A 57,671-nucleotide genomic window follows, 5' to 3' on the forward strand; every position below is an offset into this window, starting at 1 on the left:
TTCAGTCGTGAAGGCACCACGGACCCCAACGCTTTGACCGGCGCTGCCGTGCAGGGCGGAGAACACCGTTTCACGACCGGCGCATCGATCCAACGGGATTTCGGCAAGCTGCGCGGGCTGGCGGCGCTCGATCTGTCGCGTACGGTCTACACGGATGCAAAGGGCATAAACGGCCAGCCGATCAGTCTTAGCGATCGCGACCAGAACGGCGCGAACCTGCGCGGCCGCATCGGCTACGAATTGTCACCGGCCCTGATCCCGTTCCTCGAATTGAACGCGGGAACGACCAAATATGACAGGCGCCTGGACAATACCGGTTACGCACGGTCCTCGAATTCCTACGGCGCCAAAATTGGAGCCGAGGTCGATCTTGGCGAGAAGACCCGCGGCGAGGCCGCCATCGGCTATCTACGCAAACAATATGACGACGACCGCATCGCTTCCATCGGCGCGCTGACACTGGACGGCGAACTGAGCTGGTCGCCGCAGCGCGGCACCAACGTCAATCTTGGCCTGCGCACGACGATAGAGGATTTCGCCGGCGGACCACAGGGCGGCTGGATTTCCTATCGGCTGGATGCCGGGCTGACCCATGAATTGCGCAGCAATCTGGTCGCGCGGCTGACCGGGCAGATCGTGCACCGGACATTTCCCTCCTCCGATATCGAGGATGCCGTGGAATACACCGCAGGCGCTGGCTTGACCTGGGGGCTGAACCGCTATCTCGATCTGACGGCGGACGTCAGTTATCAGTGGACGCCAATTTATGACAGCAACGAACTGCGCGTCGGCGCGGGGCTTGTCCTGAAACGATAGCGTCGCCCCAAACAGAAATCCCGGCGCGAAGGCCGGGATCCCGTTGTCCAGTTGGTAAATTACTTCAGTCCGTCGATAAGAGCCTTGATCGGCTCCTCGATTGCGGGGCGGATGTCAGCGCGTTCGAGCGCGAAAGCGACGTTGGCAAGAATGAAACCATCCTTGGCGCCGCAATCGAACGTCTGCCCGCGGAAATGATAGCCAGCGAATCCCTGCGACTTGGCAAGCGTCAACATGCCGTCCGTCAGCTGGATTTCGTTGCCGGCGCCCCGCTCCTGATTTTCCAGAATGTCGAAAATCTCAGGCTGAAGGATGTAGCGACCGTTGATGTAGAAATTCGAAGGTGCCGTACCCTTGGCAGGCTTCTCGACCATTTCAGTGATCTTGAAACCCTCGCCCACGGCGTTACCCACGCCGACGATGCCGTATTTATGCGTCTGATCGGGAGCGCATTCCTGCACCGCGATGACGTTGCCGGCGGTCTGGTCATAAAGTTCGACCATGCCCTTGAGGCAGCTTTTCTGTGAGTGCATGATCATATCAGGCAGCAGCACGGCGAAAGGCTCGTCGCCGACAATATCACGCGCACACCAGACCGCATGGCCAAGACCAAGCGGCACCTGCTGACGCGTGAAGCTTGCCGTGCCCGCCTTGGGCAGAAGGCCGGCAAGCAATGTCAGCTCGGCATTCTTGTTGCGCTCGCGCAGCATTTGTTCGAGTTCAAATTGAATATCAAAATAATCTTCAATCACCGCCTTGCCGCGGCCGGTGACAAATACAAAATGCTCGATGCCCGCTTCCGCCGCCTCGTCGACGACGTATTGAATGACCGGCTTGTCAACGACAGTGAGCATTTCTTTCGGAACCGCCTTGGTTGCGGGCAGGAAACGCGTACCCAGACCTGCGACCGGAAATACGGCCTTCCGAATTTTCTTATGTTCTACCACATATCCCTCCTGAGAGATAAAACTTGATCACAATCCCCGCACAGTGTTGTTATTTCAAAAATAACAACGTTTTGTAAAGGGTGACGCTACCATCTATTAATGGTAAAGAATTTGTTGACATTCTTTTGTTATGCATGACGACGCCCGATGCGTTTTCGCAATCGAAATGACATTCGAGAGAACGAAAGACTGACGATGACAAAGATGATCCTTTCAAATGTCCGCAAATTCGGCTGCATGATGGTTGCAGGTCTGGCGATCTCGCTGGCCCCCGTCTCGGCCCGGGCCGATGCTGGGTTCAAGCAGTGGATCAACCAGTTCTACGCAACAGCCGCGAAAGAAGGCATTAGCAAGGCGACCTACCAGAAAGCCTTTGCTGGTGTCAGCGAGCCGGATCCGGATGCGCTGCGCAAGGCGACCTTCCAGCCGGAATTCACCACCCAGATCTGGGATTATCTCGATTCCCGCGTCAACCCCTATACGGTGCGCATCGGCCGCGAGATGAAGATGAAGCACGCGACGACGCTCAACTGGATCGAGCGTAACTTCAACGTCGACAAACATATCATTCTCGCCATCTGGTCGATGGAATCGAATTACGGCGCGGTTCTCGAAAAGCCGGAGCGCCTGCACAATATTCCGCAGGCACTGGCCACGCTCGCCTATTCCGACCCCAAACGCGCCAAGTTCGCGCGCACGCAATTGATCGCCGCACTCAAAATCCTGCAGGCAGGCGATGTCACGCCCAAGCAGCTGACGGGTTCCTGGGCGGGTGCGATGGGCCATACCCAGTTCATTCCGACCAGCTACCTGCTCTATGCTGTCGATGCGGACGGCAATGGTAAGCGCGACATCTGGCACTCGGTTCCGGACGCGCTGGCGACGGCCGCCAATCTACTCGCCAAGAATGGCTGGGAACCCGGCCGGACTTGGGGTTACGAAACAGCCGTGCCGCGTGGCGGCGCCCGTTATGAGGGGCAAACGAAGTCCATTGCGGAATGGACCAAGCTTGGCTTTGCCCGCCCGAACGGCAAGAATTTCACCCGCGGCTCCGATCGCGCCATGCTGAAACTGCAGGGTGGGGCAAATGGTCCAGGTTTCCTGATGATGAAAAACTTCTTCACCATCAAGAAATACAACGCATCCGACAGCTATGCGCTGGCCGTTGGCCTGCTTGCTGACGAGATCGCCGGTTATGGCGGCATGCAGCAGAAATGGCCGCGTCCGGACGGCACGCTGGATATTCGTGAAAAATTCGAACTCCAGACCCGCATGAAAGAACTTGGCTATTACGATGGCGAAGTCGATGGCAATTTCGGCTCCGGCTCGAAGGCGGCGATCAGCGCCATCCAGTCGCGCATGGGCCTCGAAACCGACGGTCAGCCGTCGCAGCGATTGCTGAGAGCACTGCGGAATTGATAATATGCCGGTGAATTCGGCGGCGGTCTTCAACGCCGCCGAAGCATCCGGAAGGATCGATGTCATGAGTAGGAAACCTGCGGCGAAAAGCACAAGTACGGGCTGGCGCATCTGCGCCATCATTCTTTGTGCTGTCTTGTGCACGCCGCTTGTCCCTTCGCAAACCTTCGCCCAGGAACAGCGACGCACCCTGTTCGAAATGCTGTTTGGCCGGCCCGTGGGCCGGGAGGACACGCCCGGCCGCGAATACCAGCCCCGCAGTCGCCGGGATTTCCCGGCTGCCCCGCGTGAAAAATCAGTCACCCGCCCGCAACCCGCAAGAAAAGCGCCTTCGGTGGTTCAGATGCGAACCATAAAACCGGAGCCGACCGCCAAGCTTGAAAATGCAAGGCGTGTTCTGGTCGTCGGTGATTTTCTGGCCGGTGGCATGGGGGAAGAATTGGTCAATGCCTTCGCCAGCTCTCCGGGAATTTCGGTCGATGTGCGCGCGAATGGTTCTTCGGGCCTCGTACGCACGGATTATTACGACTGGTTCGCCAATCTGCCGCAGTTCATAACCGAAACAAATCCTGCCACCATCGTCATCATGATGGGATCGAACGATCGCCAGCAGATGCAGATCGGCGATACCAGGGAAAAATTTGGCACCGATGTCTGGTTCAAGGAATATGAGCGGCGGATCGATGAACTTCTGGCCCTTGCTGGCCGGCCAAAGGTGCCGCTGCTGTGGGTTGGCCTGCCGGCCTTCCAGTCAACCTCACTCTCGGCCGATCTCGTCGGCTTCAACCGGCTTTATCGCAGCCATATCGAAAAATACGGCGGCGAATTCGTCGATGTCTGGGACGGCTTTGTCGACGAGGCCGGTAAATTTGTCATCACCGGCTACGACATGAACGGCCAGCAGGCCCGTCTGCGTGAGGCAGATGGCGTCGGCATGACGCAGGCCGGCAAACGCAAGCTTGCTTTTTACGTCGAGAAATTCGTGCGCAGGCACCTCGACAGCGCCGGACCGGACCTCGTGAAACTGGACGGCAGCAATTTGCCTGCACTCACCTCCCTGCCCGCGCTTGGCATCGACGCGGGACAGGTGCGCACCCAGCCGATCAGCCTGACCGATCCGAACCTCGATGGCGGTGACAAGCTGCTTGGCGATGTCCCTTCGACGGCGGTATCGACACGTGTCTCGGTGGTGGAATCGCCACGCGAACGGCTGACCAAGCGGGGCGAGATGGCCGATGCACCGGCGGGTCGTATCGATGACTACCGGATTGTCCCGGATACTGCTCAGGCCAGACAGTAGCCACTTCTCCGCCGTCGCTACGGCTCGAACCGGCGTAATGTTGAGGCAACCCGGCAGTGGCAGGATAAATTCAGCTTTGCAGCAAATGCGGGGTCGGCCAATTGCCCTCCCCTGCCCGCGTCTTACTGCACGGTGATATTTATCCGATGCCCCCGCGCCCCTTCCTCTCCGGGAAGGCGTACGCCAGACACTGCCGAGTACAATTCATGCGCCTGCTGCTTGTTGAAGACGAACGCGAAATGGCAGCAGCCCTTTCCGCCGCCCTGCACCGGTTCGATATCATCGTGGACAATGTCGGCACGCTCGATCTTGCCCGGCATGCGATCATGGACGGTGTTCACGATCTTGTCGTGCTCGACCGGCAATTGCCCGATGGCGATGGCATCCAGCTTATAGAAGATCTGCGTCTGCTGCCCGTCACACCGCCCGTCATCGTGCTGACAGCGCAAGGCACGCTTGCGGATCGGGTGAACGGCCTGAACCTTGGTGCGGACGATTATCTGGCCAAGCCCTTCGCTGTCGAGGAACTCCTTGCGCGCATCCGCGCCCTGATGCGCCGGCCAGCCGGCAGCGTGACGATGACGGCGAAACTGGGCAAGCTGGAATTTTGCTTCGAAACCCGCGAAGTCCGCATCAAGGGAGAGTTTATTCCCCTGACCAGACGCGAATTGCTGATCCTTGAAGCCCTGTTGCGTCGGCAGGGCAGAACGGTGCTGCGATCGGTACTGGAAGAGGCGGTTTATAATTTCGACGATGAAATCCAGTCGAATGCGCTTGATTCCCATATCTCCCGTCTGCGCCGCAAATTGCAGGCAGCGGATGCGGGTCTGGAGGTTCACGGTATTCGCGGCGTCGGTTATCTGCTGAGGGCGGCCTCATGAAATCGGCCGGAAGGAAATCGCTCAAGCGACGCCTGACCATTCAATTGCTGCTTTTCCAGATCGGCAGCCTTTTCATCGTCACTGCCGCCTTCGTCGCTTACCTGTCCAGCGGCGCCTCGGGCAGCGCCCTTCTCAGCCCGGCAGCGGCCCAGATTACAGCCAATGCCATCATGCGTGACAAGGATGGCCGGCTGATGCTTGACGAAACAAATGAATTTGTCGAACTGCGCGACAGTATGCCCGGTTTCTGGTTCGTTGCAGTCAGCGAGAAAGGTGAGATCGTGCAGGGTGGGCCGGTGCCTGAGGCCTTTAGCAACATGGATCAACAGCTTAGCGACGTCAAAGTGTCGGACGTACGCGATGCGGCATTGTCCTACTCCTATCTTGCTGTCTTGCGAATCGCCGTCGTGCGTCGTGCATCGGGACCGGCGGGCGAATTCGTTATGGTCGGCAAGGGCGGAGCCTTCAGTATGGCATTCCCCGTCCTGCTGTTCTCCAACATACTGATCATGCCGATCCTCCTTATCATGTCCATTGTGACAATCGTGACCATTCCATGGATCATTCGTCGGGAATTTTTCGCACTTTCCGCTATTGCGCGAACGGCGGAAAGCATCGACATCGACAAGCGCGGATATCGATTGCCGGATGGCGATATTCCATGGGAGGTGCAGCCGCTCGTGCATGCCGTCAACGGAGCGCTGAAACGGCTGGACGATGGTTACGAGCGGCACAAGCGCTTCATTCTCGACGCCGCCCATGAATTGCGGACCCCTGTCGCCATTCTCCAGACCCGTGTCGAAACGTTGCTGGACGGACCGGACCGGAGCCGGATATTAGCCGATGCCAGCCGTATCGCCGTGCTTGCCGAACAGTTGCTCGATCTGCAACGACTTGGCGGGCAAAAGGCGCCGCTTATTCCACTAGATCTTGTTGGCCTCTGCCGGTCTGTCGTCGCTGATATGGCGCCGCTTGCAATCTCTCAAGGCTACGAACTTTCGTTCGAGCCGGACGAAGAGCCGATCCTCGCCCTTGCCGATGACGCCTCGCTGCAACGCGCCCTGATGAACGTCGTGCAAAACGCCATCGAACATGGCGGTAATCGCGGAACGATCACCATAAAACTGGGCGCCAACCGCGTGATCGACATATCCGACGAAGGCAACGGAATTCCCGAAGAGGACCGGGAAGCCGTGTTTGACGCATTTCACCGGTTGATACCGAAGGATCGCGGTACCGGGCTCGGTCTCAATCTCGTGCAGGAAATCGTCCGCTACCATGGAGGCGAGATCAGCATCAGTGATTCCCCATCTGGCGGCGCCTCCTTCCGCATCAGCCTTCCCTATTGCTGAAACGAATCCTGTCTTCGGAAGCACGTAATGTCATTGCAATTCTCAGGCGCGATATGTTGCCCATCCCCCTGAATGCGAAACCTCCATCGCGTTTCGGTTCTCCAGTCAAACGAAAGGCCTGTTGTAAAATACAACAGGCCTTTTTGTTTTCGTTACGACGGCTTGCGCCGCATCAACTCGCTCAGCGCGGAAGGACGGTTGCGCCCATCAGCTCTTCGTCAATCGCACGTGCGGCCTGACGGCCTTCGCGGATTGCCCAGACCACCAGCGACTGGCCACGGCGAACGTCGCCTGCCGCCCATAGCTTGTCGACCGAGGTCTTATAGTCCGTTTCGTTGGCGATCACGTTGGTGGAACCGCGACGATCGGTGTTGAGCGACAGCTTGCCATCCATTTCCTTCAGCACGCTATCGGTGAAAGGACCGGAGAAACCGATGGCGATGAAGGCAAGATCAGCCTTGATGATGAATTCCGTACCGGCAATGGGCTTGCGCCGGTCGTCCACCTGACAGCACTTCACACCCGTCAAAACGCCGTCTTCACCGACGAATTCAAGCGTGGCAACCTGGAACTCGCGAACGGCACCTTCTGCCTGCGAAGATGAGGTGCGCATTTTCGTTGCCCAGAATGGCCATACGGCGAGCTTGTCTTCCTTTTCCGGCGGCATCGGGCGGATATCGAGCTGGGTGACTTTAACCGCACCCTGACGGAAGGCCGTGCCGACGCAGTCAGACGCCGTATCGCCACCGCCGACGACGACGACATGCTTGCCGCCGGCGAGGATCGGATCGGCCGGCCAGCCGATGCTGTCGATGTTTTCGCGGCCAACGCGGCGGTTCTGCTGCACGAGATAGGGCATGGCGTCGTAAACGCCATTGAAATCGGCGCCACCGATGCCGGCCGGGCGCGGAGTTTCCGAACCGCCGCAATAAAGAACCGCATCGTGATCAGCCAGAAGCGCTTCGACCGTTACATCCACGCCGACGTTGACGCCGCAATGGAAGGTAACACCTTCACCCTTGATCTGCTCGACACGGCGGTCGATGAAGTTCTTCTCCATCTTGAAATCCGGAATACCGTAACGCAGCAAACCGCCGGGCTTCGATTCACGCTCGTAAACGTGGACCTCATGACCGGCGCGGCCAAGCTGCTGCGCTGCCGCCATGCCGGAAGGACCGGAACCGATGATGGCGACCTTCTTGCCGGTGTGGATCGTCGCCGGCTTCGGCACGATAAAGCCCAGCTCGTAGGCCTTGTCGGCAATCGCCTGCTCGACGGTCTTGATGGCGACCGGTGCATCCTCGAGGTTCAGCGTGCAGGCTTCCTCGCAGGGTGCCGGACAGACGCGGCCGGTGAATTCCGGGAAGTTGTTGGTAGAATGGAGGTTGCGGATCGCCTCTTCCCAATTGTTGTTATAAACCAGATCGTTCCAGTCGGGGATCTGGTTGTGCACGGGACAGCCCGTCGGGCCGTGACAGTAGGGAATGCCGCAATCCATGCAGCGCGCCGCCTGCTTCTGCACCTCGGCATCCGACATCGGAATGGTGAATTCGCGGAAATGGCGGATACGGTCCGATGCGGGCTGATACTTGCCCACCTGCCGGTCGATCTCAAGAAAACCTGTAACCTTGCCCACGTTTATGTCCTCACATCAAAGCGGAGCGCCTGTCGGGCCCCAGTACCAGTAAGCGAAACCGAAAGCCGCCCCCAATACGATGAATTCAAATCCGGTCTCGCCGCTTGTCCAATAGATCACCATGGGAACGGCGACCGCGATCATCAGCGAGACCAGTTGGTGTAGTATCCTCACGCGGCGGATTATTCCGCCGCGACGCCCATGCGCATGCGCTCCATTTCCTCAAGCGCACGACGGTATTCGACCGGCATGACCTTTCGGAATTTCGGACGGAACTCGCTCCAGCGGTCGAGTATATCCTTGGCGCGTGCAGAGTTGGTGTAGTGGAAGTGATTGGAAATCAGCTGGTAGAGCCGCTCCTCGTCGTGACGTGTCATGTCCTCGGAGACGTCAACGCGTCCCTTGTGCATGAGGTCGCCACCGTGATGGTGCAGCTTCTCGAGCATGTCGTCCTCTTCCGGAACCGGCTCCAGCTCGACCATGGCCATGTTGCAGCGGGTGGCGAAATCGCCCTTCTCGTCGAGAACGTAAGCCACGCCACCGGACATGCCGGCTGCGAAGTTGCGGCCCGTCTCGCCGAGCACCACGACAATACCGCCCGTCATATATTCGCAACCGTGGTCGCCGACACCTTCGACAACCGCGACCGCGCCGGAGTTGCGCACTGCAAAGCGCTCACCCGCAACACCACGGAAATAGCACTCGCCGGTGATGGCGCCGTAAAGAACGGTGTTGCCGACAATGATCGAGTTTTCCGCGACGATACGGGTGTTTTCCGGCGGGCGCACGATGATGCGGCCACCCGAAAGACCCTTGCCGACATAGTCGTTGCCGTCACCCACCAGATCGAAGGTGATGCCGCGAGCGAGAAACGCCCCGAAGGACTGACCGGCCGTGCCGCGCAGCGTCACGTGGATCGTATCGTCCTTCAGACCCTTATGGCCCCAGCGCTTGGCAAGCGCGCCTGACAGCATGGCACCGGCGGAACGGTCGACGTTCTTGATCGGCACTTCGAAAACGACAGGCTCGCGGTTTTCCAGCGACGGTAGCGACTTCTCGATCAGCTTGCGATCGAGAATATCGTCGATCGGGTGCTTCTGACGCTCGGTCCAGAAGGTTGCCTCTTTGGGAGCCTCTACCTTGTGGAAGATGCGGCTGAAATCCAGACCTTTGGCCTTCCAGTGCGCCAGCATCTCATCCTTTTCGAGAAGTTCGGAAGCGCCGATGATCTCGTCCAGCTTGGTAACGCCAAGCGAGGCGAGGATTTCGCGCACTTCTTCAGCCACGAAGAAGAAGTAGTTGATGACGTGTTCCGGCGTGCCCTTGAAGCGCTTGCGCAGAACCGGGTCCTGCGTTGCGACGCCAACGGGGCAGGTGTTCAGATGGCACTTGCGCATCATGATGCAGCCCGCAGCAATCAGCGGCGCGGTGGCAAAGCCGAATTCATCCGCACCAAGCAGCGCGCCGATGATGACGTCGCGGCCGGTCTTCAGACCACCATCCACCTGCAGCGCTATGCGCGAACGAAGGCCGTTCAGCACCAGCGTCTGCTGGGTTTCGGCAAGGCCGATTTCCCAGGGCGAACCGGCATGCTTCAGCGACGTCAGCGGCGAAGCACCGGTGCCGCCATCGAAACCGGCGATGGTGATATGGTCGGCGCGCGCCTTGGCGACACCCGCCGCAACCGTGCCAACGCCCACTTCCGACACAAGCTTCACAGAAACATCTGCTTCCGGGTTGACGTTCTTCAGGTCGTAGATCAGTTGCGCCAGATCTTCGATGGAGTAGATATCGTGGTGTGGCGGCGGCGAAATGAGGCCGACGCCCGGCGTGGAGTGACGGGTCTTTGCAACCGTGGCATCCACCTTGTGGCCGGGCAGCTGGCCGCCTTCGCCGGGCTTGGCACCCTGCGCGACCTTGATCTGCAACATGTCGGCATTGACGAGATATTCCGTCGTCACACCAAAGCGGCCGGATGCGATCTGCTTGATGGCGGAACGCTCGGGGTTCGGCTTGCCGTTCAGAAGCGGCATGTAACGGTCGGATTCTTCGCCGCCTTCGCCGGTGTTGGACTTGCCACCGATGCGGTTCATCGCAATCGCAAGCGTCGTATGCGCCTCGCGGCTGATCGAGCCGAAGGACATGGCGCCCGTCGAGAACCGCTTGACGATATCGACCGCCGGTTCGACGTCGTCGATGGAAACCGGCTTGCGGCCGAGCGCTTCCGCCGATTTGACCTTGAACAGGCCGCGAATGGTGTTCATGCGCAGCGCCGTCTCATTCACCATGTCGGCAAATTCACGGTAGCGCTCCTGGCTGTTGCCGCGCACGGCGTGTTGCAGCGAGGCGACGGCATCCGGCGTCCAGGCGTGGCTTTCGCCGCGCATGCGATAGGCATATTCGCCGCCGATATCGAGCGTGTTGGCAAGGATCGGATCCTTGCCGAAAGCCGCCGTGTGGCGCGTTACGGTTTCCTCGGCGATCTCGGTCAGACCCACGCCCTCGATGGAGGTGGCGGTGCCGAAGAAATACTTCTCGACGAATTCCGACGACAGGCCGATGGCGTCGAAAATCTGCGCGCCGCAATAGGACTGGTAGGTGGAAATGCCCATCTTGGACATGACCTTGAGGATGCCCTTACCCACCGCCTTGATGTAGCGATAGACGACTTCGTCGTCCGACACTTCCTTCGGGAAGGCGCCGTGCTTGTGCATGTCGAGCAGCGTGTCGAAGGCGAGGTATGGGTTGATCGCCTCCGCGCCATAGCCAGCGAGCAGACAGAAATGATGGATTTCGCGCGGTTCGCCGGTTTCAACGACGAGGCCGACAGAGGTGCGCAGACCCTTGCGGATCAGGTGGTGATGCACGGCAGCCGTCGCCAGCAGCGCGGGGATCGCAATCCGGTCCGGGCCAAGCTGGCGGTCGGACAGAACGATGATGTTGTAACCACCGCGAACAGCGGATTCAGCCCGCTCGCACAGGCGGTCGAGCATATCAGGCATGCCTTCGGCACCGCGCTCCACATCATAGGTAAAGTCGAGCGTCTTGGTATCGAAACGGTCTTCGGTGTGGCCGATGGAGCGGATCTTTTCCAGATCGCCATTGGTGAGGATCGGCTGGCGCACTTCCAGACGCTTGGCACGGGCCGCACCCTCGTGATCGAGAAGGTTCGGGCGTGGGCCAATGAACGAAACGAGGCTCATCACCAGTTCTTCGCGGATCGGATCGATCGGCGGGTTGGTCACCTGCGCGAAGTTCTGCTTGAAATAGGTGTAAAGCAGCTTGGATTTGTCCGACATGGCCGAAATCGGCGTATCGGTACCCATCGAGCCGATGGCTTCCTGGCCCGTTGTTGCCATCGGCGACATCAGGAGCTTGGTATCTTCGCTGGTGTAACCGAAGGCCTGCTGGCGATCGAGCAACGACACGTCACGCCGCAGCGCCCGTGGCTCCACCGGCTTCAGATCCTCAAGAATGAGCTGGGTGCGGTCTAGCCAGGTGCGATAGGGGTGCTTGGCAGCAAGCTCGTGCTTCACATCCTCGTCGGAAATGATCGAGCCCTTTTCCATGTCGATCAGCAGCATCTTGCCGGGCTGCAAACGCCACTTCTTGATGATGCGTTCTTCCGGAACCGGCAGCGTGCCGGCTTCCGACGCCATGATGACGCGGTCGTCGTCGGTGACGAGATAGCGCGCCGGACGCAGACCGTTACGGTCGAGGGTTGCGCCGATCTGCTTGCCGTCGGTGAAGGCAACGGCGGCCGGGCCATCCCACGGCTCCATAAGCGCGGCATGATATTCGTAGAAAGCCTTGCGTTCAGCCGACATGGACAGGTTGCCCGACCAGGCTTCCGGGATCAGCATCATCACGGCATGGGCCATGGAGTAACCGCCGCGCACGAGGAATTCGAGCGCGTTGTCGAAGCAGGCGGTGTCCGACTGGCCTTCATAGGAAATCGGCCAGAGCTTGGAGATATCGTCACCGAACAGCGCCGACGAAACAGACGCCTGACGCGCCGCCATCCAGTTGACGTTGCCGCGCAGCGTGTTGATCTCGCCGTTATGGGCGACCATGCGATAGGGATGCGCGAGCTTCCAGGACGGGAAGGTGTTGGTGGAGAAACGCTGGTGCACCAGCGCAACCGCGGATTCGAAACGCGGGTCCGCCAGATCCTTGTAATAGGCTCCAACCTGATAGGCGAGGAACATGCCCTTGTAGACGATGGTGGAGGAGGACAGCGAGACGGGATAGAAATCCTGCGTTTCCTTACCGCCGCCCTCGTCGTAGATGCGGTTGGAGAGAACCTTGCGGATCAGGAACAGCTTGCGCTCGAAGTCATGATTGGTCGCGGCATCGCGGCCGGCGCCGATGAAAACCTGAACATGGTGCGGTTCGGTGCCGGCGATATCGGGTGCCTTGGAAAGGGAAGAATTGTCGACTGGCACGTCGCGGAAGCCGAGGAACTGCTGTCCCTCCTCGCCGATCACGTCGACAATGACCTTCTTGTAGTGATCAATACGGGACGGATCGCGCGGCATGAAGATGTGGCCAACAGCATATTCGCCAGCTTTCGGCAGCGTCACACCTTGGCTCGCCATTTCCTCGCGGAAAAAGCGGTCGGGGATCTGCACGAGAATGCCCGCACCATCGCCCATCAACGGATCAGCGCCGACAGCACCGCGATGCGTCAGGTTTTCAAGAATGAACAGGCCGTCCTTGACGATCTGGTGCGACTTCTGACCCTTCATATGGGCAACAAAGCCGACGCCGCAGGCATCGTGCTCATTGCGCGGATCGTAAAGACCCTGCTTTTCCGGCAGGCCGCCCGCGAAACGCCCCTTCGCAGAAACGGGTGCGGCCGCAGCCGCGGTGGGACAGTCTGTGGTCAGGGTTGCGGCGACGTTGTCTGCCTGCAGCTTGTTTGTCATTTTCGTCCCTCCTGCAAAATTACTTGCATGGTTTCATGCGAAGATCCGGCTCGACACGAATTTCGCTTTCCGAAAAATCCGCATTCAATCCGGCTCGACCAAATTTAGGACAGCAAAGCTGTCTCAATTCGAGAGAATTTTGGCAGAAACCCGCGGGTTTAGCAAGGGTGCGAATCCAATTAGTCGCAGTGCCGATTTGCAGCGAAGTTTCGATACTGACCCATTGCGCGAAACTTTCTTGTCACAAAACGCTTCGGGCCGTTGCTTTCATTGCCGGATTTGCCAACCGCGAGGTTAGGTCCTAGAACTTTGCGGGTCATCGTCAACGCATTCCCAACACCAGCACAACAGCCATCGGAAAGCTTTCAGAGATGTTTTTTGCCTCAGACAATTGGGCCGGTGCCCACCCTGCCATCAACGAGCGCCTTTCGCGGGAATCCACCCGATTTGCGGCTGCCTATGGCACCAGCGCCCTCGACCTTTCCATAGAAAAGCGCTTCAATGAAATATTCGAACGCGAAGTGGCGGTGTTTTTCGTCGCTACAGGTACGGCGGCCAATTCTCTTTCGCTGGCAAGCATTGCCCGCCCCGGCGGCCTGACCTTCTGTCATTCCGAAGCCCATGTGATAGAGGATGAATGTGGCGCGCCGGATTTCTTCTCCGGCATGCGCATGGTTGCCGTCGAGGGACCGAACGGCAAAATGCTGCCGGAAAATCTGATCGAGCGCATTTCGCGCTATCCGCAGGACGCCGTTCATCACGGACGCGCCGCAGCGGTTACGATGACACAGGCAACCGAGGCCGGTACTGTCTATACGCTCGATGAAATCGACGCGATTGCCAAAATCGCCAAGGAGAACGGCCTGCCGCTGCATATGGACGGCGCGCGCTTTGCCAATGCGCTTGCCGCACTCGGCACCACGCCCGCCGAAATGACCTGGAAACGCGGCGTTGATGTGCTCTCTTTCGGTGGCACGAAAAACGGCTGCTGGTGCGCGGAAGCGATCGTGTTTTTCGACCCCGCGCTCGCCAAAGACTTCGCCTTCCTGCGCAAGCGCACCGCCCAGCTTTTTTCGAAGTCGCGCTTCATCGCCGCACAATTCGAAGCCTATCTGCAGGACGATCTCTGGTTGGGTCTCGCAAGCCACGCCAATGCCATGGCCAATCGGCTGCGCGCCGGCTTCGCCTCGCTTAACAGTGCCCGTCTGGCATGGCCGACCACTGCAAACGAGGTTTTCGCCATTCTGCCGAAGGCCGCCGCTGAAGCGGCAACGGAGAAAGGCGCGAAGTTCTACGACTGGCTGGTGCCCCGCGATATGCCGGAAAAGGTTGGAAAGGACGAGGTGCTGATCCGCATGGTCACCAGCTTCGCAACGACCGAGACTGATGTCGACGAATTCCTGTCGATCTGCGCAGCTGTCTGACAAACATTCGGGGGCGCCGTGTCGTAACGGCGCCCTCAAACCTCCTGCAGCCGGTAGCCGACACCAGTTTCCGTAAGGATATAGCGCGGCTGATCCGGAATTTTTTCGATCTTCTGGCGAAGCTGGCGTACATAAACGCGCAAATATTGCACGTCGGTCAACTCGTCCCACACATGCTCCAGCAGGAAACGGTGCGTCAGCACCTTGCCCGCATGCTGGACCAGAACCCGCAGAATATCATATTCCTTGGGCGAGAGTTTCACCTCCCGGTCCTCCACCTTGACGATGCGTCTGACGAGATCGACCGAAAGATCACCGGTATGAAACACCGGTCTCTCACCCTGGCTCTGAAGGCGATGGCGCAGGGCGACACGAATGCGGGCAACAAGCTCGTTCATGCCGAAAGGCTTGGTGATGTAATCGTCGGCACCCAGCTCCAGCGCCTTGACGATACCCGCCTCATCAGTGCGGCTGGAAAGAATGATGACGGGTAGGGAAAGCCCCTCGCCCCGCCATTTCTCCAGAAGCTCGTGTCCCGACATATCCGGAAGACCGAGATCAAGGACCACGAGATCGGGCTTGTCCTCGTTCATCAACTCCATCGCGACGCGGGCATTCATCGCCTCGCTGACCGCATAGTCCTGCGTCGAGAGACCGACCCGCAAAAGTTTGCGGATCGGCGGTTCATCGTCGACGATCAGAATGCGAACGGCGGAATTGGTCATTGCCGATCTCCTTCAGCCCTAGTCATGGTTCAGCACCGGCACTTCGGCGGGAACGGGCAGGCTTATGGTAAATTGCGCGCCCGTGCGACCTGATCTGTTTTCAGCGCGAATAGATCCACCCATGGCCTCGATAAACCCCTTGCAGATGGATAGCCCGAGGCCGGTCCCGGCCTGCACATGGTCCGCCTTGCGCACACGGTAGAAACTGTCGAACACCCGCTCGGTATCATCAGGGGGAATACCCGGCCCCTCGTCGGCAACGGACAGGAAGACATGCCTGCCCTGCCGCCACCCGCGAATCTGGATTACGGTTTGTTCGGGCGCGTATTTGGCGGCATTGTCGATCAGATTGAACAGAACCTGCTCAAAAAGCACCGGATCGACCTTCAGCATCGGCAGATCGGAGGGAATGTCCAGAACGATCTCGTGCCTGACAATTATTTTCGCCGCGCGTGAAAGCGCTGTTCCGACCATATCGCCAACAAAGTGCAGTCCGTAATTCGGCTCCATCGCGCCCGAACCGATCCTCGTCATATCGAGCAGGTTGGAAATGAAGCGGTTCAGCCGTTCGGATTCCTCGACGATGGTTAGAAGCAGTTCGGTGCGCGCCTCGAGCGGAATGTCGTCGGCGAAATCCTTCAGCGTTCCGGCGGAACCCAGAATGGCGGCGAGCGGCGTTTTCAGGTCGTGGGAGATGGAGGTCAAAAGCGCGGTGCGCAGCCGGTCGGTTTCCGCCGCAAGCCTTGCCCGATCGACATCCGAAACCAGCTGGATGCGCTCGATGGCAAGTGCCGCCTGATCCGCCAGCGCATCGAAAAGCCGCTGCTGCTCAGGTGTGAAAAGCGGGCCAAGCCGGTCGTCGTCCAGCCCCACCACCCCGACGGCGCCGCTGCCGGTGCGCAGCGGCAGATAAAGGCGTTTGGCACCCGGGAGCGTATCGGCGCCCCGGCCTGCAGCCTTGTTGTGTTCCCAGGCCCAGTGTGCGGCCGCAATGTCCGCATCCACGAGCGTGTCATCGGGCGGATAGCCCGCCTTGACGGTGATCGAATTGTTTTCGGGCAGAAGCAGGACGACCCTGACTTTCAGCATCGACGCCATCTGGAACGCGGTTGCCCACAATACGTCATCCAGCGTGCCGGTAACCGCGAGTTTTTTGGAAAAAAGGTACAAATCTTCCGTGGTTCGCGCACGCATCCGTGCAGCTGCGGCCTGCCGCTGCACCGCCGCAGTCAGATTTGAGGCGACAAGCGCCACACCGAGATAGAACAGCAGCGCCACGACGCTTTCGGGATCGCGGACAGTCAGGGTATAACGCGGTTCAAGAAAGAAAAAATTGAACGCAAAGGCACCAAGCAGGGAAGCATAAAGGCCAGGCCCCAGCCCTCCGCGCACGGCTGCCGCAAAAACCGCCATCAGGAACACCAGCGCCAGATTTTGAACATCAAGGGCTTGGTCAAGCACGATGCCGGCCACGATTGCCAGTCCGACAAACAGGGTGCTGTTGAGATAGGGCAGTATCGAAAACCGCGATTGAGCCGTTGCCGGTTTCACGGTCTGGACCGGCTTCTCCACGTTTTTGTCGCCGGAAATGACATGCACGCTGATATCGCCGGCATGGTCTATCAGATCATGCGTCAGCGAACGCTGCAGAATTCTCTGCCACCACGACCTTCGGGGACGGCCGATGATGATGTGGGTGAAGTTATTGGCGTTGGCATAGGATATGATTTCGTGCGTCAGGTCGAGCGCCGGCAGGGTTACTGTCTCGCCGCCCAACTGCTGCGCGAGCCGCATGGTGCCGGCCAGCCGATCCTTCTCCGCCTCCGACAATTGCTGAGAGCGAGGCGTGTCCAGATGCAGTGCCGTCCACGGCGCGCGCAGGCGATCGGCCTGCCTTCGGGCATAACGCACCAGACCGGGGCCGTTGCCGCCGTGGTCCAGACAGACCAGAACACGGTCTCCCGCAGCCCACGGCCCGGAGATGGCGTGCGACTGCATGTGGTTGAGCAATTGCTCGTCCACCCGCTGCGCTGTGCGCCGTAGCGCAAGCTCGCGCAGGGCCGTCAGATTGCCGCGCGAAAAATAGTTCTCGATGGCGCGCCGCGCGGTGCGGGGCATATAGACCTTGCCGTCCTGCAGGCGCTTGATCAGATCGTCGGGGGTGATATCGATGATCTCAACATCGTCAGCCCGGTCAATGATGCTGTCCGGCACCGTTTCGCGCACGCGGATACGGGTGATCTGCGCCACCACATCGTTCAGGCTTTCCACATGCTGAATGTTCAATGTCGTATAGACATCGATGCCCTGCGCGAGAATTTCCTGAACATCCATATAGCGCTTGGGATGCCGGCTGCCGGCCGCATTGGTGTGGGCCAGCTCATCGACCAGAACCAGCGCCGGTCGACGGGCAAGAATGGCGTCGAGATCCATCTCGTTCAGCGCCTGGCCGCGATAATCAATGTTCCGGCGCGCAATGATCTCGAAACCCTGCACAAGTGTTTCGGTTTCCTTGCGGCCATGCGTTTCCACGACACCGATAATGGTATCGACACCATCTGCGAGTTTTGCCCGGCCGGACATCAGCATTTCATAGGTCTTGCCGACACCGGGAGCTGCGCCCAGAAAAATCTTCAGCCGCCCTCGCGCCTCGCGCCGGGCGTTTTCAAGCAGCGCATCCGGCGATGGTCTGCTCGGCATATCACGATTATCGTCAGGCATTTAACCCACCAGTGGACAAGCTATGGCTTCCAAAGAAGCCATAGCCATTTCAGTTCATGAGCCGGCTGCGTCAAGAGCCATGTTGAGAGCCAGCACATTTACAACGGGCTCGCCCATGAAGCCCAATTCAGGCGCCTCCACATGGGCGTCGACGACGGCGCGCAGTGACGCTTCGTTCATGCCCCTTGCCTTGGCGACACGCGAGACCTGAAAATAGGCGGCCTCAGGCGACACATGCGGGTCAAGACCGCTGCCCGATGCCGTCACCAGATCAATGGGAACCTCGGCTGCCGGATTTTCGGCTTTAGCAGCCTCGTAGTCCTGCTTCACCCGGTCGATAAGCTTTGCGCTCGTCGGTCCCAGGTTGGAGCCGGAAGACGACGCGGCATTGTAGCCGTCGCCGGCAGCTGACGGCCTGCCGTGGAAATATTTCTCGCCGGTGAAGGCCTGCCCGATCAATTGCGACCCGACAACAGTCCCATTCTTCTCGATCAGACTGCCATTTGCCTGGAAGGGAAAGATAGCCTGTGCAAGGCCCGTCATTCCAAGAGGATAGGCAATGCCGGTGATTGCGGTGGTGGCAAGGATCAGCACCAGTGCGGGACGTAGATGTTTCAACATTTCCATACTCCTCAGGCGAGACCAAGCGCCGTAATGGCGAGGTCGATGGCCTTGATGCCGATGAAGGGCACGATGATGCCGCCCAGACCATAGATGACCAGATTGCGCGACAGCAGCGCGCCGGCCCCGATCGGGCGGTATTTGACGCCCTTCAGCGAGAGCGGGATGAGCGCGATGATGATGAGCGCGTTGAAGATGATGGCAGACAGGATCGCACTTTGCGGTGTCGAAAGACCCATGACATTCAGCACGCCAAGCTGCGGATAGAAGGCCAGGAACATCGCAGGAATGATGGCGAAATATTTGGCGATGTCGTTGGCGATGGAGAATGTGGTGAGCGCGCCGCGCGTCATCAGCAATTGCTTGCCGATTTCGACGATTTCGATGAGCTTGGTCGGATCGCTGTCGAGATCGACCATGTTGCCAGCCTCGCGCGCTGCGACCGTGCCGGTGTTCATGGCGACACCCACATCGGCCTGCGCCAGTGCGGGCGCATCGTTCGTGCCGTCACCGCACATGGCGACTAGCTTGCCCTTGGCCTGTTCCTCGCGGATAAGCTCCAGCTTGTTTTCCGGGGTCGCCTGGGCGAGGAAATCGTCCACCCCTGCTTCCGCCGCGATGGCAGCGGCCGTCATGGGATTGTCGCCGGTGATCATCACCGTGCGGATGCCCATGCGTCGAAGTTCGGCGAAACGCTCGCGAATGCCGCCCTTGACGATATCCTTCAGCTGCACGACGCCGAGCAGCTTTCCGTCGCGCACGACGGCAAGCGGTGTGCCGCCTGTCTTGGCTATCTCTTCCGCGATCGTGCGGATGTCACGCGTTACATCCGTTTCGGTTTTAACGGCAAGCGCCGTATTGCCTTGCTGCGTAACACCGCCATCGACATAGGAAAGAACGGCATCGACAGCCCCCTTGCGAATGGAAGAGCCTTCGAAATCCACACCGCTCATGCGGGTCTGGGCGGTGAAGGGCACGAAAGTGGCGTGCAGTTTCTGCATGTCGCGGGCACGGATGCCGTATTTTTCCTTGGCGAGAACGACGATGGAACGGCCTTCCGGCGTTTCGTCGGCAAGCGATGCAAGCTGCGCCGCATCGGCCAGTTCCTGTTCGGAAACACCGGTGACGGGGCGGAATTCGGTTGCCTGGCGGTTGCCGAGCGTTATCGTGCCGGTCTTGTCAAGCAGCAGCGTGTCGACGTCGCCGGCGGCTTCCACCGCGCGGCCGGACATGGCAAGCACGTTGAAACGCACCAGCCTGTCCATGCCGGCAATGCCGATCGCCGACAAGAGAGCGCCGATGGTCGTCGGGATGAGCGTCACGAACAGCGCCACCAGCACGATGATCGGAATGGAGCCACCGGCATAGGCCGCAAAGCTCGGAATGGTCGCGGTGGCCAGAACGAAGATCAGCGTCATGCCCGCAAGCAGAATGTTGAGCGCGATTTCGTTCGGCGTCTTCTGGCGCTCGGCGCCTTCAACGAGCGAAATCATCCGGTCGAGGAAGGTGGAGCCGGCAGCAGCGGTGATGCGAACCCTTATCCAGTCCGACAGCACCTGCGTACCACCGGTGACAGCCGAGCGATCGCCGCCGGATTCGCGGATAACAGGGGCGGATTCGCCCGTTATTGCCGCTTCATTGACTGAGGCAACACCTTCGATGACTTCACCGTCGGACGGAATGATGTCGCCAGCCTCGACAAGAACGATATCGTTCACCTTGAGGCCAGCGCCGGCTACCATCGTATATTGGCTACGATCATCACCGGTCAGAAGTTTCGCCTGGGTTTCCGTGCGGGTTTTCCGCAGCGAATCCGCCTGCGCCTTGCCACGCCCTTCGGCTACGGCCTCGGCGAAATTGGCGAAGAGAACGGTGAACCAAAGCCATAGATTGATCTGGAAGGAAAAGCCGAGATTTGCATTGCCGATGATGAGATCGCGAACGAACAGCACGGTAGTCAGCACCGATACCGTTGCCACGACGAACATGACAGGATTGCGCGCAAGCGTGCGCGGATTGAGCTTTTTGAATGCGTCGGCAATTGCCGGAACTAGAATGCGAGAATCAAGGATGCTCGCTTGTTTGGACTGGCTCATGAAGAGACTCCAGCGTTTGAAACAGGGCGACCGATGAGGGTCGATCAGCCCGTGAGAACTTCGAGAGCGCAGACGGCGGCGAACAGAGCCGCCATCATTGCAAGAATGAGATTGGATGCGCACCAGCCGCCCGGGCCGGCGCTCCCGTGAACAGGAGCGCCAGTGCGGACAGGAAGGGTGCGGTTACGTCGGGGAGTATCCTTCGTCATGGCACCACCTCAAAATACCTGGCCGGCGGCCATGACCAGATGTTCCACGACCGGACCAAGCGCCAGGGCCGGCAGGAAGGTGAGGCCACCGACGACCACGATCGTGCCGACGAGCAGACCGACGAAGAGCGGGCCGTCCGTGGGGAAGGTGCCGGCTGATGCCGGAACGGTCTTTTTGGTAACCAGCGAGCCGGCAATCGCCAACGCCGGGATGATCACCAGAAAACGTCCCATCAACATGCCAAAACCAAGCGTGATGTTGTACCAGGTCGTGTTGCCCGTAAGGCCGCCGAAGGCAGAGCCGTTGTTGGCAGCAGCCGAGGTATAGGCATACAGAATCTCGGAGAACCCGTGCGGTCCGGCTGTGCCGACCGACGCGACCGCCGAGGGCAGGATGGTGGCTGTGGCTGTGAAAACCAGCATGGCGAGCGGCAGGCAGAGAATGGCCAGAACCGCCATCTTCATCTCCTTGGCCTCTATCTTCTTGCCGAGATACTCTGGCGTGCGCCCGACCATCAGCCCCGCCACGAAAATGGCGATGATGATGAAGAGAAGAATGCCATAGAAACCCGCGCCAACGCCGCCGACGATTACCTCACCCAGTTGCATGTTGATGAGCGGAATGAGACCACCGAGCGCCGTGAAGCTACCATGCATGGCGTTGACCGCACCGCAGGAGGCAGCGGTGGTGATGACCGCAAAGAGCGACGAGAGTGCCACGCCGAAGCGAGCTTCCTTGCCTTCCATGTTGCTTCCGGCAAGGCCGAAGCTGTGCATAAGCGGATTTCCTGCTGCTTCCGCCCAATAGGTCACTGCAACACCGGCGATGAACAGAACACCCATGGCAGCAAGGATTGCCCAGCCTTGACGGGTGTTGCCGACCATACGGCCGAAGACGTTGGTGAAGGCAGCACCGATCGCGAAGATCGACACCATCTGGATCATGTTGGAGATGGCATCAGGGTTTTCGAACGGATGCGCGGAATTGGCATTGAAGAAACCGCCGCCATTGGTGCCGAGCATCTTGATCGCCAGCTGCGACGCTACCGGGCCGACTGCGATCGTCTGCCGCGCGCCTTCAAGCGTCTGGGCGCCGACATAAGCGCCAAGCGTCTGCGGCACGCCGAGCCATACGTAAACCAGGGTCAGCACGATACAGGCGGGCAGCAGGATGTAGAGCGTCGAGCGCACCATATCCACCCAGAAATTGCCGATGGCCTTGCCGGAAGCGCGCGCGAAGGCGCGGATTAGCCCGATTGCAATCGCCATGCCCGTCGCGGCAGAAACAAAGTTCTGCACGGTGAAACCAGCCATCTGGGTCAGATAGGACATGGTGCTTTCGCCACCATAGTTCTGCCAGTTGGTGTTGGTGACGAAGCTGACTGCCGTGTTGAAAGACAGTTCCGGCCCGACTGCTGCCATTCCTTCCGGATTATATGGCAACATACCCTGAAAGCGCATCAGGGCGTAAAGCAGGGCAAAACCGAAGAGGTTGAAGAGGAGCATCGAAAACGCATAGGTCGTCCAGTGCTGTTCTTCGCGCTCGCTTGTCCCGGCAAGGGCATAAAGGCCGCGCTCGACGGGTGCGAGAACCGGCGAAAGCAGGGTGCGTTCGCCATTGAAGACTCGCGCCATATAGAAGCCGAGAGGCTTCACCAGCGCGACAACGATCCCGCAGAAAAGCAGGATCTGAAACCATCCATTGAGGGTCATGGTATTGAACTTTCAATAGCCGCCGCTTCCCGATCAGAAGCGTTCGGGGCGAATGAGAGCATAGGTGAGGTAGGCGGCGATAAAGACGGTGACGGCACCGCTCAAAACATAGTCGAATAACATCTCGACCTCCGCCTAAAGCCGGTCGCAGGCGCGCGTATAGGCAAAGCAAAGCGCGAAAAACACCGTGGCTGCACCGATCAGAATAACGTCCATCATCGATGGGACTCCTTTTTAACCGAGGAGCCGGACAGGAAGAAAAGCGCCGTCATGTGGGACGTCGCTTTTCATTCTTTCTGGCTGGGAAGAAACACCATCCCTTCCCGCACAGAAGAATGCACCCGAACCGCATAAAGGTTCGAGACGGCCGCAGATGGAATAAAATAGGAATCCCATAGGAATTTCGATGCTCGCCAATGCGGGCATTGCAGCCGCTGCTTAAGAGAGCGAGCCGTCTTTGAACGCGGAAACGATCTTTTCCGCCGGGCTGTTGGCGGCAATCAGCGCCGCAAGCAGTATACGCGCCTGTCCGGGGCGCAGCGTTGACGAATGGATGGCACCGGCCGCGACCAGATCGTGACCACCGCCGCCACCGCCGTAACTCGCCACCAGCAGTCCTTCCGGGACCCGGCTGGAGACGACGACAGGAACGCCTCGCTCGGCACAGCGCTTCACGGCCACAGCGATGCCCGGATTGGCGTTGCCGGAGCCAAGTGCCGCAAGCACGATCCCATTCGCACCGGCCTGCAGGCTCGCCTCGATATGGGCGGCATCACAACCGGGATAAATGGCAACGATATCAACCCGCAAATCGGCGAGGGGCACAGCAAGCTCCAGCGCTGCGGCATGGGCCGCCGGCCGCGCAGAGCGGAACGCATCCGCCGCATCCGCGCTCAGCTTGTACAGCCCCCATGCCGGCAGACATCTGCCACCGAAGGATAAAAGCACGCCGCGTTCGGCATTCGTCTGATCAAGCGCCGTTTCTATGGCCGCGGCCAGATTGGACGGCCCGTCCGCATTCGGATGATCGGCCGTAAACTGTGCGCCGGTGAAAACAACCGGCTTGGTGATGGCATGCTGCACATGCACGAGCAGCGAGGATTCTTCCATCGCATCGGTTCCATGCAGAACGACGACACCGGCGACAGCGGGATCATTGAGCTCCACGCCTACCGCATCGCTGATGCGCTGCATGTCGGCCAATGTCAGGCTGGAGGAATCCTTCGCCATCAGATCGACCGGCTTCAGCCTCGCGTTGATTTGCGGAACCAGTGCAAGCAGGTCTTCACCCGAAAGGCTTGGTGTGCTGGCGCCATCGGCGCCGCGCCTGCTGGCGATGGTACCACCGGTGGCGATGACCGCCACCAGTGGAGCTTCACCATGCCCGCTCAATGCGATGCTCCCGCGCCTGCACGTTCGCCGGCCAGACGGTGGATACGGTCGCGCAGCATATACCAGCCGATGACCAGCGCCGGGATGATGACCAGCAGCGAAGCGATGGTCCACGAGCCGACAGGGTAATCAAAAGCCATCAGCACCAGCACGCCGAACAGGAAGACGAGTGTGAGAATGCCAGTGTAAGGCGCACCGAACATGCGGAAATCCGGGCGAACCAGTTCGCCGCGCCTGGAAAGCTGCCACAGTTTGAGCTGGCAGAGCACGATGACGGCCCATGCGCAGATGATGCCGAGCGCCGACAGGTTGAGTGCAATTTCGAAGGCCGCAGCTGGCACGACGGCGTTCAGCGCCACACCGAGAACGGTTACGGCGGCGGTCACCGCAATACCGCCATAGGGCACGCCGGCCTTGTTCATCTTTGCCAGCGCTGCCGGCGCCGATCCAGAGACCGCCATCGAATGAAGAATACGGCCGGTAGAATAAAGCCCGGCGTTGAGCGAAGACAACACGGCGGTTAGCACCACAAGGTTCATGATCACATCCGCACCCTGAACACCGATGGAACCGAAGAAGGTAACGAAGGGGCTCTCGCCAGCCTTATAGGCGGTATAAGGCAGAAGCAGCGTGAACAGCAATACCGAGCCGACATAAAACACCACGAGGCGCAGCACCACGGCGCGGATGGCGCGGGGCATGACTTTGCGAGGGTCTTCGGTTTCCCCTGCTGCCGTGCCGATCAGTTCGATCGAGGCGTAAGCGAACACTACCCCCTGAATGATGACGAAGGCAGGAAGAATGCCGTTCGGGAAGAAGCCGCCATTGTCGGTGATAATGCTGAAGCCTGTCACATGCCCTTCGATGGGCGTGCCAAAGATGACGAAATAGACACCAACGACGAGGAAGATCGCAAGCGCCAGCACCTTGATCAGGCTGAACCAGAACTCAAGCTCGCCAAAAACCTTCACCGACAGCATGTTCATCGCCAGCACAACCAGAAGTGCCGTCAGCGCAAACACCCATTGGTCGATGCCCGCCAGCCAGGGGACGTAGTGCTTGAAGAAGTTCATATAGAGCGCAACGGCGGTCACATCGGCCACCGAGGTCATTGCCCAGTTCAACCAATACATCCAGCCGGCAAAGAAAGCCATCTTCTCGCCATAGAACTCGCGGGCATAGGACACGAACGAGCCGGAACTCGGGCGATGCATGATAAGTTCGCCAAGTGCACGCAGCACCAGAAACGCAAAGAAGCCGCAAAGCGCATAAACGAACACCAGCGCCGGACCGGCCTGCGCCAGCCGTCCACCGGCGCCCAGGAACAGCCCGGTGCCAATTGCGCCACCAATCGCGATCATCTGGATCTGACGCGGTTTAAGTGCCTTGTGGTATCCGAGGTCTTCTTCCGTGAAGACCTCGCGTTCGGCAGGTGCCGTTTTTACAGATTTCATTGATATTTCTCCTCCCAATGAATTTGCTTTGCAGTCGGCGATACGCCGGAAATCAAAATTGGAACTGGCATGCTCGGCGCTGGATACAGCGCCAGCAAGCTCATGCATCGCTGTAAAGCTGCATGACAGATTTTTGCCCTCATAATTGCAGAGAATGCCGTTCGTCAAGGGGATCGAAGCATTATTGACCTTCGTACAGCGAAGGATTAAGGTCGAAAAATCTGTAAGACAGCTTTACAGATTTTGGTAACGCTTTGAGCTATTGGAGGAAAAAGTGGGCGTGACGCGCATGGAGCATGATTTGCTCGGAACGAAGGAAATTCCGGCAGATGTTTATTGGGGCGTGCACACGGCGCGCGCGGTGGAGAACTTTCAGATCACCGGCGTAACGATCGGCCACAACCCCTATCTCGTCAGGGGACTGGCCTATGTGAAGGAGGCCGCCGCCCTCGCCAATCACGAGCTTGGCTTGCTTGACCGGGAGCGGATGGAAGCAATCGTCAGGGCCTGCCGCGAAATTCGTGAGGGTGCGCTTCACGAGCAGTTCGTCGTGGATGAAATTCAGGGCGGTGCTGGCACTTCCACCAACATGAACGCCAACGAGGTCATCGCCAACCGGGCACTTGAACTGCTCGGCCACGCGAAAGGCGATTATGCCCACCTTCACCCCAACGACCACGTCAATCTCAGCCAGTCAACCAACGACGCTTATCCGACGGCGGTCAATGTAGGAATGATCGAAGCGATCGACGATCTCGCGGCTTCGATGGGTGTGCTGAAAGACGCGTTCGATCGCAAGGCACAGGAGTTTTCCGGCTTCATCAAGCTGGGACGGACGCAATTGCAGGATGCCGTGCCGATGACGCTCGGTCAGGAGTTCCGCACTTTCGTGGTGATGCTGGGCGAGGATCAGGCCCGTCTCATCGAATCCGCAGCCCTGCTGCACGAGATCAATCTCGGCGCCACCGCCATCGGCACCGGGCTCAATGCACCGCGCGGTTATGCGGCGCTTGCCTGCCAGCATCTGGCGCGGTTGACCGGACGCCCGCTGGTGACGGCCGCCGACCTGATCGAAGCGACGCAGGACCCCGGCGCATTTGTGCATCTGTCCGGCGTGTTGAAACGTGTCGCCGTCAAACTGTCAAAAACCTGCAACGACCTTCGCCTGCTCTCTTCCGGCCCGCGCGCCGGCATCGGCGAAATCACCCTGCCCTCCGTTCAGGCAGGGTCCAGCATCATGCCGGGCAAGATCAATCCGGTCATTCCCGAAATGGTCAATCAGGTGGCTTATGCGGTAATCGGCAACGACATCACCATCACAATGGCCGCCGAAGCCGGGCAGCTTCAGCTGAACGCATTCGAGCCGATCATGGTGCGTGCCCTTTCCCAGAGCATCAGCCAGCTGAGCGCCGCTTGCCGGACTTTGGCGGCACGTTGTGTCGATGGCATCGTCGCCAATCCCGCCATCATGGCACAGCGTGTGGAGGAATCGATCGGTCTCGCAACCGCGCTTAACCCGCTGATCGGATACTATGCAGCAACTGACGTCGCAAAGGAGGCGCTGGCCAGCGGCCGCACCGTGCCGCAGGTGGTGCTGGAGCGCGGCTATCTGACAGAGGCGCAACTTCATCAGGCACTGAGCCCCCGCCACCTCGCCAACCTACCCGCGCTTACGGGTGTCGAGCCCGATCTTCTCCAATAATGGTCGTTACCACCTGCTTCACCTGACCCAGGTGAAGCTCCATCGCTTCGCGCGCATCGGGGGCTGAACCCCGCCGGATCGCCTCGACGATCCGGCGGTGCTCCAAATTCGATGCAACGCGCCGGCCAGCCATCAGGTTGACCATCTCGGACTGTTGGGAAAGAGCCTCGCGCGCATCGGCCACAACCTTGGCAAACAGTGCATTGGACGAGGCTTCCGCAATGGCGCAATGAAACTGCCCGTCCAGCAGCACCCACGGATGCGGCCTTTCCTCAGCCTCCATCCTGTCGCAGAGTTCGAGCAGAGTCTCTAGTTGGGCATCCGTGCGCCGTAGCGCCGCCCAACCGGCCGCCGGCACCTCAATGAAGGGGCGTGCCTCGATCAGATCACGGGCGGAATATGCTCCGTAACTCAATTCAGCAGGCGGTGTGGCGGTCATTACATAGGTGCCGCTACCCGTGCGCGTCTGCGTCAACCCCAGAGTCTGGAGAGATCGCAACGCCTCGCGCACGATCGGCCGGCTGACACCATATCTTTCCGCCAGATGGGCTTCGGAGGGCAGCCGGGTTCCGACCACGAGCTGACCAGAGGTGATGGCCGAACGGATATCTTCGAACACCACTTCTGCGGCATTCTTGCGATTGATCGGCTTTGCGTCCGCAAGCCAATCCGACAACCCGCCCATCCTTGAACCCTCCGGCACCCTTGGTCTGTCAACGACGCAGAAGCAAACGCTTATCTATTGAAGGACAGCGCCGCTCCCGCAGCTAAGCCGATCTTCCTAACACTAACTGCGCCGAAGGAACAACGATGGCGGGCACATTTGCAGAATTTAAGCGGGACAGTGGCTTTGCCGGCGCAACACCCTCGCGATCACGAGGGTGTGGCTGTCTCGCAGGAAATTACGTCTTGATTTCCTGAACTTCCTGTTTGTCATGCTCGCGCGGAATGCGGAACCACGCGACATAGAGTGCCGGAAGGAACAGCAGCGTGAGCGCCGTGCCAACCACGATCCCGCCCATCATGGCATAGGCCATCGGACCCCAGAATATCTCCCGAGATATGGGGATGAGGGCAAGTGTTGCCGCCGCAGCCGTCAGCATGATCGGTCGCATGCGATGCTCGGTCGCCTCGATGACGGCGCGCCAGGCCGAGACCCCCTCGCTTCTGAGATGTTCGATCTGAACGACGAGAATGACCGAGTTTCGGATCAGAATACCGATCAGTGCCAGTATGCCGAGAATGGCGACGAAACCCATCGGCGCGTTGGAGAGCAGCAGCGCTGCCACCACGCCGATCAGCGCCGTCGGGGCAACGGCAAAGACAAGAAATAGCCGGCTGAAGCTCTGCAACTGAACCATAAGGATCGTTGCCATCGCAAACAGCATCAGAGGCACCACGGCTACGATTGGCGCCTGCGAATCCGCGCTGGATTCCACCGAGCCACCTATTTCCACCTTGTACCCAACGGGGAGCGACTTTTCGAAAGCCTCGAGTTTCGGCTTCAACTGCTCCACGATCGTCGCCGGCTGCGTCGGGCCGATGATGGCAGCCTTGACCGTGACTGTCGGAATTCTGTCGCGACGCCAGATGGTCGGCTGTTCCAGCTCGTAGCGGAAATTGGCGATTGCCGACAGCGGCACGGCCTTGCCGTTCGTGGCTGGCAATTGCAGGTTCTGCAATGTTTCGATGGAGCCGCGCTCCGCCAGCTGCGCACGCGCCACCACATTGACGAGGTAGATATCATCCCTGACCTGCGTCACGGTGGAACCCTCGACAATGCTGTTCATGGCATTGGCGATGTCTTCCGAAGAGACACCGAGCTGGCGGGCCTTGTCCTGCAAAACGTCGACCTTGACCACCCGCGTCGGCTCATTCCAGTCCATGACCATGTTGGACAGCAGCCGATGCTCGCCGACGATGCCCGCCAGCTGCTGGCCGAGTTCGCGGACATGCTGGATATCCGGACCGCTCAAGCGATATTGCACCGGCTTTCCGACCGGAGGGCCGATGTCGAGCAATTTCACGAAGGCGTCGGTGCCGATAAACGTCCGGTTCAGATAGTCCTGCAACTCAGCGCGCACCTTGTCGCGCACATCAAGCCCCTTGGTGACGATGATCGTCTGGCCGAAGGTGACATCAGGCGTCTGCACGTCAAAGGAGAGGATGAAACGTGGTGCGCCTTCACCGACATAGGTCGTCCAATGGTCGATGTCGGGGTTTTTCGCCAGCGCTTCCTGCTCGAACTGTGCCATCTGCCGGTTGGTTTCGGCAATCGAGCTGTTCTGTGGCAGGTTCCAGTCTACGATCAATTCCACACGGTCAGAAGCCGGGAAGAACTGCTGCTGCACGAGGCTCATGCCGCCAACGGAAAGGGCAAACAACGCAACCGTGAGGATGATCGTAACCCAACGAAAGCGCAGCGCCCGGGCTAGAAGCCAGGAAAAGCCAGAGGCAAAACGGCCCTTCTTCTCATGGTGCGATTTCATCGTCTTGGGCAACATCGCCACGCCAAGCAGTGGCGTGAACACAACCGCGACAATCCACGACACGATCAGCGAAACGGCGATCACCACGAACAGGGTGAATGTGAACTCACCCGCCGCGCTGTTGTTGAGGCCGACGGGAATGAAGCCGGCAACGGTGACCAGCGTACCGGTCAGCATCGGGAACGCGGTCGAAGTATAAACATAGGTCGCCGCTTTTCTGAGATCGTCGCCGACCTCGAGGCGTGCGACCATCATCTCGACAGCAATCATAGCATCGTCGACGAGAAGCCCGAGCGCGATGATAAGCGCGCCGAGAGAGATGCGTTGCAGCGAAATGCCGGTATATTCCATGTAGACGAAGGTGATCGCCAGCACGAGCGGAATGGAGACCGCAACCACCATGCCCGCCCGCAATCCGAGGCTGATGAAGCTGATGACGAGAACGATTGCAATTGCCTCGAACAGCGCCGAAGTGAAGCCGGAGACCGCCTCATCGACCACGGCCGGCTGATCGGACACGCGGTGCACATCGACGCCAACAGGCAAATCCGCCACGATACGCTTCATCTGTGCATCCAGCTCCTCACCGAAATGCACGAGGTTCGCACCGGTTTTCATGCCTATGGCAAGACCGATGGCCGGTTGCCCGTTAAAGCGGAATAGCGAAGACGGCGGATCGACATAACCGCGGCGGATCGTCGCCACTTCCGTCAGCGGGAAGAACCGGTTGTTGACGCGCAGATTGATGGCGCGAAGGCTGTCTTCCGAGGTGAACTGGCCGCTGACACGCAGCGCAACACGTTCCGGCCCGGCATTGACGAAGCCGGACTGGGTGACAGCATTCTGGGCTTGCAGCGTCTTGATGATCGATTGCTGATCGATGCCCAGCGCTGCGATCTGCCGCGTGGAAAACTCCAGATAGATCGCCTCGTCTTGCGCGCCGATGACATCAACCTTGCCGATATTATCGACAGTTAGAACCTTGGCACGCGCGTCCTCCACCAGATCGCGCAATTGCCGCTGGCTGAGACCGTCGCTGGTGAAGGCGTAGATATTGCCATAAACATCGCCGAAACGGTCGTTGAAGAACGGGCCGACAACGCCTGAGGGGAAGTCGCCCTTGATGTCGCCGATCATGTTACGCACGCGCACCCAGGTGGGTTCGACATTCTTGGCTTTGGTTTCCGGCACGAGTTCCACGAAAATCGTCGTCTTGCCAGCCACTGTCTGGCTGCGCAGATAGTCGAGATTGTCGAGTTCCTCGAGCTTCTTCTCGATCCTGTCGGTCACCTGCCTGGCCACTTCCTCCGCGGAAGCGCCGGGCCATTGCGCGCTGATCACCATTGTCTTGATGGTGAAATTCGGATCTTCCTCACGTCCGAGGTTGAGATAGGAGAAAACACCGGCAAGAACGAAGACCAGCATGAAGTACCAGACGAGCGAACGGTGCTCGAGCGCCCAGTCGGAAAGATTGAATTTCTTCACTGATGGACCTCCTGATCGATCCTGATGGCTTGACCATCCTTAAGCTTGTGAACGCCGGCACTGGCGACGCGTTCGCCGGGCTTGACGCCGCCGGTGATGCGCACACTGCCGCCTTCAGCGGGCTCGCCCTCTATTTTGACCGGGCGCGAGGTGACCGTGGCCGTATCGGTATTGACGATCCAGACACTCCAACCGTCTTCGGTTTTCAGCAGGGCCGACGAGGGGAGCATGATCTGCGATTCGGAGGCGGCAATTGCTGAGGCCGTGACGACCGAGCCGAGCCGGAATGTCGGCGGCGCATCCTGAAGGCTGATTTTCGTGCGGCGCGTGCGTGTCGCGGTTTCGGCTTCTGGGGCAATCTCACGCACCACGCCGGTGGTGCGTATCTTTGGGTCCAGTTGCAGGGCGATATCGAAGGTCGATCCGATATCAAGTCGCTGCGCCGCAAATTGCGGAACATCGACCACAACATCCCGCACTTCCGGGCGGGCAATGGTCACGACCGTCTGTCCGGCAGAGACGACCTGGCCAATTTCACCGGATGTCGCAGTCACCACGCCGTCAAATTCCGCGTGCAGCTGCGTATAACCCAGTTGCTCCTCGGCCTTATCAAGATTTGCACGGGCTTTGGCGACGGCGGCATTGGCCGTTCGCGTGGCCTGCTCGGCCTCTTCAAGTGCTGCTTCCGTGCCGCTGCGGGCCTCGGCCAGCACGCGCTGACGCTGCTCGGTCGTCACCGCATTGGCCAGTTGCGCTTCGGCGTTTGACAGATCGGATTGGGCACTCTTTACCGAAAGTTCCAGCGCGAGCGGATCGATCGAGGCCACCACATCGCCTTTCTTGACCAGATCGGCCACATCGACATTGCGGGCAATGATCCGGCCGAGAACACGAAAGCCGAGATCGGTCTGAATTCTCGATTCCACCGTGCCGGTCAGCCGCAGCGCATCGGCGCGCGTCTCCCCTACGACAACGGAGAGCACCGGGCGTGGCGCCTCAGCGGGCGCTTCCTGCTTTTCCTGGCAGGACGAGACCGCAATCGCCGGAAGCAGCAAAAACAAGCTTCTGTTTATCCTGAACATTATTGTGCCTGCCCCTTTTCATAGGCGACCTTTTCACCGGTGCGGAGAAATTTGGTCCCGCTGGTCACGACGAGATCGCCGGGAAGAAGTCCTTCCGCCACGACGAATTGACCCGTCTCATAGTCGGAGACCTCAACCCGGCGCATGGCGATTTCCGAGGATTGCGCATCGACCACCCAGACGGCGGGAAGGCCGTTCTGCGATGCCATTGCCGACCAGGGAAGCTCAATCGCCTCCACCTGCTTGAAGCGGAAATGACCCGATACCGGTGCTCCGAGCGGCATGGTCATATCGCCGTTCAGGCCAACCTTGACCCGGATCGTCCCATTGTCGGGGTCGATCGTCGGGGAAATCTCCCGCACCGGTCCCTCGACAGCGCGGGCGGGATCCGACAGGAGGCTGACATTGACGAGATTGTCGATATCGCGCTCGAGGAACAGGGATTCGTAGACATCAAATACCGCATCGCGCGGCCCGTCATGCGCCAGCGTGAAAACGAGCTGAGCGGCCTGCGCCACCTGGCCGACTTCGACATTGCGCGCGGTGATCACACCATCCGCATCGGCCCTGAGTTCGGTGTAGGAAAGCGCATCGCGCGCCGTATCCAGCTGGGCCTGCGCCGATCTGACGGCGCCTTGTGTGGTGAGCAGGGTTTCCTGCGCCTTGTCGACTGCGGAGCGCGAAGTCACCTGCGTCTTGAAAAGACTTTGCTGGCGATCGAATGCCAACTGCGCCTGCGTCATCTGCGCTTCGGCAGATTGCAGGTTGGCCACCGCAACGTCGATATCCGCCTTCTGCTCTTCCGGGTCGATGCGAGCAAGCAATTGCCCGGCCTTTACCGGCGTACCCACATCCACCAGCCGCTCGGTGATCTTGCCGCTCACCCGAAAGGAAAGGTCCGTCTGGACCCGTGCCCTTACTTCGCCGGTGATGACGCTGCCGCGGCCGACGGGCTTTTTCGCTGCCGCAACCACATCGACGACACGCAACGGCTTTTCAGCAGGCGGCTCTTCGTTGCTGCAGGACGACAGGGCGAAAATGCCGCCGACCGCCACTGCTAAAAGAATGCTTTTCATGGTGACCTCTTGATCTTCGCCTCACCCTATAATATTTGACTGACTGAATAGTCAATGAAATTCTTGTGTCGCCGATCGGGAACCGTCCGGACGTCAAACCGGGCTCCCCGAATGATCATTCCGAATTGCCCGGCGCGTCCTCGCGGACGCATCGGGGGATGTGCTGACATATTGAACCACGCACCACGTCTTGTAAAAATCGATTCCGGTTTTTACGCCGGTGCTATAGGCAAACCACCTGTCATTTCCGCCGATTGCGACGGGTAAAAAGGCAAGTGCCGAAAGAATACGTAGGGATCCGGGGTTATGGCAAAAGCAAAACTGACACGCGCAGAACAGAAGATACAACGTCCGTTGGAAATTCTCGACGCCGCATTCGAGGAATTCACCAAGAGAGGATTTACGGCCACGCGGGTGGAGGACATTGCCGAGCGGGTGGGAGTGACGAAAGGCACGGTCTACGTCTATTTCGAAACCAAGGAGGCTCTTTTCGAGGCGATGATCAGGCATGCCTCGGCACCTTTTCAGGAGGCATTCAATGCCTATGCACGCACGTCGGATGATCCCGTCGAGGAGCTTCGGATGCTTCTTGAATTCCTGTTCGACGCCCTCGTCGACAATAGAAAGATGCGGGAACTGTTTCGCTTCATCGTTGCGGAAGGAGCAAAATTCCCCGATCTCATCGACCAGCACCATGACGTGGTGATGGCGCCGGTATTCGAGCGGATCAATACGATCCTCGAAGATGGCGTGGCGAAAAAAAGGTTTAGAGCCAACCCCACCGAACTGGCCAAGGTCGTCATGTCACCCGTAGTCGGAACATTGGTTTTCCGGTTGATTTTCGACGATCGGCGCAGTCTGGACAAGCAGGTCGTTCTGAAGATTCATCTCGAACTGATCATGCGCGGGCTGCTGGCATAAGGGGCACTCTCCTGCCAGTCGACGACCCCTGATGCTGCGATCTGATACATCGCAAGAAACCTTACATGTCGGGCGCGATACAGCCACAATGCTGCGGTAAGGGTCTGTTGCCTCGAGCATATTGCTCGTATTTGAACGAGTAATTGCCATCCTGTTGCCGAGACCCGCTCACCACTCCAACTTTTCAGCGATTTTAGTTGCCGAGTCGAGCTGTGCTCCTGCGATAGAATGCCAGTGCCGATTAAATTCTAGTACCCTTCAATCAATTTGAGGTCACCCTGCCCCTCTGTGCAAACAGCGCCGGTACAATTAGACAGAACAGGTTCCAGCCGCGCAGAGTTGTGCGAGATCCTCGCCGAGCAGATCGACTTAATTAACCGTTTCAGATTTCAGGAGCGAGCTTACAGCTCGAAGATTTATGAACAAAACAGTGAATGCCCGCGCCGCGCAGAGCACGGAACCGCCGCGGCAACGCGTGTTGGCTCGAGATCGGGCTATTCCAGAAAACGACCGCCAGCGCGGCGAACACTTTTTTCGAAATGCAGGCGACCAGAAGGATTGCTATCAACCATGACCGCGACGTTAACAGCCCAATTACCTGGCGGCGCGAGTGAAAAGGCCCTGCTTAAAATACTTTCGAATTATCGCAAACCCCGGACCGGCCGCAGCCTGTACGAACTTGCCGTGACGCTTGTTCCCTTTGTATTCCTTTGGGCAGCAGCGTCGGTATCGATTCATTTTGGTTACTGGCTTGGCCTGCTTCTGGTGATCCCCGCAGCCGGATTCCTGTTGAGGCTCTTCATACTGCAACACGATTGCGGACACGGCTCTTTTTTCGGGCGCCGTCGATGGGATGACTGGACGGGTCGCGCAATCGGTATCCTGACGCTGACGCCCTACGACTATTGGCGCCGCGCGCATGCGGAACACCATGCGTCAGCCGGCAATCTCGATGAGCGAGGGGTTGGCGACATTACAACTCTGACCGTGACCGAATATCGTGCGCTCTCCCCGCGCGGAAAACTCGGTTATCGCTTGTACAGGCATCCGCTGGTGATGTTCGGCATCGGTCCTGCTTTCCTGTTTCTGTTCAAACAAAGGCTACCGTTTGGCATGATGCGGTCTGGAGCGTTGCCCTGGATTTCGACAATGGCAACAAATGCCGGTGTGGCCGTATTGGCCATTCTTCTTATCTGGGCGATAGGGCTCGTGCCTTTTCTGTTGGTTCATCTGCCAATAGTGCTGCTTGCCGGGTCAGCAGGTGTCTGGCTGTTTTATGTCCAGCACCAGTTTGAAGAAACCCACTGGTCCAAGCCTCCGGAATGGACTTTTCCCCATGCGGCGATGCATGGCGCCTCGTATTACGATCTGCCGGGTCCGCTGCGTTGGATCACCGGCAATATCGGCATGCACCATGTCCACCATTTGTCGAGCAAGGTACCTTTTTACAGGTTGCCAGAGATTCTGCACGACTACCCGGAGCTTGCGAAACTTGGTCGCATCAGCCTTCACGACAGCCTGGGCTGCGTAAAGCTCATTCTGTGGGACGAATCCACCAAACGGCTGATTTCGCTACGTGAGGCAGAAAAGCAACCGCGATAGATGAGAGCTGGAGCGACGAAATACCCTTTGAGCCGGTGCGTGAGATATCATTCCGCTAAATGCAGAACCGACCCCAATGAGACGTGGCCAACAGTGTAGGTTTGCATTGTTTCAGTAACGGCCGGCACTGTCGGCCAGAGGTTGAACTGTAGCAGCAGCCATTTTGTTGGATCGAATGCGGCTATGGCCGCGAGCGCGCCGGCCCTGATTGCTGAACGCGCGTCCGCGGTCAGAGTATCGCGTAGCTTGGCCAGATCAGAATGGGGCGCTATGGACCGAGCCTCCCGTGTGGCATATCGCGAAGCTGTAAGATCAGGTACGTGGTCGGCGTGCCAGACCAGCCATGTCTGCACCGATGGCCAGCCGAAGTCCCGTGTCAGAACCGCAAAACCTGGACCGGACAGGAAGCTGTCTATCCCTTCTGGCTCGTCCCAGAGATAGAACGGCGCGTAGAGATTTTCAGCACTGGTGAAGCCGGCATCCTGCTTTCTCGCCGAAAGATAGGCCTTGAAACGCAGGCGTGGAAAGCCATCGAGCAGCGGCCCCTTCTCCCTTATGCGCCGGTCTATGATCGCCATGTCGTAGCCGGCAGGCAGCGTGAAGCTGTATTGCATGGCGATCATGACGTGCTCTCCTCTTTTTTGACAGGTTCCATCCAGTGGACGGCAGTTCCACTCCTGACCGGCTGGACGCTGAGATAGCTGAAGGGACAGGACGGCGCGGCGCCATGCCAATGGGCTTCGCCGGGCGCAAACCACACCGCATCTCCGGCACGGACTTCACGCGGATCGTCACCGTTGCGTTGGACGAGACCGATGCCATCCAGCACGAAGAGAAGCTGGCCGCGCGGATGACTGTGCCAATGGGTCACGACCCCCGGCGGCACAAAAGCGCGCATTGCCGTCATCTCGCCATCGATCCGGCTCGATAACAGCATCTGGACGAGGAAGGATCCGCTGGAGATACCCTCAGGTGCCGCAACTATTCCATCACCGGCTCGACGCACACTCATGGTAGATGGACAGGCCGGTTGCATCTCGAAAAAATCGGTCATCGGCCACTCCCATCCGCTGGTGTGCCTGCTGAAACGCCTGATGCAAAGGACCAGTCATCAAACGTTGAGTTGACGATGGCGACCATCACATCCTCTGGCCTCACACCGGGCGACACCGCCAGGTTTTCTACGAGCCTCGCATAGAAGCGCGCCTTGGTTTCCGGCGATCGCGTCTTACCCGTGGTGATATGAAAGAAAATGAAATCATCCGACCGAGGGCCGCCGCGATATGTTCGGTCGAAGATCAGTTCGCCCGGTTGGTGCTGGTGGATTGCAGCGAAGCGGTCGTTTTCCGGAACGTCAAAGCAGTCGACAAGCGCGCGGTCGAGACTGTCGGAAACCGCCTCGAGATAGTCGGCGGATTTTCCCGCAAGCAGAGATATTCGGGTGAAAGGCATGGATGCGCTCCGTTCAAGAGGATTGACAGCCACACTATGAAACGACATCATCATCCTGAAAATCAAATTATTTAGGACATTACGTCCTGATTTTAGGGACATTTAATATGCGCCTTACCCATCTGGATCTGGACGCGCTCCGCAGTTTCGTGATTGGCATCGAGACCGGGTCGTTCGCGCAGGCCGCAGACAGACTGGGGCGTTCGACCTCTGCGGTCAGCGCACAACTCAAGAAGCTGGAGGACCAAGCCGAAACCGCTCTGGTGCGCAAATCCGGCCGGGGGCTGGCGCTGACCGAGAGCGGCGAAGTGCTGCTGTCCTATGCCCGGCGTTTATTGAGCCTGAATGACGAGGCGATCAGCGCCGTTCGCGGGCCGGAACTCGAAGGCTGGATCCGCCTCGGGATTCAAGAGGATTTCGGAGAAACCGTGTTGCCGCAGGTGCTGGGCCGTTTCGCACGCGCCCATCCACGGGTTCGGATCGAAGGGCGCATCGCTCGCAATAGCGAATTGCGGGAGAAGGTCGAGTCCGGCCATCTTGACCTCGCCTTGGCCTGGAACGACGACACGGCTTCGCCAGCTGAAACGGTTGCATCCATGCCACTGTGCTGGCTGGGCGCGGAGGAAACAGAAACTGTCTGGCAGACCGGCGGGAAAGAGCCGCTGCCACTTGCAGTCTTGGAAGCGCCGTGCCTTTTACGTAGCATTGCCTGCAACCACCTTGATCAACAGCGTATCGCCTGGCGCATTGCATTCGTCAGCCCGAGCCTCGGCGGGTTGTGGGCTGCGACAGCCGCAGGCCTTGGCATCGCACTTCGCACACCGTTCGGCCGGCCGCCTGCAGTACGGGTTCTCGATCCACTCACCAACGGTTTGCCGCAACTCCCGTCGCTAGGGCTCAGCCTTCTTCGCTCCGGAAAAGACGAAAATCCAATCAGCGCCCATCTTGCCACGATCATCCGCCAAGCCTTGCAGGAATCGCTGCCGGAAGCATGGATAGTGCGACCGTAATCGCTGAAACAGCATAAGCTTCCGCCAAGATTACATGCACGGCGAAGCTGCAGGGGAATCTTGGCCCGGTTTAAAGGCTTGCGCTCAATTCACTAAAATTCCGCATAATATCTTTCATTATCATAATAAACATGATTATCTGCGGTCATGGATTCAACAGACCGCAAAATCATCAGTCTTCTTGCAGAAGACGCCCGCCGCTCTCTGGCCGATATCGGAAATGTCGTGGAGCTTTCCGCTTCGGCCGTGAACGAGCGCATCCGACGCCTGACGGCCAGCGGGGCGATCCGTCGCATCACCGTTGATGCCGATCCATCCGCATTCGATTTGCCCGTGATCGCCTTCGTGTGGATCGCGTTGGCGCCGGATGCGGACGAGGCCGCGTTTCGTGTCTATGCGGCGTCGCAGTTCGCTATTGCGGAATGTCACCATGTGACCGGGCAGTGGTCCTACCTCGTCAAAGTTCACGTCGGGTCGCTGGCGGAGATCGAAACCTTTCTGGCGACAATGAAACAGAACGGGTTCCTTGCCCGTACCGAAACGATCATTGCCCTGTCTTCTGTCGTGCCGGGACCATTTATGCCGAAGGAAAGCGTGGACTGATGGAACTGATGCTCGTTTTGAAAAGCATTGTGCTGGGCCTTGCGGTCGCAGCCCCGCTCGGCCCCATTGGCGCCCTCTGCATCAACCGGACCCTTGAGCGCGGGTTCTGGGCGGGAGTGGCAGGTGGCCTTGGGACTGCTCTGGCGGATGCCGTGTATGCCAGCCTCGCAGCGCTCGGCTTTTCCGCTTTCGCGGCGACCCTCGCGACAATCGATACGCCGCTCAAAATCGTCGGCGGCCTTTTCATGCTGTGGCTCGGCTGGAAAAGCCTGAGGCCCAAACCTCTGGCAGAAGCGGCCAAGGTTGGAGCGCGCGATCTGCTCGGCACCATCACCGCGACCTTTTTCCTGACGATCACCAACCCCATGACGATACTATCCTTTGCAGCAATTTTCGCGGGTCTCGGCCTTGCTGACGCATCGGGAGCGACGAGCGCGTTTTTTGTGGTCGCGGGCGTTTTTCTAGGGTCTTTATTGTGGTGGTTCATGTTGAGCGGCGGCGTTGCATTTGCCCGGCAGCGCCTTCCCACCACCTTTGCCCGCTGGGTTTCCCGCCTGTCCGGAGTGATCCTTGTCTTATTCGGGCTTTTTGCCCTAGGTTCACTTGCCTGGGGCATGATGGCTCATTGAAATGCAACGGTTTTGTCTGCGGCTCCAACTTCTGGGAAAATCGGCGCTCCCTCCACGACCGCATCGAGATCGGCGTCGTCGACGATGAAGGGCGCATTGCCGCCAAGTTCCAGTCCCAGTTTCTTGATGGTCGGCGCGCATTGCCGGTAGAGATGTTCTCCCGTGCTCGCCGAAGAGCGCGGGATCATCAAGATGCATATTTCCGACCCTCAACAGAAAACCTGCGCCGACGCGGGATCGAAGGCCAGATGCACGAGATCACCACGGTTGAGGCCCGAAATCGCCTCATGGCCAAATGGCAGGCGCACGGCAAAGGGCTCTCCCGAACCTGTATGGGCGACGACATGGACGTTGTTGCCAAGAAAGGTGATATCGCTGACGGTGGCCTGAAAACCGGCGTAAGAGCCGGGCCTGTTGCGGCTGAGCTGTAAACGCTCCGGACGCAGCATCAGCGCCGCCCTTTTTCCCGGCGCAGCTTCGCCATGAACCGGAATTTGGTCAAAGACGATATTCTCACCGAGCGAAACCGTCGCCTTGCCGCCCGAGGCGGCGAGGAGATCGCAGGCGATGAAGTCGCTGTCACCGATGAATTCGGCCACGAAGCGGGTGGTGGGGTGAGCGTAAAGCTCCGGCCCCGTACCGATCTGGTCAATCACGCCTTTTGAAAACACCGCGATCCGGTCGGAAAGACGCAAGGCCTCTTCCTGATCGTGGGTGACGTAAAGGATCGTTACTTCCGTCTGCTGGTGGATGCGACGGATTTCGAACTGGATTTCTTCCCTGAGCTTCTTGTCGAGCGCCGAAAGCGGCTCGTCCATCAGAAGAACCGGCGGATCATAAGCGAGCGCCCTTGCCAAGGCCACGCGCTGCTGCTGGCCGCCCGACATCTGCGCGGGCTTTCTGTCCTCGAAACCTTCGAGACGAACGAGCCTCAGCATCTCCTTTACCTTCGCATCGATTTCCGCCTTGCTCTTTCGGCGCACTTTCAGCGGAAAGGCGATATTCTCGCCAACGGACAGATGCGGAAACAGCGTGTAACGCTGGAAGACCATGCCGATATTGCGCTTGTGCGACGGCGTGGAGAGCAGGCTTTGGCCGTTCAGCAGGATGTCGCCCGCCGTCGGCTGTTCGAAACCGGCCAGAATGTAGAGCGTCGTGCTCTTGCCCGAACCGGATGGTCCGAGAAACGTCATGAACTCGCCCGGCTGCACCTCGAGATTGACATCCTGAACGGCGACGACCGGTCCGTATTGCTTGGCGATGCCGCGAATTTGCAGGAGCGGTTTGGTCATGTTTTCAATCCTTTTCGCACAGCCGCGACAAGCAGCATGAGAATGATGGTCACCGCGATGAGAAGCGTCGATGCAGCGGCGATCACCGGCGTCAGATCCTGCCGCAGCGTCGCCCAGATTTTCACCGGCAGCGTCTGCAACGTTGGACTTGCCATGAAGATCGCCAGCACCACCTCATCCCAGGAAGTGAGGAAAGAAAAGATCGCGGCTGAGAACAGGCCATGGCTGATGGCCGGCAAGGTGATGCGGATTTTGGCCTGCAGCGGGCTCGCGCCGCATAGCACTGCAGCGTCTTCGATCGATTTATCGAAACCCTCGAGCGCGCTGGTCAACGCCAGAATGGAGAAAGGCAGCGCCACGACAAGATGGGCAATGACAAAGCCCGTGGTGGTGCCCGCAAGGCCGAGCTTCAGGAAAAAAGCATAAAGCGCCACCGCCAGCACCACGACAGGCAGGATCATCGGCGTCATGAACAAAGCCCGCAGACCCTCGCGCCCGATGAAACGCCCCCGCACCAGGCCGAAGGAGGCCACGAGGCCGATCAACACCGACAGGACTGTGACCATCACGGCGATACGCAGGCTTGTCCAGGCAGCATCCAGCCACCTCGGATCGGCTAAGAAATCCGCATACCATTTCAGCGTCCAGCCGGGCGGCGGAAAGATCAGCCATTGCGACGAGCCGAAGGACAAAGCGGCGATGAAGACAATCGGCAGGATAAGGAATGCCGCTGTCAGCACCGTGATGAAAAGGAGCAGCCACTTCCACGCGCCAAGGCTGTTGTAGTTCAAAAGCATGTCAGCGCCCCCTGCCCCGGCCGCGCCGAAGAATTTCAGCTGGATTGCGTAAAGCGTCAGCGTCACCACCAGAAGCACCAGCGCCGCTGCCCCGCCCATGCCCCAGTTGACGAGAGACTGCACGAATTGCGCGATAAGCTCGGCCAGCATCATGTTCGCCGTGCCGCCCAGCAGCGCCGGGGTGACGAAATAGCCAAGCGACATGACGAACACCATCAGCGCGCCGGAGATCATACCCGGAGCGGCAAGTGGAATGAGAACGCGGGTCAGCGCCTGAAAGCGGGTTGCCCCGCACAGCGCCGCCGCCTGGAGAATGGCCGGATCGATCTTGCGGATGACGCCATAGAGCGGAATGATGATGAATGGCAGCATGATATAGGTCATGCCGATCGTGACGCCGGTCAGGTTGTTGACCAGTGCAAGCGGCTTGTCGATGATGCCAAGGCCCATCAGCGTCTTGTTGACGACACCCGTCCGCTGCAACAGCACCATCCAGGCATAGGTGCGTGCCAGAAGGTTGGTCCACATGGACAGAAGCAAAATTGCGAAAACGACGGAGGCAAGCCGCGACGGCATGATGGCAAGCGCCCACGCGACAGGAAAACCGATGACCAGCGTTACGAGCGTGACCAGCGCCGAGACCGCGAATGTATTGAAGAAAATCTTCAGGTAGGTGGAGCTGCCCAGCAATGCGGCGTAATTGCCAAAGCCCAGAACAGGCTCGGTAACGCTGCGCGACAGCAGGATGATAACCGGCACGACGAAGAACAGGGCAAGCAGAACGAATGCCGGCAGGGTGGCGGCAAAATTGCCGGGCCGGAAGGGCATCCGCACCTTCGTCTTCGGGCTTTCTGTTTCATCGGTAAGCGAGACCATGCCCAAACCTCCCCGGAGGTGAAAATTTGCGCGGGCGCTTTTGGCTGCCCGCGCCGTTGCCTTACTTGGCCTGCCAGGCGTACCAGCGCTCACCGATCTCGTCACGATGTTGCGCCCAGTAGTTCATGTCGGCATTGACCTGGCTCGCTGTCTGCTGGTCAGGCAGGGTCTTTGCCGTTTCCGGATCCATCAGCTTTGCGGATTCGACATTGACCGGGGCATAACCCGTGGCAGACGCCATATCCGCCTGCGCCTGCGCGGAGGTCGCAAGAGCGATGAACTTCATCGCCGCGTCCTTGTTCTTCGTTCCCTTGGGAACCACGAGGGAATCCGCTGCCGTGATGTTCTGCTCCCAGGAGGTCTCCACCTTCACACCGCTCTTCTCAAGCGCTGTCATGCGGCCGTTCCAGACGCTGCCGAAGGGTGCCTCCGCAGAAGCGATCAACTGCTGCGATTGCGCACCGCCAGACCACCAGATGATATCGGATTTGATCGTGTCCAGCTTCTTGAAGGCGCGATCGAGATCGAGCGGGTATAGCTTGTCGGCGGCAACCCCATCGGCCAGCAGGGCTGCTTCGATCACACCCGGTGCGGACCATTTGTAAAAGGTGCGCTTGCCGGGGAACTTTGCCGTATCGAAAAGGTCGGCCCAGCTCTTGGGGCAGGCGGCTACAGCATCGACATTGCAGCCGATGACGAAGGAATAATAGAAGCTTCCGACGGAGTAATCAGTGACGAAACGAGGGTCGAGCTTCGTTTTGTCGATGACGGCGAAATCAAGCTTCTCCAGCAGGCCCTTCGGCCCGGCCTGCGCGGCGTAGTCGCCTTCCACGTCGACCACATCCCATGTCACGCCGTTCGCCTCGACCATGGCTTTAAGCTTGCCATAGTCCGTCGGGCCATCCTGAAGCACGTTGATGCCGGTCGCCACCATGAATTTTTCGGCCCAGGCCGCCTTCTGGGCGTCCTGCGTGGTTCCTCCCCAGCTGGAAAAAACCAGATCATTCGCCTGTGCGGATGCGCCCAGGGCGAAAATTGCTGCGCATGTCATCAATACCAGTTTCGATCTCATGTTCCCTTACTCCGTTTTAGAGCTTGTTGTTGGCATGCACTTCGCGGCCGGCAGATTCACTTCAGCGGTGAAAAAGGCGCCGGCTTCATGATCTTGTTTTCGGCGACTTCAATGAGGTCGCGGATCTTAGGCAGGAAAGACAACCAGCGTGGATCGGCCAGTAGCCGCGCGCGCCGTTCTTCGCGGTCATCCAGGCTGGAAAAAGCCCAGATGTGGACAATTTCATTGATCGGCCCGATCTCGGAAAAGAAGTAACCCACCAGCTCGCCCAAATGGCTTTTCTGGATTTCGATGCCTTCCTCCTCGACAACCCCAAGGTAGGCCGGAATGGCGCCGTTCTTCAGCCGGTAGGTGCGGATCTCGTAAAACATCGCGTCACCGCATCACGAATGGATCGGGGATCGGGTCATCGGAGGTTCTAAGCCATATGGTCTTCGTGCGCGTGTAATCGAGCGCTGCCGCAAGCCCGCCTTCGCGACCATCACCGGAAAGACCGAACCCCCCGAAAGGCGCAATCGGTGAGACGGCGCGATAGGTGTTCACCCAAACCACACCGGCGCGGATCGCCTTCATCAGTCGATGGGCGCGCGTCAGGTTCTGCGTGAAGACGCCCGAGGCGAGGCCATAGACCGTGTCATTGGCCAAAGCGATCGCTTCCGCCTCGGTTTCGAAGGAAACAACCGAAAGAACCGGGCCGAAGAACTCCCTTTCCATGGACGGCGAACGAATGCCGTCACAATCGAGAATGGTCGGAGGGTAGAAATAACCAGCGCCATCCACCGCCACACCGCCCGTCACCACCTTCGCACCGGCTTTTTCGGAAGCAGAGACCAGAGAGACAATATGCTTGCGCTGCCGCTCGGTCGCGAGCGGCCCCACTTCCGTTGCCATGTCCAGCGGCGAGCCGATGCGGATCGCCTCAGCCTTCGCCTTCAAAATCCCGAGGAAGCGATCCTTCACGCTTCTCTCGACAATCAGCCGTGATCCGGCAACACAGCTCTGACCGGTCGCCGCGAAAATTCCCGCGACCTGCGCATTGGCGGCGCTTTCGAGATCGGCGTCGGCAAAGACGAGGATTGGCGATTTGCCGCCGAGTTCGAGCGACGTGGAGGCAAGATTTTCGGCCGAGTTGCGGACGATGTGACGCGCCGTTTCCGGCCCGCCGGTAAAGGCGATATGGGCCACCTTGGGGTGCGTGGTGAGTGCCGTGCCGCAGGACGCACCGAAACCAGTGACTATATTGACGACGCCGGCAGGAAAACCAGCCTCCTGCACCAGCCGGGCGAACTCCAGAAGCGGCGCCGGTCCGTCTTCCGAGGCCTTGATGACGATTGTGCAGCCGGCAGCGAGCGCCGGGCCGATTTTAACGGCTGCCAGAAAAAGCTGGCTGTTCCACGGGACGATCGCGGCCACCACACCCACGGGCTCGCGCCGCAGCCAGACATCCATGTCCGGCTTGTCGATCGGCAGGTAAGCGCCCTCGATCTTGTCAGCCAAGCCCGCATAATAGCGATAATAGTCCGCGACATAGGCAATCTGCGCCGAGGTCTCGCGGATGATCTTACCGGTGTCACGGGTTTCGAGCTCGGCAAGCGTCTTTGCATTTTCGGCAACCAGATCGGCAAGCCGATAGAGCAGCTTGCCGCGTTGCGTCGCCGTCAGTTTCGACCAGGCGGCATCGTCATAAAGCGCCCGATGCGCAGCCTCTACGGCGCGGCTAATATCCGCTTCGCGGCTTTCCGGCATTTCTGCCCAGGGTTCACCGGTTGCCGGGTCGAGGCTCGAAAAGCTCGCCTCACCATCCTCGAAGCGCCCGTCGATGTAACATTGGAAACGGCGCATCATCTTACTCCTTGAAAGCCGGCATGACATCGGAAAGGAAGCGTTCCAGCGAGGCCTTCTTGCGCTCGAAGCTCATGCCGGTATCGATCCAGACGGAATATTCGTCGTAGCCCATGGCCTCGTAGGCCTTAAGCCGGGTAATGACTTCATCGGCATCGCCGACAACGTTGTTCTTGCGCATGACATCACCGGAAAGCATGGCGTTTGCGGCAATCTCCTCCGGCGCAATACGCTCGATCAAACCCTGATGAACGGGCTTTTCGTTTTTGAACCATGCAAAGAAGTAGTTGTAATAGACGCTCATCTCATGGGCCGCCTGGGCAATGTCGGCTTCACCGGAACCGACATAGGTGTGGCGCAGCAGCATGATTTTCGGCCGCTGTTTATCCGGATTTTTCGCACAGGCATCGTTGAAGCGGCCCATCAGGGTTTCCACCTCGTCATCGCCTTGCCAGAGCGGTGTCACCTGAACATTGCAATCATTGGCGACAGCGAATTCATGCGAATTCGGATCACGCGCCGCCACCCAGATGGGCGGAAAAGGCTGCTGCAGCGGTTTGGGAGCCGATGTGGTGGCCGGGAACTTGAAGAATTCGCCGTCGTGGGTGTAGTCACCCGCCCAAACCCCTTTGACAGCCGGAATAAGCTCGCGCATCCGCTGGCCGGCGCCCCAGGCATCGAGGCCTGGAAGCAGCCGCTCATATTCGAACGAATAGGCGCCACGCGCGATGCCGATATCAAGACGGCCATCACAGATCAGATCCGCCATCGCCGCTTCTCCGGCAAGCTTAATCGGGTGCCAGAAAGGCGCGATCACCGTTCCCGTACCCAGGCGTGCCGTCTTCGTACGCCGCGCCAGATCGGCGATCGTTACAAAGGGGTTGGGCGCTATGGTGAAATCCATGCCGTGATGTTCGCCGGTCCAGATGGCATGCATGCCACCACGATCGGCGATCTCGCATAGTGTCACGAACTCCTCGTAGAGTGTCTTGTGGTCCTGGGAGGCGTCCAGCCGCTCCATATGAACGAAGAGGGAGAATTTCATGGTTTTGGCCCCTTCATGGAGATGGGATGAACCTTGCCGGCGGTCTCGTTCCCGACATAAACACCGAAATTGCCGATCGAGCTTTCCAGCACGAAACGATTGACGATATCCGCCGTAGCGCCGGAGTCGAATTTTGCCGAAGCCAGCGCGCCGGGCAACAGAAAACGGCCCTCGCGCGGCGCTTCATCGCCATCGGCAAGCGCGTGATAGACGACGTGTTGGCGCCCGTCCGTCTTGTTCTCATAAACCGAGTAGAGAAATCCCGTTTTGACGGAGAGACCCGTCAGGTCTTCGAGACGTGATGTCAGCGCCGCGACCGGATCGCCGCTTGCCACGACACAGCCGGGAAGCGACAGCACGTCGTCGCCAACGAGGTAAATCTCGCCGCGCCGTTCCAGAACGGCGCCCACGACGATATCGCCCTCTGCCGCTGCCGATACCGCCTTTGCAGCCAGCATCGGCGTGAAATAGCCGCCGCGCGCATAACCGAGACCGTTCAGGCCGCTATTGTCGAAAGCCTCGATACGGCCGAGCAGAATGACATGATCGCCGGCCTCGATAACCTCCTGCATCGAACATTCGAACCAGGCCGCGACGTCTGCAAAGACCGGGGAGCCCTTCGGCGCATCCAACCAGCTGGCGGTGGCGAAACGGTCTTCGACCGGCCGGGCGAAGGTGTTGGAGAGGTCCTTCTGGCTTTCCGACAGAATATTGACCGCGAAGTTTTTGGTGCCGGTCATCGTCATGAAATTGCGCGAGCTGCGGGCAAGGCAGATCAGTAGCAACGGCGGATCGAGCGAAACCGAGGTGAAGGAGTTGGCGGTAAAACCGATGGGCTTTCCTGCATCGTCCCGGGTGGTCACGATTGTTACTCCCGTAACGAAAGCGCCGAATGCATCGCGCAAAGCGCGCGGATCAAGGGTTGCAACAGTCATTGCGGCTCCTCCTCTGAAGCCAGCCATTCGGCCATCATTGCATTGACAGTTTCAGGCGCGGTCAGGTTGACCATATGCCGGTGCGCCTCAACGACGCGGGCGTAACCGCGCGGTGTGATCGCCGCCATCTGCTCGGCCATCAAAGACGTCGAATTGGGGTCGTCCGAACCCGTCAGGAAAAGAGCCGGGCAGATGACCGAGGGCCACCGATCCGCATAGGTCTCGTCGCCGCCCGCAAATGCGGTATAGGCAACCGCGTAACCTTCGGGATCGACCATTTCCAGCCAGCCCCGCGTCAACTCCCGCGCCTGCTGGCTCTTTGGATCGTCGCCGAACCAGCGTAACAAAGGGCCTTCCTTGTCCACGCCGGTGGTCCGGATGGCAGCCGCGCGTGCAAGAACCGCAGCCTTCGCGGCCGGATCACGGCGGTAGACGCCGTTCAGATAACCAACGCGCGCAATTCGATCTCCAAAGGTTGCAGCGGCACCGCCGGAAATCAGCGCACCCATGGAGTGCCCGGCCACATTGGCACGCGCGATCCGCATATCGTCAAGAAAGCGGCCGAACCAGCCGACAAAATCCTTGAGTGAGCTGCCCGCTGGCAGGGTTTCACTGCCGCCATGCCCCGGCATATCTACCGCGATGACACGGTGCGTCTTTGAAAAGATTTCGATCTGCGGCTTCCAGGCTTCCAGCCGCATTCCCACACCGTGGATGAGGATCAGGTCTTCACCGGCGCCTGCCTCGAAATAGGCCGCCCCGCCCTCGGTCACCTTGCGAGGGAGCGCGGCAGCACCTGCCTTTGCAGCATTGACCCGTGACGTGGTGGCGGCCTCCTGCATTTGCATCACCCTCAAACGCCCGCCGGGTTGGCAACATCCTGACCGAGATCCTTCAGATCCTGATACCGGTCGCCGATGCGGTGATGAGGCCTACCGCCGACTGAAGCACCGAGCGCCACGACGATCTCGTCGGCAGCCGGAGCATCGGGAACGGAGGTCTGGATAGTCAGGTAGTGCGAACGGCGGCCTTCATCGTTCTTGTCCATTAACGGGATCATGATCGGCGCATTGCCGGGACCACGCGTATTGCAGAAGGCCAGATAGGACTTGGCACCCACAGCCTGACGATAGTGATTGCCGAAACGCAGCGTGTGAATGAGCGCGGAGGCATGTTCGATCTCACCATCCAGCCCGACGACGGCCGCCTTGCCATAGGCCTCCACCGCTTCGCCGGAACCCACGGCATCAAGGATCATCTTCGTCAGGAGTTCGCCCAGCACCGGCGCCCCGGCGTGGATTTCCGGTTTGAGGTCATCCACGAAGCCTTTTCCAGCCCAGGGATTTTTCACGACCGCGATGGCGGTGAACAGCTTCAAAGGTGTCGCTGCGGCCTTGCCTCCTTCAATCAACGTTGTTTCGACCTGCAACAGCGTCTTACGGATCTGGATGGGCATAGGCGTTCTCTCCGATAAATATGATGTCTTATGGTATGCCATAATATGTAAGTGTCAAGTGGCGGAAATCTATGGCTTGAAGTTGCGAAAAATGACAATTGTTACAGTATGTTATGGCTCAAGGCCCTTCCATGCGGCCGTCAAAGGCAAGTTCGTAAAGGCGCGTCATTTCCGCTGCCGTCGGAACCCGTGGGTTATTTGCGGGTGTGCCGGAGGCGAGGCCTTGCCGCACCATTTCCGGCAAAAGATCGAGATAGCGGGTTTTGTCGATACCGAATTCCTGCGGGGTCGGCACCTTCAGCCGCCTGTTCAGGCCGATGAAAGCCTCCACCATCTTTGCGCCTGCAATCTGGTCACTGTCCGTCGAACTGGCGCAACCAAGTGCGCGGGCAGCGGCGGCATATTGCGGTAGAGCGGAATTCAACGAAAATTGTGTGACCAACGGCAGTACCATCGCATTCGACATGCCGTGCGGAACGTGGAAAAAGGCACCGACCGGCCGACTGAGGCCGTGGATCAACGCTGTGGATGTATTGGAAACGGCAAGACCCGCATGCGTCGCCCCGAGCATCATCGCTTCTCGTGCTTCCCGGTTCTGCGGGTCGTTCGCGACTTTTTCGAGATTTGCCCCGATCAGTTTCAGCGCGGACAGCGCCAACGCCTCGGAATGGGCATTACCGTTGCGGTTGACCAGCGCTTCCAGCGCATGGGTCAGCGCATCTATGCCGGTATCGACCGTGACGCGGTAAGGGCAGGTCAGCGTCAGCTCGTAATCGATGATGGCCGCAACGGGCAAAGCGGCGGTGCCGAGGATGAGCATTTTTTCGCTGGCAGCCGTGTCCGTCACGACGGCGGCGCGTGTTACTTCCGATCCGGTTCCTGCGGTTGTGGGTATGGCAATTACCGGCATGACGGCAAAATCCACGATCCTTGGAACTTTCAGCGCCCGCAGCTCTTCGCCACTGGTTGCAACGATGGCACCTGCTTTCGCCGTATCCATGGCGCTACCGCCGCCGAGTGCGACGAGACCATCATGACCGCCCCCGGAAACGCGTTTCACCAGTGTGGCGATGGATATATCCGTTGGATCTTCTACGACATCCGCAAAAATGGCGGCATCGATACCCTCGCCGCCAAGCGCCTGCAAAAGCGCATCCGCATGGCCGAGTTTCTGCATGACTGGATCGCAGACGAGCAGAGGGCGCTTCACCCCCAGAGATTTCAACAGTGACGGCAATCGGAAACGGCTGCCACCGCCGATGAGCATTTCGCGAGGCATCAGGACACGGTTTATCATTGCGGTTCTCCGCCAATATCATTCTGCGTTGTTCGGAACGGCCTAAGGCACACGATCTGAAGCGGGATTTCGCCATCCCGCTCCGGTCACCGTGGCGTCAATGCGCCAGGATTTTCGACAGGAACGAGCGTGCGCGATCCGTCTTCGGATTGGTGAAGAAGCTGTCACCCTCGCCGATCTCGACGATCTCGCCGCCATCCATGAAGACAATGCGGTCAGCCACCTTGCGGGCAAACCCCATTTCATGCGTCACCACCATCATCGTCATGCCTTCCTGCGCAAGCGAGACCATGACGTCGAGCACCTCGTTGATCATTTCCGGATCAAGCGCCGATGTAGGCTCGTCAAAAAGCATGGCGACCGGATCCATCGCCAGCGCGCGGGCGATTGCGACGCGCTGCTGCTGACCGCCGGAAAGTTGACCGGGATATTTCTTCGCATGCGCGGTAAGCCCCACACGCTCCAGAAGGGCGTTGGCTTTGATCAGCGCCTCCGCAGGGGAGCGGCCGAGAACCTTCTCCTGCCCGATGCACAGATTTTCGAGGATCGTCATATGCGGGAAGAGTTCGAAATGCTGGAACACCATGCCCACTTTGGAGCGCAGCTTCGGCATATCGGTCTTGGGGTTGGTCACCTCAACCCCGTTGACGGTGATGATGCCGTTGCCGATCGTCTCCAGCGCATTGACGCATTTGATGAGCGTCGACTTGCCCGAACCGGACGGCCCGCAGATCACGACGACTTCGCCCTTGGCGACATTCAGGCTGCAATTGGTCAGAACCTGAAAGGTCGGACCGTACCATTTGTTGACGGATTGAAGTTCGATCATGCTGGTTGCTTGAGACATCGGACTTCTCCCTAGTGTACGTCAGCCGACATTGGGCCGTAGGCCTTGCCGAATCGTTTCTCGATACGGCGCTGGATGAGTTCCCAGGCGGTCGTCATGGCGAGGTAATAAAGGGCCGCGACCATGAAGAGCTCCAGAACGAGGAACTTTTCCTGGATAAGAACCTGCGTGCGGCGCAGCAGCTCCTCCATGGAAATGATGGAGGCGATCGACGTTGTCTTCAGCACGCCATTGACGGAATTGCCAAGCGGCGGAATGATGATGCGGAAGGCCTGCGGTGCAACTATGTAGCGCATCACCTGCGCCTCGGTCATGCCGATGGCGCGCGCCGCATTGATCTGGCCTTTGGGAACCGCAGCGATACCTGCCCGGACGATTTCCGACAGATAAGCGGCCTCGCAGAGCGACAGGCCGATCAGGGTGGACTGCAGAACCGTCAGCTTGATGCCGAGCTGCGGCAGGCCGGTATAGATGATGATGAGCTGCACCAGCAGCGGCGTGCCGCGAAATATCCAGGTGTAGAAATAGGCCGGTCCGGAGAGGAACCGGTATTTCGACATGCGCATCACCGCAATGACGAAGCCCAGCGCAAGACCCGCCGTCATGGCAAAAACCGTGAGGCCGAGCGTCACCATCGCCCCCTCGAAAAGATAATAATTCGTCAGATATTCGAAGAAACCTTCCCAGTTCCAACCCTTCACGTCTTTCTCCAATTCATGCGGGAATGGTCGCGGCGAGAACTCTCCCGCCGCGCTGACAGTTCAGATGGAGGAGATTTCAGCCTTCCGGACCAAGAACGGCGAGGTCGCCGGGCGCGATGCTCACGCCATAACCACCCATCAGCTTTTCAAGCGAACCATCGGCCTTCATTTCCTTGAGAGCAGCAGAGACGGCACTGGCGACGTCCTTGCTTCCAAAGGAAAGCGAACCGGGCGTGGGGTACATGCCGGAAAGTGCATGCGTGAACTCGCCGCGATCCTGGTATTGCTTGGCGACAGGATCGATGGAGACTGCGGCCTGAACCTGACCTGCCCGCAGCGCCTGATAAACGGTCGCGTAATTGTCGAACAGGTTGATGGTCATCGGCGCAAGACTGCGTTTCTTGAAGTCCTCGTTCAATTCCTTGATCTTGCGCTCGGCATAGCCACCGATATCGGTGCTGACGGCCTTGCCGGCCAGATCGTCCACCTTGGTGATGGGCTCGGATGCACCGACGGCCGTTGAAATGCTGATGGCGAGACTCTCATAGGGGATCATGAACAGGATCTTGCGCCGCTCCGCCGTCACGAACAGACCTGCATTGATCATATCCCAGCGACCGCCCTGCAGGCCCGGCACCATGGTGGCATATTCCGTGCTGATATATTCGGGCTTCAGGCAGAGGCGCTTGGCGATTTCATAACCCAACTCGATACGAAGGCCTTTGAGCACGCCCTGTTGGTCGGCATAGGCCATGGGCGGCAATGTCGGGCTGGTCGCCATCACGAGATGGCCGGGCTTGATGAGGTGATCGTTGGATATTTTCGGCGTGCAGTCCTGTGCAACGGCCGCACCGGCAAGAAGACTGATGACAAAGCCCGCCAGAGAGGTTTTGGCGCGCACGGCTATGCATTTCCGGGAAATCGGATTCCAGTTCATATTAAGCTCCGCTCTTTATATTATTTATTATGGCATACCATCACACCAAACGGATTGCCCTGTCAATAAGCGGTCATTTGTTTTTCTAAATTATTGTAAAACAACCATAAAATCAAAAAACCAAGAGCTTGCGGCCGCCAGCTGGGCAACCGCAAGACAAGCAGAACGGAGCGCCAAAAACCGTCAGTCAGCCGTTTTTTGCGCGGTGAGAACGGCTTCGGCGATAGCGCATGCGCTGGTGACATGATCGAGAGCGGCTTTGTAAGCGGCGTCCCCGTCACCTTTCCGGATCGCATCGACGATCTTTTTCATCTGCGCCGGACCTTCGGTATCGCGGCTTTTCGTCTTGATCGTCATGGAGCGAAGATGGTTGATCCGCACCGTCAGCAAATTGACGACACCCCAGGCGACATGCCGGTCGATCTTGCTGAACAGCGTATGATAAAAAGACGAGGTATGCGCGAGAACACCGGGCATATCCTTGGCAACGTAACTTTCGCGAATATGCTCGAGCGAAGCCTCAAGCGCCTCGACAATGGCGGGATCGCGACGCTCCGCACAAAGGCGAGCCGCCATTCCCTCCAGCGCACCGCGGATTTCGTAAATCTGCTTGGCCTCGGCGAGATCGAGCAGCGCAACCATCGGCCCCTTGTTCGGCAAATTCGCCACCAGCCCCTCGGACTCCAGATGCCGCAGGACTTCGCGCACGATGGTGCGGGAAACGCCCAGCTGGGCGCAGAGATCGCGCTCCACAAGGCGGTCTCCCGGACGGAAGTAACCGTTCACGATGGCGTCGCGCACCTTGTCGAGCGCAAGCTCCCTCAGCGTCTTGGTCGGACGCTCAACGCGAATGGCAGTTCCCTGCAAAGCACCGGTCATGGTATCACCTCGTTTGGCACATCCCGCTTCCGCCCCGCCGGGCGTGAAAACAGGTTCTGGCTCTTTATATTATGGCGTACCAACTTATTTAGCCGCGCACCATGTTTATGGCAACAGCGCGCGACCAGCTTGTCGTAATGCCGCGTCACCCCATCCGTTCCGATGCATAGCTGCCCGGGCTTGGCGGGAAGACCACGGTCCGGTTACCGTTGATGAAAGTACGGTGGTGGATATGGGCATGGATGGCGCGTGCCAGAACCTGCGCCTCGACATCCCGGCCGAGCGAAACATAATCCTCCGCGCTCTGGGCATGGGTAATACGCACAATATCCTGCTCGATAATCGGACCTTCGTCGAGATCGGCGGTGACATAGTGGGCCGTCGCACCGATCAGCTTCACGCCACGCTGATAGGCCTGCTTGTAAGGGTTGGCGCCCTTGAAGGACGGCAGGAAAGAATGGTGGATATTGATGATCTTCCCCGACATCGTCTCGCACATCCGGTCGGAAAGCACCTGCATATAACGCGCAAGCACGATCAGTTCGGTTCCGGTGCTTTCGGCAATATCCATGATCCGGGCTTCAGCCTGTGGCTTGTTTTCCTTCGTCACCGGAATGTGGTGGAAGGGAATATCATGATTGACCACCACTTTCTGGTAATCGAAATGGTTGGAGACGACGCCGACAATATCGATCGGCAAGGCGCCGATGCGCCAACGGTAAAGCAGATCGTTCAGACAATGGCCGAAGCGCGAGACCATCAGCAGGACCTTCATTCGCTCGGACTGGTCATGAAGCGCCACTTCCATGCCGAATTTCTGCGAGATCGGCATCAGTCCAGCCATCAAGTCGTCACGCTTTGCTCCCTCTTCGGAAATGAAGCCCACGCGCATGAAGAAACGGCCAGTGCCGAGATCATCAAACTGCGAACTATCGACGATGTTGCAGCCTTTTTCAGCGAGAAAGCCTGAAAGGGCAGCGACGATGCCTCGGGTGGACTTGCAGGTTACGGTCAGGACGAAGTTCGTCATCCGGCACTCTCTCTGTCATCAATATTGGAAAAACCCCGCGCTGTCTGACGAGCGCGGGGAAAGCCGCGAGGGCGGCGGGGAAACCCGAACTCAAACGTCGAGCGTTGTCTGGTGCTCCCAGGCAGTGAATTGCGCGCAATAAGCGTTCCACTCGCCCTGCTTGAGCTTGAGATAGGCCTTTGAGAACTCCATGCCCAATGCCTGCTGCAGTTCCTCGTCCTTCTCGTATTCGCGCAGCGCATCGAGAAGATTGAGCGGCAGTTTAGGCGCATTCGTCACGGTATGACCTTCGCGATACATGTCTATATCGTGATGCGGACCGGGATCGGCCTGTGAGCGGACACCCGAGAGACCGGCCGCAATGATGATGGCCTGCAGCAGATAGGGGTTCACGGCTCCATCCGGCAGACGCAGTTCGAAACGCCCCGGCCCTGGCACGCGAACCATGTGGGTGCGGTTGTTCCCGGTCCAGGTCACCGTGTTCGGCGCCCAGGTCGCGCCCGAGATGGTCCGCGGCGCGTTGATGCGCTTGTAGGAATTAACCGTCGGATTGGTGACGGCAGCAAGAGCGGAGGCATGTTTCATGATGCCGCCCAGAAACGTCTTGCCCTTTGCGGAGAGCCCGAAAGGCATTGCCTTGTCGGCAAAAGCGTTGACCTTGCCGTCCAGATCCCAGACCGAAATATGAGCATGGCAGCCGTTGCCGGTCAGCCCCTTGAAAGGCTTCGGCATGAATGTCGCGCGCAGCCCGTGCTTTTCGGCAACCGACTTGACCATGAACTTGAAGAAGGAATGTTTATCCGCCGTCTGGAGCGCATCGTCATATTCCCAGTTCATCTCGAACTGGCCGTTCGCGTCCTCATGGTCGTTTTGGTAGGGTTTCCAGCCCAACTCCAACATGTAGTCGCATATTTCCGCGATCACATCGTAACGACGCATCACTGCCTGCTGGTCGTAGCAGGGCTTTTCCGCCGTGTCGTACTCATCGGAGATTTTCGCGCCGTCCGGCGAAATCAGGAAAAATTCCGGTTCCACGCCGGTTTTGACCCGCAGCCCTTGCCCGGCCGCTTCCGCGATGAGCTTTTTCAAAACGACGCGCGGCGCCTGTTCCACTGGCTGGTCTTCCATGACGCAATCGGCAGCAACCCAGGCCACATCCTTTTTCCAGGGAAGCTGGATGACCGAGGAGGCGTCCGGCACTGCGAAGAGATCGGGATGGGCGGGCGTCAGATCGAACCATGTGGCGAAACCGGCAAATCCGGCGCCGCCCTTCTGCATATCGGCAATCGCTTCTGCAGGAACCAGCTTGGCGCGCTGGCCACCGAAGAGATCGGTATAGCTGATCATGAAATATTTGATGCCTTTTTCGGCAGCAAACTTGGAGAGGTCCAGTGTCACGTCATTCCCCTTTTTTTGAATATCAGACACTTCATCGAAAAAGACGGCCACATCCTCCCAAATGCGCCCGTCCATTGTGTTTTTTAAAAGCTGCCTTTACCCGGGAACCAGTTTGTTCCCGCCAGCGGAACCTGCGCCATTGCCGCAGCCTCCATGGTCAGAGCCACCAGATCTTCCGGCTCCAGATTGTGGAGATGGTTTTTGCCGCAGGCGCGCGCGATGGTCTGGGCTTCGAGCGTCATGACCTTCAGATAGTTGGCGAGGCGGCGACCGGCGGCGATTGGATCAAGACGTGCGGCAAGTTCCGGGTCCTGCGTGGTGATGCCTGCGGGGTCTTTGCCCTCGTGCCAGTCATCATAAGCGCCGGCCGTGGTGCCTAGCTTCTGGTATTCGTCTTCCCATTTCGGGTCGTTATCGCCCAGCGCCACCAGCGCCGCCGTTCCGATGGCAACCGCATCGGCACCAAGCGCCAGAGCCTTGGCGACATCCGCACCCGAGCGAATGCCACCGGACACGACCAATTGCACCTTGCGATGCATGCCGAGATCCTGAAGCGCCTGTACTGCGGGGCGAATACAGGCAAGCGTGGGCATGCCGACATTTTCGATGAAGACGTCCTGCGTGGCCGCCGTGCCGCCCTGCATGCCATCAAGCACCACCACATCGGCACCGGCCTTTACTGCAAGTGCGGTGTCGTAATAGGGGCGCGCACCACCAACCTTGATGTAGATCGGTTTTTCCCAATCGGTGATTTCGCGCAGTTCAAGGATCTTGATTTCCAGATCGTCCGGGCCGGTCCAATCAGGATGACGGCAGGCGGAACGTTGGTCGATGCCCTTCGGCAAATTGCGCATATTGGCGACGCGATCGGAAATCTTCTGGCCAAGCAGCATGCCGCCGCCACCCGGTTTCGCACCCTGGCCGACGACCACCTCGATGGCGTCCGCACGGCGCAAATCCTTGGGGTTCATGCCATAACGCGACGGCAGATACTGATAAACCAGCGTCTGGCTGTGGCCGCGTTCCTCATCCGTCATGCCGCCATCGCCCGTCGTGGTGGACGTGCCGGCAATGGTCGCGCCACGGCCGAGCGCTTCCTTGGCGTTGCCGGAAAGCGCGCCGAAGCTCATGCCGGCAATGGTGATCGGCGTTTTCAGCGTGATCGGCTTCTTGGCAAAGCGCGTGCCGAGGGTGACGGTCGTATCGCACTTCTCGCGATAACCTTCGAGCGGATAACGCGAGATGGACGCGCCGAGAAACAGCAGGTCGTCGAAATGCGGCACCTTCCGCTTCGTGCCTGCGCCGCGAATATCATAGATGCCGGTCGCAGCCGCACGGCGGATTTCCGCCAGCGTGTGATCATCGAAAGTCGCGGACTTGCGCGGTGGGGTGAAGGGGTTGTGATAGCTCATCGGAAAATCCCTCGCCTCAATACGCGTCGGCGTTGTCGATGTTGAAATTGTAGAGCGTGCGGGCCGAACCGTAGCGTTTGAACTCGCTTGGGCTGACATCGGAGACACCGGCTTTTTCAAGAAGTTCGGCAAGCTTCTCCAGATGTTCGGGCCGCATTTCCTTCTCGATG

The 57,671-nt window shown here is 59.0% G+C and carries 50 protein-coding genes and 2 pseudogenes (2 of these 52 only partly in view); 12 read left to right on the plus strand and 40 right to left on the minus strand.

Going from position 1 to position 57,671, the window contains the following annotated elements:
* Positions 1–816, plus strand: partial view of a polysaccharide biosynthesis protein UppP gene (uppP, locus tag RBH71_RS07895; protein ID WP_003511457.1) — the 3' portion only. It extends 663 nt beyond the left edge of the window; 816 of the gene's 1,479 nt are visible here — the last part of the coding sequence; its start codon lies off the left edge, out of view; its stop codon occupies positions 814–816.
* A gap of 59 nt (positions 817–875) precedes the next feature.
* Here the strand turns inward: uppP and galU are convergent, their stop codons facing one another.
* Positions 876–1,763, minus strand: coding sequence for a UTP--glucose-1-phosphate uridylyltransferase GalU (gene galU, locus RBH71_RS07900; RefSeq protein WP_111803057.1), 888 nt, complete (start codon positions 1,761–1,763; stop codon positions 876–878).
* A 195-nt stretch (positions 1,764–1,958) separates the two neighbouring features.
* Here galU and RBH71_RS07905 point away from each other — a divergent pair, with 195 nt between their 5' ends.
* The 4 genes from RBH71_RS07905 to RBH71_RS07920 all read left to right on the plus strand — a co-directional run bounded on the left by RBH71_RS07905 (position 1,959) and on the right by RBH71_RS07920 (position 6,715).
* Entirely contained in the window at positions 1,959–3,182 is a 1,224-nt protein-coding gene (locus tag RBH71_RS07905) for a lytic murein transglycosylase (protein ID WP_003511460.1), read from the plus strand.
* Between the two features lie 64 nt (positions 3,183–3,246).
* A complete protein-coding gene (locus tag RBH71_RS07910) occupies positions 3,247–4,482 on the plus strand; it encodes an SGNH family hydrolase (protein ID WP_035251581.1) in 1,236 nt (411 codons plus the stop codon).
* A gap of 206 nt (positions 4,483–4,688) precedes the next feature.
* Positions 4,689–5,363, plus strand: a complete 675-nt coding sequence (locus tag RBH71_RS07915; protein ID WP_003511462.1) for a response regulator transcription factor — start codon at positions 4,689–4,691, stop codon at positions 5,361–5,363.
* On the plus strand, positions 5,360–6,715 hold the full coding sequence (locus RBH71_RS07920; protein WP_003511463.1) for a sensor histidine kinase: 1,356 nt from the start codon (positions 5,360–5,362) through the stop codon (positions 6,713–6,715). Before RBH71_RS07915 ends, RBH71_RS07920 begins: the two co-directional genes overlap by 4 nt.
* A 181-nt stretch (positions 6,716–6,896) precedes the next feature.
* On the opposite strand, the gene RBH71_RS07925 is transcribed toward RBH71_RS07920, so the two are convergent.
* The 3 genes from RBH71_RS07925 to gltB are packed head-to-tail and all read right to left on the minus strand — an operon-like array spanning position 6,897 to position 13,279.
* Positions 6,897–8,351, minus strand: a complete 1,455-nt coding sequence (locus RBH71_RS07925) for a glutamate synthase subunit beta (protein WP_003511464.1) — start codon at positions 8,349–8,351, stop codon at positions 6,897–6,899.
* 15 nt (positions 8,352–8,366) lie between these two features.
* Positions 8,367–8,525: a hypothetical protein gene (locus RBH71_RS07930; RefSeq protein WP_155846257.1), complete on the minus strand. Its 159-nt coding sequence runs from the start codon at positions 8,523–8,525 to the stop codon at positions 8,367–8,369.
* 8 nt (positions 8,526–8,533) lie between these two features.
* Positions 8,534–13,279, minus strand: coding sequence for a glutamate synthase large subunit (gltB, locus tag RBH71_RS07935; RefSeq protein WP_003511466.1), 4,746 nt, complete (start codon positions 13,277–13,279; stop codon positions 8,534–8,536).
* A 371-nt stretch (positions 13,280–13,650) separates the two neighbouring features.
* Between gltB and RBH71_RS07940 the strand changes: the two genes are divergently transcribed.
* Complete coding sequence (locus RBH71_RS07940; protein WP_003511467.1) at positions 13,651–14,703, plus strand: low specificity L-threonine aldolase; 1,053 nt, start codon at positions 13,651–13,653, stop codon at positions 14,701–14,703.
* Between the two features lie 35 nt (positions 14,704–14,738).
* On the opposite strand, the gene RBH71_RS07945 is transcribed toward RBH71_RS07940, so the two are convergent.
* The 9 genes from RBH71_RS07945 to RBH71_RS07985 all read right to left on the minus strand — a co-directional run bounded on the left by RBH71_RS07945 (position 14,739) and on the right by RBH71_RS07985 (position 25,634).
* A complete protein-coding gene (locus RBH71_RS07945) occupies positions 14,739–15,428 on the minus strand; it encodes a response regulator transcription factor (RefSeq protein WP_003511468.1) in 690 nt (229 codons plus the stop codon).
* Positions 15,429–15,446: 18 nt separating this feature from the next.
* Entirely contained in the window at positions 15,447–18,149 is a 2,703-nt protein-coding gene (locus RBH71_RS07950; protein WP_035251518.1) for a sensor histidine kinase, read from the minus strand.
* A 54-nt stretch (positions 18,150–18,203) separates the two neighbouring features.
* Entirely contained in the window at positions 18,204–18,770 is a 567-nt protein-coding gene (kdpC, locus tag RBH71_RS07955; RefSeq protein WP_003511470.1) for a potassium-transporting ATPase subunit KdpC, read from the minus strand.
* Positions 18,771–18,781: 11 nt separating this feature from the next.
* Positions 18,782–20,866, minus strand: a complete 2,085-nt coding sequence (gene kdpB, locus RBH71_RS07960; protein ID WP_111803058.1) for a potassium-transporting ATPase subunit KdpB — start codon at positions 20,864–20,866, stop codon at positions 18,782–18,784.
* Positions 20,867–20,910: 44 nt separating this feature from the next.
* Entirely contained in the window at positions 20,911–21,075 is a 165-nt protein-coding gene (locus RBH71_RS07965) for a hypothetical protein (protein ID WP_162995269.1), read from the minus strand.
* Positions 21,076–21,084: 9 nt separating this feature from the next.
* A complete protein-coding gene (kdpA, locus tag RBH71_RS07970; protein ID WP_003511472.1) occupies positions 21,085–22,788 on the minus strand; it encodes a potassium-transporting ATPase subunit KdpA in 1,704 nt (567 codons plus the stop codon).
* A 33-nt stretch (positions 22,789–22,821) separates the two neighbouring features.
* A complete protein-coding gene (kdpF, locus tag RBH71_RS07975) occupies positions 22,822–22,911 on the minus strand; it encodes a K(+)-transporting ATPase subunit F (RefSeq protein ID WP_003511473.1) in 90 nt (29 codons plus the stop codon).
* Between the two features lie 315 nt (positions 22,912–23,226).
* On the minus strand, positions 23,227–24,180 hold the full coding sequence (locus tag RBH71_RS07980) for an asparaginase (RefSeq protein WP_003511474.1): 954 nt from the start codon (positions 24,178–24,180) through the stop codon (positions 23,227–23,229).
* Positions 24,177–25,634 carry an amino acid permease gene (locus RBH71_RS07985; protein ID WP_003511475.1) on the minus strand — a complete coding sequence of 486 codons (1,458 nt, stop codon included), beginning with the start codon at positions 25,632–25,634 and terminating at the stop codon, positions 24,177–24,179. Before RBH71_RS07985 ends, RBH71_RS07980 begins: the two co-directional genes overlap by 4 nt.
* 289 nt (positions 25,635–25,923) lie before the next feature.
* On the opposite strand from RBH71_RS07985, the gene RBH71_RS07990 reads away from it, so the two are divergent.
* Complete coding sequence (locus RBH71_RS07990; protein ID WP_162632406.1) at positions 25,924–27,336, plus strand: aspartate ammonia-lyase; 1,413 nt, start codon at positions 25,924–25,926, stop codon at positions 27,334–27,336.
* Here RBH71_RS07990 and RBH71_RS07995 read toward each other — a convergent pair.
* From RBH71_RS07995 to RBH71_RS08010, 4 genes are all read right to left on the minus strand, one after another.
* Positions 27,305–28,021: a FadR/GntR family transcriptional regulator gene (locus tag RBH71_RS07995; RefSeq protein WP_025595359.1), complete on the minus strand. Its 717-nt coding sequence runs from the start codon at positions 28,019–28,021 to the stop codon at positions 27,305–27,307. The genes RBH71_RS07990 and RBH71_RS07995 overlap by 32 nt on opposite strands.
* A gap of 217 nt (positions 28,022–28,238) precedes the next feature.
* Positions 28,239–31,310 (minus strand): efflux RND transporter permease subunit, encoded by a 3,072-nt coding sequence (locus RBH71_RS08000; RefSeq protein WP_323687238.1) that lies wholly within the window; start codon positions 31,308–31,310, stop codon positions 28,239–28,241.
* Positions 31,307–32,392 carry an efflux RND transporter periplasmic adaptor subunit gene (locus RBH71_RS08005; protein WP_019564938.1) on the minus strand — a complete coding sequence of 362 codons (1,086 nt, stop codon included), beginning with the start codon at positions 32,390–32,392 and terminating at the stop codon, positions 31,307–31,309. The genes RBH71_RS08000 and RBH71_RS08005 overlap by 4 nt, the downstream gene beginning before the upstream one ends.
* Positions 32,392–33,468: an efflux RND transporter periplasmic adaptor subunit gene (locus RBH71_RS08010; protein WP_065662442.1), complete on the minus strand. Its 1,077-nt coding sequence runs from the start codon at positions 33,466–33,468 to the stop codon at positions 32,392–32,394. Before RBH71_RS08010 ends, RBH71_RS08005 begins: the two co-directional genes overlap by 1 nt.
* Positions 33,469–33,774: 306 nt before the next feature.
* Here RBH71_RS08010 and RBH71_RS08015 point away from each other — a divergent pair, with 306 nt between their 5' ends.
* Complete coding sequence (locus RBH71_RS08015) at positions 33,775–34,389, plus strand: TetR/AcrR family transcriptional regulator (RefSeq protein WP_323687239.1); 615 nt, start codon at positions 33,775–33,777, stop codon at positions 34,387–34,389.
* A gap of 570 nt (positions 34,390–34,959) precedes the next feature.
* Positions 34,960–35,991 (plus strand): fatty acid desaturase, encoded by a 1,032-nt coding sequence (locus RBH71_RS08020; RefSeq protein WP_111801027.1) that lies wholly within the window; start codon positions 34,960–34,962, stop codon positions 35,989–35,991.
* A gap of 47 nt (positions 35,992–36,038) precedes the next feature.
* Here the strand turns inward: RBH71_RS08020 and RBH71_RS08025 are convergent, their stop codons facing one another.
* The 3 genes from RBH71_RS08025 to RBH71_RS08035 are packed head-to-tail and all read right to left on the minus strand — an operon-like array spanning position 36,039 to position 37,443.
* Positions 36,039–36,614: a DUF4865 family protein gene (locus RBH71_RS08025; RefSeq protein WP_111801026.1), complete on the minus strand. Its 576-nt coding sequence runs from the start codon at positions 36,612–36,614 to the stop codon at positions 36,039–36,041.
* Positions 36,611–37,045, minus strand: a complete 435-nt coding sequence (locus tag RBH71_RS08030) for a cupin domain-containing protein (RefSeq protein WP_111801025.1) — start codon at positions 37,043–37,045, stop codon at positions 36,611–36,613. Before RBH71_RS08030 ends, RBH71_RS08025 begins: the two co-directional genes overlap by 4 nt.
* Positions 37,042–37,443, minus strand: a complete 402-nt coding sequence (locus RBH71_RS08035; protein ID WP_111801024.1) for a tautomerase family protein — start codon at positions 37,441–37,443, stop codon at positions 37,042–37,044. Before RBH71_RS08035 ends, RBH71_RS08030 begins: the two co-directional genes overlap by 4 nt.
* Before the next feature lie 107 nt (positions 37,444–37,550).
* Here RBH71_RS08035 and RBH71_RS08040 point away from each other — a divergent pair, with 107 nt between their 5' ends.
* From RBH71_RS08040 to RBH71_RS08050, 3 genes are all read left to right on the plus strand, one after another.
* On the plus strand, positions 37,551–38,453 hold the full coding sequence (locus RBH71_RS08040; RefSeq protein WP_111801023.1) for a LysR substrate-binding domain-containing protein: 903 nt from the start codon (positions 37,551–37,553) through the stop codon (positions 38,451–38,453).
* A 147-nt stretch (positions 38,454–38,600) separates the two neighbouring features.
* Positions 38,601–39,056 (plus strand): Lrp/AsnC family transcriptional regulator, encoded by a 456-nt coding sequence (locus tag RBH71_RS08045; RefSeq protein WP_111801022.1) that lies wholly within the window; start codon positions 38,601–38,603, stop codon positions 39,054–39,056.
* Positions 39,056–39,685, plus strand: coding sequence for a LysE family translocator (locus tag RBH71_RS08050; RefSeq protein WP_003511488.1), 630 nt, complete (start codon positions 39,056–39,058; stop codon positions 39,683–39,685). The genes RBH71_RS08045 and RBH71_RS08050 overlap by 1 nt, the downstream gene beginning before the upstream one ends.
* Positions 39,686–39,723: 38 nt before the next feature.
* Here the strand turns inward: RBH71_RS08050 and RBH71_RS08055 are convergent.
* From RBH71_RS08055 to RBH71_RS08150, 20 genes and pseudogenes are all read right to left on the minus strand, one after another.
* Positions 39,724–39,858 (minus strand): annotated as a pseudogene (locus RBH71_RS08055) (aldehyde dehydrogenase family protein); the annotation flags it as partial.
* Between the two features lie 36 nt (positions 39,859–39,894).
* Positions 39,895–40,977 carry an ABC transporter ATP-binding protein gene (locus tag RBH71_RS08060; protein WP_111801020.1) on the minus strand — a complete coding sequence of 361 codons (1,083 nt, stop codon included), beginning with the start codon at positions 40,975–40,977 and terminating at the stop codon, positions 39,895–39,897.
* Positions 40,974–41,774, minus strand: a complete 801-nt coding sequence (locus RBH71_RS08065) for an ABC transporter permease (RefSeq protein ID WP_111801019.1) — start codon at positions 41,772–41,774, stop codon at positions 40,974–40,976. The genes RBH71_RS08060 and RBH71_RS08065 overlap by 4 nt, the downstream gene beginning before the upstream one ends.
* 6 nt (positions 41,775–41,780) lie before the next feature.
* Positions 41,781–42,602, minus strand: a pseudogene (locus tag RBH71_RS08070) (ABC transporter permease); the annotation flags it as partial.
* A gap of 109 nt (positions 42,603–42,711) precedes the next feature.
* Complete coding sequence (locus RBH71_RS08075; protein ID WP_026330721.1) at positions 42,712–43,722, minus strand: ABC transporter substrate-binding protein; 1,011 nt, start codon at positions 43,720–43,722, stop codon at positions 42,712–42,714.
* Between the two features lie 56 nt (positions 43,723–43,778).
* A complete protein-coding gene (locus RBH71_RS08080) occupies positions 43,779–44,093 on the minus strand; it encodes an NIPSNAP family protein (protein ID WP_003511494.1) in 315 nt (104 codons plus the stop codon).
* 4 nt (positions 44,094–44,097) lie between these two features.
* A complete protein-coding gene (locus RBH71_RS08085; RefSeq protein ID WP_003511495.1) occupies positions 44,098–45,564 on the minus strand; it encodes an aldehyde dehydrogenase in 1,467 nt (488 codons plus the stop codon).
* A gap of 4 nt (positions 45,565–45,568) precedes the next feature.
* Positions 45,569–46,609, minus strand: a complete 1,041-nt coding sequence (locus RBH71_RS08090; protein WP_003511496.1) for an LLM class flavin-dependent oxidoreductase — start codon at positions 46,607–46,609, stop codon at positions 45,569–45,571.
* Positions 46,606–47,544: a flavin reductase family protein gene (locus RBH71_RS08095; protein ID WP_003511497.1), complete on the minus strand. Its 939-nt coding sequence runs from the start codon at positions 47,542–47,544 to the stop codon at positions 46,606–46,608. Before RBH71_RS08095 ends, RBH71_RS08090 begins: the two co-directional genes overlap by 4 nt.
* On the minus strand, positions 47,541–48,386 hold the full coding sequence (locus RBH71_RS08100) for an alpha/beta hydrolase (protein WP_323687240.1): 846 nt from the start codon (positions 48,384–48,386) through the stop codon (positions 47,541–47,543). The genes RBH71_RS08095 and RBH71_RS08100 overlap by 4 nt, the downstream gene beginning before the upstream one ends.
* Positions 48,387–48,397: 11 nt before the next feature.
* Positions 48,398–49,000: an amino acid synthesis family protein gene (locus RBH71_RS08105; RefSeq protein WP_003511499.1), complete on the minus strand. Its 603-nt coding sequence runs from the start codon at positions 48,998–49,000 to the stop codon at positions 48,398–48,400.
* 118 nt (positions 49,001–49,118) lie between these two features.
* A complete protein-coding gene (locus tag RBH71_RS08110) occupies positions 49,119–50,297 on the minus strand; it encodes an iron-containing alcohol dehydrogenase (RefSeq protein WP_003511500.1) in 1,179 nt (392 codons plus the stop codon).
* A 97-nt stretch (positions 50,298–50,394) separates the two neighbouring features.
* Complete coding sequence (locus RBH71_RS08115) at positions 50,395–51,126, minus strand: amino acid ABC transporter ATP-binding protein (RefSeq protein WP_003511501.1); 732 nt, start codon at positions 51,124–51,126, stop codon at positions 50,395–50,397.
* 29 nt (positions 51,127–51,155) lie between these two features.
* Complete coding sequence (locus RBH71_RS08120) at positions 51,156–51,845, minus strand: amino acid ABC transporter permease (protein WP_003511502.1); 690 nt, start codon at positions 51,843–51,845, stop codon at positions 51,156–51,158.
* Positions 51,846–51,921: 76 nt separating this feature from the next.
* Positions 51,922–52,782 (minus strand): transporter substrate-binding domain-containing protein, encoded by an 861-nt coding sequence (locus tag RBH71_RS08125; protein ID WP_003511503.1) that lies wholly within the window; start codon positions 52,780–52,782, stop codon positions 51,922–51,924.
* Positions 52,783–52,965: 183 nt separating this feature from the next.
* The gene (locus tag RBH71_RS08130) at positions 52,966–53,661 is read right to left on the minus strand and encodes a GntR family transcriptional regulator (protein WP_003511504.1); all 696 of its coding nucleotides are present in this window, start codon (positions 53,659–53,661) and stop codon (positions 52,966–52,968) included.
* Positions 53,662–53,806: 145 nt separating this feature from the next.
* The gene (purU, locus tag RBH71_RS08135; protein ID WP_003511505.1) at positions 53,807–54,691 is read right to left on the minus strand and encodes a formyltetrahydrofolate deformylase; all 885 of its coding nucleotides are present in this window, start codon (positions 54,689–54,691) and stop codon (positions 53,807–53,809) included.
* Between the two features lie 90 nt (positions 54,692–54,781).
* Positions 54,782–56,089: a type III glutamate--ammonia ligase gene (gene glnT / locus RBH71_RS08140; protein ID WP_003511506.1), complete on the minus strand. Its 1,308-nt coding sequence runs from the start codon at positions 56,087–56,089 to the stop codon at positions 54,782–54,784.
* A gap of 83 nt (positions 56,090–56,172) precedes the next feature.
* Positions 56,173–57,501 carry an FMN-binding glutamate synthase family protein gene (locus RBH71_RS08145; RefSeq protein ID WP_003511507.1) on the minus strand — a complete coding sequence of 443 codons (1,329 nt, stop codon included), beginning with the start codon at positions 57,499–57,501 and terminating at the stop codon, positions 56,173–56,175.
* Between the two features lie 16 nt (positions 57,502–57,517).
* Positions 57,518–57,671: the 3' end of a GXGXG domain-containing protein gene (locus RBH71_RS08150; RefSeq protein WP_003511508.1), read on the minus strand. 533 nt of this gene lie beyond the right edge of the window; only the last 154 of its 687 coding nucleotides appear in the window; its start codon lies beyond the right edge, outside the window — the gene reads right to left on this strand; it ends in the stop codon at positions 57,518–57,520.

This window comes from Rhizobium sp. AN68 (assembly GCF_030758035.1).
Taxonomy (GTDB): Bacteria; Pseudomonadota; Alphaproteobacteria; order Rhizobiales; family Rhizobiaceae; genus Agrobacterium; species Agrobacterium tumefaciens.

Coding starts and splice junctions, on each gene's coding strand:
- RBH71_RS07905 (WP_003511460.1), top strand. CDS start 1,959: ATGACAAAGATGATCCTTTCAAATGTCCGCAAATTCGGCTGCATGATG.
- RBH71_RS07910 (WP_035251581.1), top strand. CDS start 3,247: ATGAGTAGGAAACCTGCGGCGAAAAGCACAAGTACGGGCTGGCGCATC.
- RBH71_RS07915 (WP_003511462.1), top strand. CDS start 4,689: ATGCGCCTGCTGCTTGTTGAAGACGAACGCGAAATGGCAGCAGCCCTT.
- RBH71_RS07920 (WP_003511463.1), top strand. CDS start 5,360: ATGAAATCGGCCGGAAGGAAATCGCTCAAGCGACGCCTGACCATTCAA.
- gltB (WP_003511466.1), bottom strand. CDS start 13,279: ATGACAAACAAGCTGCAGGCAGACAACGTCGCCGCAACCCTGACCACA.
- RBH71_RS07940 (WP_003511467.1), top strand. CDS start 13,651: ATGTTTTTTGCCTCAGACAATTGGGCCGGTGCCCACCCTGCCATCAAC.
- RBH71_RS07945 (WP_003511468.1), bottom strand. CDS start 15,428: ATGACCAATTCCGCCGTTCGCATTCTGATCGTCGACGATGAACCGCCG.
- RBH71_RS07950 (WP_035251518.1), bottom strand. CDS start 18,149: ATGCCTGACGATAATCGTGATATGCCGAGCAGACCATCGCCGGATGCG.
- kdpC (WP_003511470.1), bottom strand. CDS start 18,770: ATGTTGAAACATCTACGTCCCGCACTGGTGCTGATCCTTGCCACCACC.
- kdpB (WP_111803058.1), bottom strand. CDS start 20,866: ATGAGCCAGTCCAAACAAGCGAGCATCCTTGATTCTCGCATTCTAGTT.
- RBH71_RS07965 (WP_162995269.1), bottom strand. CDS start 21,075: ATGACGAAGGATACTCCCCGACGTAACCGCACCCTTCCTGTCCGCACT.
- kdpA (WP_003511472.1), bottom strand. CDS start 22,788: ATGACCCTCAATGGATGGTTTCAGATCCTGCTTTTCTGCGGGATCGTT.
- kdpF (WP_003511473.1), bottom strand. CDS start 22,911: ATGTTATTCGACTATGTTTTGAGCGGTGCCGTCACCGTCTTTATCGCC.
- RBH71_RS07985 (WP_003511475.1), bottom strand. CDS start 25,634: ATGAAATCTGTAAAAACGGCACCTGCCGAACGCGAGGTCTTCACGGAA.
- RBH71_RS07990 (WP_162632406.1), top strand. CDS start 25,924: ATGGAGCATGATTTGCTCGGAACGAAGGAAATTCCGGCAGATGTTTAT.
- RBH71_RS07995 (WP_025595359.1), bottom strand. CDS start 28,021: ATGGGCGGGTTGTCGGATTGGCTTGCGGACGCAAAGCCGATCAATCGC.
- RBH71_RS08005 (WP_019564938.1), bottom strand. CDS start 32,392: ATGTTCAGGATAAACAGAAGCTTGTTTTTGCTGCTTCCGGCGATTGCG.
- RBH71_RS08010 (WP_065662442.1), bottom strand. CDS start 33,468: ATGAAAAGCATTCTTTTAGCAGTGGCGGTCGGCGGCATTTTCGCCCTG.
- RBH71_RS08015 (WP_323687239.1), top strand. CDS start 33,775: ATGGCAAAAGCAAAACTGACACGCGCAGAACAGAAGATACAACGTCCG.
- RBH71_RS08020 (WP_111801027.1), top strand. CDS start 34,960: ATGACCGCGACGTTAACAGCCCAATTACCTGGCGGCGCGAGTGAAAAG.
- RBH71_RS08025 (WP_111801026.1), bottom strand. CDS start 36,614: ATGATCGCCATGCAATACAGCTTCACGCTGCCTGCCGGCTACGACATG.
- RBH71_RS08030 (WP_111801025.1), bottom strand. CDS start 37,045: ATGACCGATTTTTTCGAGATGCAACCGGCCTGTCCATCTACCATGAGT.
- RBH71_RS08035 (WP_111801024.1), bottom strand. CDS start 37,443: ATGCCTTTCACCCGAATATCTCTGCTTGCGGGAAAATCCGCCGACTAT.
- RBH71_RS08040 (WP_111801023.1), top strand. CDS start 37,551: ATGCGCCTTACCCATCTGGATCTGGACGCGCTCCGCAGTTTCGTGATT.
- RBH71_RS08045 (WP_111801022.1), top strand. CDS start 38,601: ATGGATTCAACAGACCGCAAAATCATCAGTCTTCTTGCAGAAGACGCC.
- RBH71_RS08050 (WP_003511488.1), top strand. CDS start 39,056: ATGGAACTGATGCTCGTTTTGAAAAGCATTGTGCTGGGCCTTGCGGTC.
- RBH71_RS08060 (WP_111801020.1), bottom strand. CDS start 40,977: ATGACCAAACCGCTCCTGCAAATTCGCGGCATCGCCAAGCAATACGGA.
- RBH71_RS08065 (WP_111801019.1), bottom strand. CDS start 41,774: ATGCTTTTGAACTACAACAGCCTTGGCGCGTGGAAGTGGCTGCTCCTT.
- RBH71_RS08075 (WP_026330721.1), bottom strand. CDS start 43,722: ATGAGATCGAAACTGGTATTGATGACATGCGCAGCAATTTTCGCCCTG.
- RBH71_RS08080 (WP_003511494.1), bottom strand. CDS start 44,093: ATGTTTTACGAGATCCGCACCTACCGGCTGAAGAACGGCGCCATTCCG.
- RBH71_RS08085 (WP_003511495.1), bottom strand. CDS start 45,564: ATGCGCCGTTTCCAATGTTACATCGACGGGCGCTTCGAGGATGGTGAG.
- RBH71_RS08090 (WP_003511496.1), bottom strand. CDS start 46,609: ATGAAATTCTCCCTCTTCGTTCATATGGAGCGGCTGGACGCCTCCCAG.
- RBH71_RS08095 (WP_003511497.1), bottom strand. CDS start 47,544: ATGACTGTTGCAACCCTTGATCCGCGCGCTTTGCGCGATGCATTCGGC.
- RBH71_RS08100 (WP_323687240.1), bottom strand. CDS start 48,386: ATGCAGGAGGCCGCCACCACGTCACGGGTCAATGCTGCAAAGGCAGGT.
- RBH71_RS08105 (WP_003511499.1), bottom strand. CDS start 49,000: ATGCCCATCCAGATCCGTAAGACGCTGTTGCAGGTCGAAACAACGTTG.
- RBH71_RS08110 (WP_003511500.1), bottom strand. CDS start 50,297: ATGATAAACCGTGTCCTGATGCCTCGCGAAATGCTCATCGGCGGTGGC.
- RBH71_RS08115 (WP_003511501.1), bottom strand. CDS start 51,126: ATGATCGAACTTCAATCCGTCAACAAATGGTACGGTCCGACCTTTCAG.
- RBH71_RS08125 (WP_003511503.1), bottom strand. CDS start 52,782: ATGAACTGGAATCCGATTTCCCGGAAATGCATAGCCGTGCGCGCCAAA.
- RBH71_RS08130 (WP_003511504.1), bottom strand. CDS start 53,661: ATGACCGGTGCTTTGCAGGGAACTGCCATTCGCGTTGAGCGTCCGACC.
- purU (WP_003511505.1), bottom strand. CDS start 54,691: ATGACGAACTTCGTCCTGACCGTAACCTGCAAGTCCACCCGAGGCATC.
- RBH71_RS08145 (WP_003511507.1), bottom strand. CDS start 57,501: ATGAGCTATCACAACCCCTTCACCCCACCGCGCAAGTCCGCGACTTTC.